Here is a 55,414-nt window from a genome sequence, read left to right on the forward strand (position 1 = left end):
CGGCTACTACGGTCCCGGCTACTACGGGCGCGGCGGACGCGAGTGGCGCGAGCGGGAGTGGCATGAGCGGGAATGGCGTGAGCGCGATCGCGATCGGCGAGACCATGAGCGGCACGATCACGAACATGACCACGACCGCGACCGCGACCGCGATTGGCGCCGTTGATGGGTCGATCCTGGCTGCTGCTGCTGGCGCTGCTGCTCTTGCGGCCAGCGCCTACGACACCGAGGCCAAAGGCAGATTCAGCAGCAGATTCTGCGGCTTCATCCTGAAAATCCCGGCCTCGTTCATGGCCGCGGCCAGATAGACGGGGCGGCCGGCAACGTCCGGCCTGACCACGGACGGATCGGTAAAATCCAGACGGAACAGCGACAGGATGCGCCGTTGCCGGTCCGGCTCCAGCTCCACCCCTCGATACAAATCGTTGAGTATCTGCGTGGCCTGCGCATCCAGGCCAATATGCCAGCTCCATTGCCGGTCCTCGATCGCGCTCAACGGCATCACCGTCACCCCCACCCCGTAGAAGTGCCGCACCCAGCGTGCGATCACGCGGCAGAACGCTGCCAGGGCCGCGCTGCCGCCGGCAAAGCGGATCACGGTGTCGTGGCGCTCATTGCGGGTCCAGTAGGCCCGGGCGTTGTCGCGATCCAGCACATCCAGCTCCACCTTGCGCGCCGGGATTTGCGCTTCGGCCAGCATGCGTCCCAGTTCACCGTAGACACTGCCCGACGCGTGCAGCTCGACCGTCTCGGCATCGGCCAGCATGACCGCGCCCTCCTGCAGCGAAATCCTCTGGGCGCGGGAGAACAGTTCCGCCGCACGCCACTCCATCGGATCGGGGTTGTCATGCAGGATGCCGTGCACGATCAGGTGCGCGAGCTGGTCGATAAAGACCGGCGGCACGCTGACATTGCCATGGCGAAAGAGATCCAGGTAAGCCGCCTCGATGGTGGGCGCGGCGAGCAGGCGCTCGCGCATGGCCAGCACCACGCCGTAGTTCTCGCGGGCATCGGCGTCCTGCAAGGCGGCAAGTTCGCTGGCGGGCACCGGCCGCCGCGGGTCCGCCAGCAACGCCGCGTGCAGCGCGCGCTCGGCATCGCAGGACTCCCCCACCGGCGCGACTTCGGGACGGCGCCACCACATCCGCAGCAAGTGGTCGCTGGCCAGCAGCTTGCCGTCGCCGTCGCGGGCGGCAGGGTCGAAACCGGAATGGGGCCAGGCGTCCTGAGGCCAGGAAGCGGTCATGGCGAGCGCAGCGATGGGTGGCGGGAAGATGGCCCCAGTATCACATAGGCGGAACCGGCTCAGTGCGACGGAACCTCCCGCGCCGGGCCACAGGACCGCGGCCGGCCCGTCATCCAGCCCAGCTGTTCCCGGTGTTCCGCCTGGCGGCCCGCAAATGTCCATCAAGAAATTTGAATGCAGAATACGATACACGCACCCCTATCTGAGCCGTGCCAGGCCTATCCTTTGTCACATGGAGACACAACATGTTCTCCCGATTTCAACAAGGTAGACAGATCATGAAACTCACCACCGCCCGCCTGTTCCTCGCTGCCGCCATCGCCGGCACCGCCCTGCTCTCGCTGAACTCCGCCTTTGCCGCCGACACGCGCGGCACGCATGCCGGCGACGACTACGGCTATGTGCACCGCGCCACCGACGCCTACACCGACGCCTACACCGACGGCGCCCGCACGGTCCCCCAGACCTTTCCCTACGGCTTTTCGGTATGAACGGCAAGGGCGGCAGCACACACCGCCCCGCCCATGGCGCCTGACAGCACCGACAGACCGCAGGAACGCATCATGACCATCAAAGACACCGCCCTGATCCTCGCCGGATGGATTGCCGCCTGCCTGGGCAGCGGCTACCTCGTGACCATTGCGGCGCAGGCGCTGCAACGCTGACCAGCCCGGCCGGCAACCGCCGCCGACGGGTCTGCATGGAGATTGCAGGATTGACAAGACAGGCGGGGCGGGATCGTTGTCTTCAGGGCCCTTGGGCGTCTGGCTCCCGCGCAACGCTCTCCTCGCGGCGCGCAATGGCGCTGGCCAGCCCGAATTCCTTGGCAAAGAGCAGAATCAGCGCGAGCATGGCCAGCGCGCCGATCGCCAGCCGATAGTAGATCCACATGACAGCATCGGAAGATCCGACAGAGTTTTCCTGTCTGCAGGGTAGGTTTTGCCGCGTAAAAAAGGCGCCTGGATGCCCGGGGCGCAGTGCAAAGAATCCATCAAAACGAGGATGCCAGGGTGCCGCGGAAGCGACATCGGCAAAGCGCGGGAAAGTGCGCGCAATTTGATCTGAATCCTGGCAAGGGCTGCCGCAGGGTGCCATGATGATCGCAGTGGCCGCCGCCGATCCGCGCATGCGGGCGCCGCCCATCCAGCAACGATCGCTCTTACCAGGAGATAGCCGCCATGACCAATATCGTGCTCGCCACCGACGGTTCGCAGTTTGCCGACGCAGCCGCCCGCTTTATCGTCGAAGGCAAGCTGCTGCAAAGCGGTTTCACCGTCCATGTGGTCCACGTGACGCCCGACGTCACCGGACAGGTACGCGCGTTTGTCAGCAAGGACACCATCGACGCCTGGCACCAGGAAGAAAGCGAGAAGGCCATGAAATCCGTAGCGGACATCCTTGCCGCCGCCGGCATCGCCTTCGAGCGCCACGCGCTGCACGGCTTCGCGCCGGAGCGCATCGTCGCCTATGCCGCCAGCGTGGACGCGCGCAGCATCGTCATGGGCACGCACGGGCACGGCGCGTTCTTCAATGCGGTGATTGGCTCGGTGGCGGGACGGGTGCTGGCGCATACGCCGTGCCCGGTGGTGCTGGTGAAGGCGTCGGGGAAGAAGTAGGGGTCGGGTGTGTAACTGCCTTTGACTTCAAGCTTTTGAAGTCAAACCCTTGGAGTCAAGCCGTTGAAGCCAGGCCGTTGAAGCCGGAACCCCGACACCTCAAACCGGCCAGAGCGGCGGCTCATCCATCAGCGCAACCTGTTCGCGCAGTTCGAGGATGCGGTCCTGCCAGTAGCGGGCAGTGCCGAACCAGGGGAATGCCGCCGGGAACGCGGGATCGCGCCAGCGGCTGGCCAGCCAGGCGCTGTAGTGCAACAGGCGCAGCGTGCGCAACGCCTCGACCAGGTAAAGCTCACGCGGCTGGAAATCCGCGAAATCCTCGTAACCGGCCAGGATGTCCGCCATCTGCCCCTGCATGGCAGCGCGATCGCCCTCCAGCAGCATCCACAGATCCTGCACGGCAGGCCCCATGCGGCTGTCGTCGAAGTCGACAAAGTGCGGCCCTGGCGGGCGCGACCCGGCCTGGGACTCTTCAATCCACAACACATTGCCGCGATGGCAATCGCCATGCAGGCGCAGCAGCGACACGTCACCGGCGCGATCATAGCAACGGCGCGCACCGTCGACGGCGAGATCGGCAACGGCCTGCCACGCCGGCCGCAGTTCCGCCGGGATGCAGTCCTGCGCCAGCAGCCAGTCGCGCGGGGCCGCGCCAAAGCTCTCCACGTCGATGGTGGGACGCGCCTGGTAAGGCTGGGTAGCGCCGAGCGCATGGATGCGGCCGATAAAACGCCCGAGCCAGGTCAGCGTGTCGGCCCGGTCCAGCTCCGGCTCGCGCCCGCCACAGCGCGGAAACACCGCAAAGCGAAAACCGCCGTGCGCCAGCAGCGTGGTGCCGTCGCGCGCGATGGCCGGCACCGCCGGAATCTCGGCGTCGGCCAGTTGCTGCACAAAGGCATGTTCCTCCAGGATGGCGGCGTCGCTCCAGCGGCCGGGCCGGTAGAACTTGACCACCACCGGCGCGCTGCCTTCGATACCGACCCGGCAGACCCGGTTCTCGTAACTGTTGAGCGCCAGCAGCCGGCCGTCGGGTTCGAAACCGGCGGCCTCCATGGCGTCGAGCATCAGGTCCGGCGTGAGGTTGGCATACGGGACGCCACCGTCATCGGCCAGCGCATCGCCGTCGCCGGGAACCGGAAGGTCAAAGCCTGAACTGGACATTGCGCGCGGCAGCCTCGATGTCGATCAGCGCGTGGGCTTGCCGCGCTGGCCGCCCAGCAACGCGGCTTGCGGCGCCGGACGGCGGCCGCGCGCGGCGGGATCCCGTCCGGTGCGCGGCTGTACCGCGTGGCTGTTGCCATTGGCATTGCCGCCAGCACGATTGCCGTCGACATCGCCACTGCGGTTGCCGTTGCTATTGCCGTTGCCGCCTGCGCGGTTGCCATTGGCATCGCCGCTGCGATTGCCGTTGGCCGCAGCGCGGTTGCCGTTCGCCTGGCCATTGCGCGGGCTGCCTTGCCCGGCGCGCTGGCCCTGCGGCGCACGGCGCTCGCCATCGGCCGGAGCCGGGCTGCGGGCTTGCGGGGCACGGGCCGGGCGTTGCTGGCGCTCGCCCGCATCCGCCGCCGGAGCACGGCCGCGCGGCTGGCCACCGCCGGCAGGCGCGCCGCGGCCACGGCCGCCGCCATTGCCATTGCCCTGCCCCTGGCCGCGTGCCTGCCGGCCCTTCTGGATCGGCTCGGCCGGAATGCTCGGATCTACCTCGAAGCCCGGCAGGACGGTCTTGTCGATCTCGCGCTTGATCAGCCGCTCGATGTCGCGCAGCAGGCCAGCTTCATCCACGCAGACCAGCGAGATCGCCTCGCCCTCGGCGCCGGCGCGGCCGGTGCGGCCGATACGGTGCACATAGTCCTCGGGCACGTTGGGCAGGTCGTAGTTGACGACGTGCGGCAGCTGGTCGATATCGATGCCGCGTGCGGCGATATCGGTGGCCACCAGCAGGCGCAGCGTGCCGGCCTTGAACTCGGCCAGTGCGCGCGTACGTGCCGACTGGCTCTTGTTGCCGTGGATCGCAAGCGCCGACAGGCCTTCCTTGTCGAGCTGCTCGGCCAGCCGGTTGGCGCCGTGCTTGGTGCGGGTGAACACCAGCACCTGGTGCCAGTCGTTCTCGCGCACCAGGTGGGCCAGCAGCTCGCGCTTGCGCTCGCGGTCCACCGGGTAGACGCGCTGCGCCACGGTTTCGGCCGTGGTATTGCGGCGAGCCACTTCGATGGAGGCGGGATTGTCGAGCAGGCGGTCGGCCAGGCCACGGATCTCGTCGGAGAAGGTGGCCGAGAACAGCAGGTTCTGGCGCTTGGACGGCAGGACGTTGAGGATCTTGCGGATGTCGTGGATAAAGCCCATGTCGAGCATGCGGTCGGCTTCGTCCAGCACCAGCATTTCAACGTGCGAGAGGTCGATGGTGCGCTGGGACAGGTGATCGAGCAGGCGCCCTGGCGTGGCCACCACGATATCGACGCCGCGCTTGAGCTGTTCGATCTGCGGGTTGATGCCCACGCCGCCGAACATCACCATCGAGCGCAGCTTGAGGTACTTGCCGTAGTTACGGACGCTTTCCTCGACCTGCGCCGCCAGTTCGCGCGTCGGCGTCAGCACCAGCGCGCGCACGGGCAGGCGCTGTCCGCGCGCGGGTTCGCGGCCGGCCGGGGATTCGGACAGCAGTTGCAGCAGCGGCAGCGTGAAGCCGGCCGTCTTGCCGGTGCCGGTCTGCGCGCCGGCAAGCAGGTCGCCCCCCTTGAGGATGGCGGGAATCGCCTGCGCTTGAATCGGGGTCGGCGTGGTATAGCCCTGTTCGGCCACGGCACGCATGAGCTTGTCGGACAAGCCAAGTTCGGAAAAAGACATGAATTGACGCTTCGGCCGCCCTTTGCGCATGTGGTGCGCCAATCGCGGGGGCGACGTGAGTGAGAAAACCGAAAACCGGAAAAAAGCGACCGGCGAAACGAGGCGACTGCCCCCGCCTCTTTAGGAGGAAAGACCGCTAGTGTACCAGCCTGGCGCTTTCACGCGCGCCGAAGGGCCCAGGTGCCGCTGCGCTATCATGGCAGCCAGCCACGCCCGGGCCCCGCCTGGCCGTGCCCCCGCGGGCACGGGCAAGTGCGGCCCGGCCCCGTCCTTGCCCCCGGATGACGTCACAATGCGGTTCAGGTTCATCGAAGACCAGGAAGTCACACTCTTTACGGCCATCCCGGTAGGGATCGTCGCCGCCATCGTCACCACCCTGTTCAAGGAAGCGCTGGACGCCAGCGGGTATGTGATGTTTGGTACGGACGCGGATATCGTCACCGTGTTCGCCGGGCTGGCGCTGGTCTGGCGGGTGGCGATCCCGACGCTCGGGGGCGTGGTCGCGGGCTTGCTGCTGATGGCGGCGGCCAGGCTCAACGCAGCCCAGCCGGGCGTTTCCGACTATATGGAGGCAGTCGCCAGCGGCACCGGGCGGCTGCCGGTTCGCATCACCCTGCTGCGCGCGCTCTCCTCGTTCTGCTCCATCGTCACCGGCAGCTCGGTCGGTAAAGAGGGCGCGATGATCCAGCTCGCCGCGCTGTGCGGCTCGCTGTTCCCCTCGGCGCGCGGCCGCGCCAGCCCCGATGGCGACACCAACCTGCGGCGCATGCTGACGGCCTGCGCCGCGGCCGCCGGGCTGGCCTCCGTCTATCACACGCCGCTGTCAGCGGCGGTCTTCGTGGCCGAGGTGGTGTTCGGCGCGGTGGCGGTGCAGCGCCTGATGCCACTGTTCCTGGCCTCGGTGGCGGGCACCGTGGTCAGCCAGCTGCACGGCGGCCTGCAACCGCTCTATCCAGGCCTGAACGTGCCGTCCGATCTGCTGCACCCACCGATGCTGCTGGCCGCGGCGCTGCTGGGCGTGCTCGCGGGGGTGTCCGGCGCCCTCTTCATGCGTGCCTCCAGCCTGGCCAAGGGCGCCTTCGCCCGCATGCCCGGCGGCCCGGTGCCGCGCCTGGCGCTGGGCGGCGCCCTGGTGGGTGTACTGGCGATGGGGGTGCCGGAGGTGGTGGGCAATGGCTATTCCACGATCCAGTCGATCCTGATGGCACATCCCCTGAGCGTGTCCCTGGCGGCGGTGCTGCTGGCCAAGCTGCTGGCCACCGTGCTCAGCATGGGCTCGGGCGCGGTAGGCGGCGTATTCACACCGTCGCTGTTCGTGGGCGCCGCGCTCGGGCAGTTGCTGGCGCCCGCCGTGCCAGGGGGCATCGGCGCGCCGCTGCTGCCGCTGGTGGGCATGTGCGCCTTCCTGGCCGCCACCAGCCAGGCGCCGCTGATGTCGGTGCTGATGGTGTTCGAGATGACGCTGGCACCGGCGCTGCTGCTGCCCGGCATGATTGGTGCGGCGGCGGCCTATTACACCGCCTCGCGCTGCCAGACGTTGTCCTTGTACAGCGTGGTGGCCGAGCGCACCCAGGCCTCGGCGGCGGCCGCGCGCGCGCGCGCGCTCACGCTGGCCGGGCTGTGCGAGCCCACCGATACCACGATCGGTCCGGACGCCACGCTGGAGCAGGCCAGCGACAAGTTCGCCGAGACCGGCACGCGCTACCTGTATATGGTGGGGTCCAATGGCTGCCTGCTGGGCGCGCTGTCGATCCACGCCGTGCAACGCGCGCTGCGCGAGCGGCCGGATGCCGACCTGCTCGCGCTGTGCGAGCGTGACTTCCCCGCGCTCACCCCGGAGTCGCACCTGCCCGACGCCTTGGGCCTGTTCACCCATCATGCACTCAACCGCATCCCGGTGATTCGCGATAGCGGCGGGCGCGAACTGATGGGTACGGTCTCAAAGCGGCGTGTGCTGCAGGAAGCATCCGGGCTGTTCTAGTATCCTGAATCTGAAATTCGTTGAAAAAATAAGTGTGCCGACAAGGCGTGCGAGCCTAGGAACGAAGCGCAGCAAGGCTGGAGCCTTGCGAGCATTTGTGACGACGGATCGCGCGTCTTGTCGGCACACTTATTCAACGAATTTGTGATTCAGGATACTGGCCAGCGCGGGCTGCGGGCGAGCGGGTAGAATGCCGGGTTGCCTGGCCTGTGCCGCCCCTCTCCGTCCAACGCGGCGGTACGGTGCGCGTAGACTTGGCTGATGCGCTGCCTGCCGCGGATGTCCGTTGGCTGGCATTGCCGCCGGACAACCCCGGGCAACCCCCGGGCAACCCGATTCGCCTTCGTTTCCCGAACCGTTTTTCGCCGGAGCCTCCATGCCAGCCCACCGTGCCGCGCGCCCTGCCCGATTCCTGCGGACCACCCTGCTTGCCGCATCGCTCGCCATGGGCGCCGCGCTGCTGCCGGCCACGGCGCAGGCGCAGCAGCCGTTGCGGGTGATTCCGGCCGACGCGGCAAAAGCCCGGCTGGTGCTGGCCGCGCCGTCGCCCGGCGCGCCGCAATCGGCAACGCTGGACGGCAAGACCGTTGGCGTGGCGCCCGGCCTGCGGCTGTTCGGCACCGACAACCAGTTGCTGCCCATTGCGGTGCTGGCCGGCCGGAAGCTGCCGGTGCGGTTCAAGCTCGACCTCTACGGCCAGTTGCTGACGGCCTGGATCCTGACCGAACAGGAGCAGAAAGCAGCGCAATGATCGTCGTCCGGGCCGCGGCAAGGGCCGTGGCTCCCGGATTTGTTTCGTCTCCATCAAACCCTGATGCCCCCAGGTCAACCACTGAGATCGGCACCATGAAAAAAGTCTTCGTCAAAACCTACGGCTGTCAGATGAACGAGTACGACTCGGACAAGATGGTCGACGTGCTCCACGCCGCCGAAGGCCTGGAAAAGACCGACAACCCCGAAGATGCGGACGTGATCCTCTTCAACACCTGCTCGGTGCGCGAGAAGGCGCAGGAGAAGGTGTTCTCGGAGCTGGGCCGCATGAAGGCGCTCAAGGCGCTCAAGCCGGATCTCGTGATCGGCGTGGGCGGTTGCGTGGCGAGCCAGGAAGGGGCCGCCATCGTCAAGCGCGCGCCCTATGTCGACGTGGTGTTCGGCCCGCAGACGCTGCACCGCCTGCCCGCCATGATCGACCGCAGCCGCCAGACCGGCCACTCGCAGGTGGACATCTCCTTCCCCGAGATCGAGAAGTTCGACCACCTGCCGCCGGCGCGCGTGGAAGGCCCGAGCGCCTTTGTCTCGATCATGGAAGGCTGCTCCAAGTACTGCAGCTACTGCGTGGTGCCGTATACCCGCGGCGAGGAAGTCTCGCGCCCGTTCGAGGACGTGCTGGCCGAGGTCGCCGGCCTGGCCGGGCAGGGCGTGCGCGAAGTCACGCTGCTGGGACAGAACGTCAACGCCTATCGCGGCGCCATGGGCGGCACCAGCGAGATCGCCGACTTCGCGCTGCTGATCGAATACGTGGCCGAGATCCCCGGCATCGAGCGCATCCGCTACACCACCAGCCATCCCAAGGAATTCACGCCGCGCCTGATCGAGCTGTACGAGCGCTGCCCGAAGCTGGTCAACCACCTGCACCTGCCGGTGCAGCATGCGTCGGACCGCATCCTGATGGCGATGAAGCGCGGCTACAGCGTGCTGGAGTACAAGAGCATCATCCGCAAGCTGCGCGCGCTGCGCCCGGACATGTCGCTGTCGTCGGACTTCATCATCGGCTTCCCCGGCGAGACCGAGGCGGACTTCGACAAGCTGATGGCGATGATCGGGGAGATCGGCTACGACACCTCCTTCTCCTTCATCTTCAGCCCGCGCCCCGGCACGCCGGCGGCGAACCTGGCGGATGACACGCCTTACGAGGTCAAGCTCCGGCGCCTGCAGCACCTGCAGGCCACCATCGAGGAAAACGTGCAGCGCATCAGCAAAGCCATGGTCGGCTCGGTGCAGCGCATCCTGGTGGAAGGCCCGGCTCGCAAGGATCCGACCGAGCTGCATGGCCGCACCGAGAACAACCGGGTGGTGAACTTCGCGCTGCCGGGCGTGCCGCAGGAGCGGCGCGACCGCATGGTCGGCGAGATGGTGGAGGTGGCCATCACCGAAGCCTTCCCGCACTCGCTGCGCGGGGAAATCGTAGTACGCCAATAATCCAGGCCGGATTGCGCCCACGGGCGCAGCGCAAGAAGCCGCCACGCGTTCCCAGATGAAAATCCCTTCAGCCGAATTCGTCGCCCCCAAGGACGACAACACCCGCCTGCAGAACCTGTGCGGGCCGCTCGACGAAAACCTGCGCCAGATCGAGCAGGCGCTCGACGTCACCATCCAGCGCCGCGGCCACCGCATGACGGTGCGCGGCGCCTATGCCCGCGACGCCGCTGCCGCGCTGGAGCGCTTCTACAACGGGGCCCGCACCGCGCTGTCGATCGACGACGTGCAGCTCGGCCTGGTCGAGGCGCGCCAGGTCGCCGCGCACGGCGCCTATGTGCCGGAGGGCGCGAGCGACGCCGAGGCGGACGCCTTCGACGACGAATCGCCCGTGCTGCAAACGCGCCGCACGGGCCTGCACGGGCGCACGCCGATGCAGCGCGACTACCTGCGCAATGTGCTCTCGCACGACCTCACGCTCGGCATTGGCCCGGCCGGCACCGGCAAGACCTACCTGGCCGTGGCGTGCGCGGTGGATGCCCTGGAGCGCGACTCGGTCAAGCGCATCGTGCTGACGCGCCCGGCGGTGGAAGCCGGCGAGCGGCTGGGCTTCCTGCCTGGCGACCTGGCGCAGAAGATCGATCCCTACCTGCGCCCGCTGTACGACGCGCTGTATGACCTGCTGGGTTTCGACCGCACGCAGAAGATGTTCGAGCGCCAGATGATCGAGGTCGCGCCGCTGGCCTATATGCGCGGGCGCACGCTGAACCACGCCTTTATCATCCTGGACGAGGCGCAGAACACCACGCCCGAGCAGATGAAGATGTTCCTGACCCGGATCGGCTTCGGCTCCAAGGCCGTGATCACCGGCGACACCACCCAGATCGACCTGCCGCGCGGCCAGAAGAGCGGCCTGGTGGAAGCGCAGCACGTGCTGCGCGAGGTGCGCGGCGTGGCCATGACCCGCTTTACCAGCCTCGACGTGGTGCGCCATCCGCTGGTGGCCCGCATCGTCGATGCCTATGACGAATATCACGCCCAACACCGAGACGCTTGACTGAACGCAACATCGTGAACGCAAAATCCTCCCCCGCCAGCCTGATCCTGTTCGACGCCAACGGCCGCGCGCGCAAGACCCAGGCGCACGCCGTGCGCGTGCAACTGCCCGACGGCCGCAGCATCACCGTGGACCTGTCGCAGGCCGCCGACGGCGTGCTCGCGCTGCTGGCCGAGCACACCGACGACCGCCAGCAGGCCGGCCTGCTGGTGCGCCCTGACAACCACGACGCGCTGTCGGTGGCCGTCACCGCCACGCCCGCGGTCACCACCACCGGCACGCCCGCCACCCCGCCGTCCCTGGAACTCGCGCTGCAGTACGGCGAGGGCGTCAAGGGACGGCTCGGCCTGCCGACGCTGCGCAAGGTGCAGACTTGGGCCAAGTCGGCGCTGTACGCCGACGCCACGCTGACCATCCGCTTCGTCGGCGAGGAAGAAGGCCGCAGCCTGAACCGCGGCTATCGCGGCAAGGACTACGCCACCAACGTGCTGACGTTTGCTTATGCCGAGCATGAGTCCGACCCGGTCAGCGGGGATATCGTGCTGTGCTGCCCGGTAGTGGAGCAGGAAGCGCGCGCACAGAACAAGCCGCTGGAGGCGCACTATGCGCACCTGATCGTGCACGGCGTGCTGCACGCCCAGGGCTACGAGCACGAAGACGACGCGCAAGCCGAGGAAATGGAGGCGATCGAGACCGAAACGCTGCAGGCGCTCGGTTTCGCCGACCCCTACCAGGAGCGCGGCAAGGCCGCCTGAACCTGGCCCGCAGAGCGGCGGACAGCGCACCTTGGTGCGCTGCGCCCCCTCCTGTCACGGATTCCAAACTCTTTTGGTGTATCCTTCCTGCGATATCCACCACGCGCTCGCCGCGCCATGAACGACCCTTATCCCAGTTCGAAGTCAGCCGACCGTCCCCGATCCCTGCTCGAACGGCTCTCGGATTTCATCTCTCCGGAGCCCGACTCACGCGCTGAATTGCTCGAGGTGCTCCAGGATGCGCATGCGCGCAACCTGATCGACGCCGACTCGCTCTCGATGATCGAGGGCGTGTTCCAGGTTTCCGAACTCACCGCGCGCGACATCATGGTGCCGCGCGGCCAGATGGACACCGTCAATATCGCCGACGCACCGGAAAGCTTCATTCCCTTCATGCGGCAGACAGCGCACTCGCGTTTTCCTGTCTATGAAGGCAGCCGCGACAAYGTCATCGGCATCCTGCTGGCCAAGGACCTCTTGCGGTACTACACCGACGAGGAGTTCGACCTGCGCGAAACCCTGCGCCCGGCGGTGTTCATCCCCGAGTCCAAGCGCCTGAATATCCTGTTGCGCGATTTCCGCATCAACCGCAACCATATTGCCATGGTGGTGGACGAGTACGGCGGCATCGCCGGCCTGGTCACCATCGAGGACGTGCTGGAGCAGATCGTGGGCGACATCGAGGACGAATTCGACCTCGACGAAGACCACGACAACATCGTGCAACTGCCCGATGGCAGCTGGCGTGTGCATGGCCTGACCGAGATCGAGCAGTTCAACGAAACCTTCGGCACGCAGTTCTCGGATCACGACGTCGACACCGTGGGTGGCCTGCTGAGCAACCACCTGGGCCACGTGCCGCATCGCGGCGAAGTGGTGGTGCTGCCGCCGATTCGCTTCGAAGTCCTGCGGGCCGACGCCCGCCAGGCACACCTGCTGCTGGTGCGCCGCGAAGCCCCCCTCAGCCCGCCCGACGTGGACGGCGCATGAAGCGCCTGCTCCAGGCATGGCCCGGCGCCGCCAGCGCCGGCCGCGACGACGCGCGCGGCGCGAGCCTGCCCCGCCTGTTGCTGGCGGCGATCCTGGGCGTTGCCCACACGCAGGCCTACGCGCCGCACACCTGGTGGTGGCTGCAACTGCTGTCGCTGGCGGGGCTGGTGGCGCTGGTCGCCGACGCGCCCCGCACCCGCAGCGCGGCCGCTACCGGCTACGCCTTTGGCCTGGGCTGGTTCCTCTCCGGCGTGTGGTGGCTCTATATCAGCATGCACGTCTATGGCGAGATGCCGGCCTGGATGGCGCTGCTTGCCGTGCTGCTGCTCAGCGGCGCCATCTCGCTCTATCCGGCGCTGGCCGCTGCCACCTGGCACTGGCTAACGGCGCGCCGGGCAACGGCAGCTCCGCGCACGGCCGCCCTGGCGCTGCTGGCGCCGCTCGCCTTCGGCGCGGCCTGGGGCATGTCGGAATGGCTGCGCGGCGTGGTCTTCACCGGTTTTCCCTGGCTGTCGAGCGGCTACGCCCATACCGATGGCCCGCTGGCCGGCTTCGCGCCACTGGTGGGGGTCTACGGCATCGGCGCGCTGGCGGCGACGGTGGCCGCATTGCTGGTGGCAGCGGTACGCGGCTTCGGCAGTGCCAACCCCGGCGGCAAGCGTGCCGGCGCGCTCGCCCTGGCGGCAGCCGTGGCGCTGCCGCTGGGTGGCGCCGCGCTGGTGCCGATCGCCTGGACCACGCCGGCGGGCAAACCCATTTCGGTGCGGCTGCTGCAAGGCAATGTGGCGCAGGACATCAAGTTCGAGCCGGCCGGGGTGCAGCGCTCCCTGGAGTTGTACCGCGACCTGATCACCGCGACCCCGGCCGATCTGGTGGTCACGCCCGAGACCGCCTTCCCGGTGATCCTGCAGGACCTGCCGGTGGACATTGCCATGGCAGTGCGCGACTACAGCGTGGCCAGCGGCAGCACGGTGCTGTTCGGCGCCGCCGGTGCGGATTCGCCGGTCGATTTCACCAACAGCGCGTTCGGCCTGGGCCCGCTGACCGAACGGCTGTATCGCTACGACAAGCACCATCTGGTGCCGTTCGGCGAGTTCATCCCGCTGGGTTTCCACTGGTTCGTGGACATGATGAAGATGCCGCTCGGGGACTTCCGCCGCGGCGGGCTGGACCAGGCGCCGCTGCCGGTGCGCGGCATCATGGTGGCGCCCAATATCTGCTACGAGGATCTGTTCGGCGAGGAAATCGCCGAGACCCTGCGCAGCCAGCCGGTGCCCGCCAATATCCTGGCCAACGTGACCAACCTGGCCTGGTTCGGCGACACCATCGCGCTGGACCAGCATCTGCAGATCTCGCGCATGCGCGCGCTGGAAACGCGCCGGCCGATGCTGCGCTCGACCAACACTGGCATGACCGCGGTGGTAACGCCCGACGGCGTGGTAGCCGCGCGGCTGCCGACCTTCACCGTCGGCACGCTCACCGCCAATGTGCAGGGCACACAGGGCTTCACTCCCTATGTGCGCTGGGGAAACATGCCGGCACTGGCGGCCTGCCTGCTGGTGCTGGCGCTGGCGGCCTGGCGCCGCCAGCGGGGCTGACGGCGGCCGGCTTCAGGCGGCGGCTGCGCCCGCCGCTACCGCCACCAGGGCAGCGGCAATCATCACCGCAATGGCGACGAGATAAGGCTTGCGAGAAAGAAGCGTCATGACCGTTGTCCCCTGGAAAATTGATTCTGACGTTTGCGGCTGTGATGCACGGCTCTGCTTGATACTCGATACTGTATGCAAGAACTATGCAAGAACACTAACGAACAGTATCCGGCAGACCTTTAGCGGGCCTGGTGTTTACCCAATTCGTTGCAAAACGCCGACACCACATCCCAGCCGCGCTGGCGGGATTGGATAGCGTGACGCGCGCAAGGGCCGTGCCGATGGCGGGCACGGCAAAAAAAACCGATAGAATTCAGGGTTTGGCACGATCTTCGTGAGGCGCCGCGGCAACCTGGCCGCCCGGCGCCCGCCTTTGCCTGCTTGCTGGCCTGTGTGCAGGCCCTTACTAGTCTTAGTCTTCGCCTATGCTGACCTTCCAACAAATGATCCTCACCCTGCAGGCCTACTGGGACCGGCAGGGCTGCGCACTCTTGCAACCCATCGATCTGGAGGTCGGCGCCGGCACCTCGCACGTGCATACCTTCCTGCGCGCGATCGGCCCGGAGCCGTGGCGCGCAGCCTATGTGCAACCGTCGCGCCGCCCCAAGGACGGGCGCTATGGCGAGAACCCCAACCGCCTGCAGCACTATTACCAGTACCAGGTCGTGCTCAAGCCGGCACCCGAGAACATCCTCGAGCTGTACCTCGGTTCGCTGGAAGCGCTGGGCCTGGACCTGAAGCAGAACGACATCCGCTTTGTCGAGGACGACTGGGAGAATCCCACGCTCGGCGCCTGGGGCCTGGGCTGGGAAGTGTGGCTCAACGGCATGGAAGTGACGCAGTTCACCTACTTCCAGCAAGTGGGCGGCATCGACTGCAAGCCCATCACCGGCGAGATCACCTACGGCATCGAGCGCCTGGCGATGTACTTGCAGAAGGTCGAGAACATCTATGACCTGGTGTGGACCGAGTGGGAAGAGAACGGCAAGACGCGCCGCCTGACCTATGGCGACGTCTACCACCAGAACGAAGTGGAGCAATCCACCTACAACTTCGAGCAGAGCAACGCCGAGGTCCTGTTCCGCCACTTCGCCGAACATGAAGCGGAAGCCAAGCGCCTGATGGGCGCGGCCGAAGCCGGGCCGGACGCGGAGCAAACCGCACCGGCCGACGCCGCCAGGCGCCTGCCGCTGCCCGCCTACGAGCAGTTGCTCAAGGCCGCGCACACCTTCAACCTGCTGGACGCGCGCGGCGCGATCTCGGTCACCGAGCGCGCGGCCTATATCGGCCGCATCCGCAACCTGTCGCGGCTGGTGGCCCAGGCCTATTACGACTCGCGCGAAACGCTCGGCTTCCCGATGTGCGATCGCGAGGCTGCCGCATGACGCGCGCGGCGCGCAGCGTGCTGTGCCGAGGCACTGCCCTGGCGATGCTGGCCCTGGGAGCGCACGGCGCCGCCCAGGCCACCGCCCTCATGCCGAGCCCGCAGGCGCTGTACCTGCCGGCCGACCTGTCCAATGTGTGCGAGGCCAATCCGCAGGCCTTGCAGCAGGCCATCGACCGGCACTGGCATGGCGCCTTCGGGCCAAACAACTCGCTGGACCAGTGGACCCAACTGGTACGCACGTTCTCGTGCGACCTGTCGGGCTCCAAGGACCTGGGATGGCATCGCGTGCCGCTGCGCGCCTATGAGAGCGCGATCCGCTACCCGCTCACGTGGACCGAGACCGAGACGGTGAACGGCCGGGTACGCCGCCAGATCAAGACGTACTACTCGGCCGCGCAGTTGCCGCCCAAGATCGATTTCTGGGTGAGCGGCCGCATTGACGAAATCCGCTACGACAAGCGCCTGCGCCGCCTCGATGCCCGCTTCTTCGCACCGCGTTCCGCCCCCGACGGCCGCGGCGGCAGCACGGACACCGAGTGCGCAGTCACCACGCTGCAATTCCGCCAGCAAAACGGCCTGTGGCTGTTGTCCGGCGTAGAACCTACTATTGCACCGCGCTGCTAAAGGGCCGCGCGTGCCACAACTTGTTGGAAACGATTCATGCCGCAAACCCTGACCGATTCGAACGATACGCTGCTGATCGAGCTGTTCACCGAAGAGCTGCCGCCCAAGGCGCTGGCGCGCCTGGGCGAGGCCTTCGCGCAGGGCCTGCTTGCCGGCCTGTCCGAGCGCGGCCTGCTGGGTGACGGCGCCGCCGTGACCGCGTTCGCCACGCCGCGCCGGCTGGCCGCGCAGGTCACCAGGGTTCGCCGCAGCGCGCCCGACCGCGAGCAGCGCGAAAAGGTGCTGCCGCTGACGGTGGCGCTGGACGCCGACGGCCAGCCGACGGCCCCGCTGGCCAAGAAACTGGCCGCCCTCGCCAAATCGGTGGGCGTCGAGGCGATCGACTGGCAAACCCTGGAGCGCGCCTCCGACGGCAAGGCCGATGCCTTCTTCTACCGCTACACCGCGCGCGGCGCCGAACTGGTCGCCGGCCTGCAGGCGGCACTGGACGACACCATTGCCAGGCTGCCCATCCCGAAGGTGATGAGCTACCAGCGCCCGGACGGCAGCACGGTGAATTTCGTGCGCCCCGCGCACCGCCTGGTGGCACTGCTTGGCACCGAAGTGGTGCCGGTCGGCGTGCTGGGGCTGCAGGCGGGCAGGACCACCCAGGGCCACCGCTTCCTGTCGGACGGCGAGATCGAGCTTGCCCATGCCGGCGACTATGCCGCCGTGCTGGAATCGCAGGGCCGCGTGCTGGCCAGCTACAGCCAGCGCCGCGAACGCATTCGCACCGCGCTGCTGGAGCAGGCCGGCGCCGACCAGGTCGTGATGCCCGACGCCCTGCTCGACGAAGTCAACTCGCTGGTGGAATGGCCGGTGGTCTATCCTTGCCATTTCGAGGAGGTCTTCCTCGGAGTGCCGCAGGAATGCCTGATCCTGACCATGCAGACCAACCAGAAGTACTTCGCGCTGACCGATGCCGCAGGCCACCTGCGCAATCGCTTCCTGGTGGTCTCGAACCTGGCCACCGACACGCCGGATTCCATCATCAGCGGCAACGAGCGCGTGGTACGTCCGCGCCTGGCCGACGCCAAGTTCTTCTTCGACCAGGACCGCAAGAAGTCGCTGGCCTCGCGTGTGCCGCAGCTGGCCAATGTGGTCTATCACAACAAGATCGGCACGCAGCTGGACCGCGTGCAGCGCCTGCAGCAGATCGCCGGCCATATCGCCGACGCGCTGAACGCGGCCGGCATTGCCGTGGAGAAGGCGGCCGCCATGCGCGGCGCCGAACTGGCCAAGGCCGACCTGCTGACCGACATGGTGGGCGAGTTCCCGGAACTGCAAGGCACCATGGGCACGTACTACGCGCGCCACGACGACGAAGCCGAAACCGTGGCGCTGGCCTGCTCCGAGCACTATCGCCCGCGCTTTGCCGGCGACGCCCTGCCCGCCGGAGCGGTGAGCCTGACGGTGGCGCTGGCCGACAAGCTGGAAACGCTGGTCGGCATCTGGGGCATCGGCCTGTCGCCCACCGGCGAGAAGGACCCGTTCGCGCTGCGCCGCCACGCGCTGGGCATCCTGCGCATGCTGGTCGAGACGCCGTTGCCGCTGTCGATCGATGCGCTGCTGGAGATCACCCAGCAGGCGTTCGGTAGCATTGCCGCGGTCAAGCCCGCGCAAGCCGCGATCGCCGACTTCCTGTACGACCGCCTGCGCGGCTACCTGAAGGACAAGGGCTACACCACCAATGAAGTGGAAGCCGTGGTGAGCCTGCGCCCGCAGCGCCTGGACGATATCCTGGCCCGCCTGGAAGCGGTGCGCACCTTTGCCGCCCTGCCGGAAGCCGAAGCACTGGCCGCGGCCAACAAGCGCATCACCAACATCCTGCGCAAGAACACCGAGGCCGTGGGCACGGTGCAGCCGGCGCTGCTGCAGGAAGCCGCCGAAAGCGCGCTGCACAGCGCGGTGGAAAGCGTGCGCCCGCAGGTGGATGCGGCCTTCGCCAACGGCGACTTCGCCACCGCGCTGCGCGACCTCGCGCAACTGCGCGCGGCGGTCGACCAGTTCTTCACCGACGTCATGGTGATGGCCGAAGATCCGCAACTACGTGCCAACCGGCTGGCGCTGCTGGCCTCGCTGCATGTGCTGGCCAATCGCGTGGCCGACATCTCCAAACTGGCCGCCTGAGCGGCTGAGCACCCTACCGGGAGGCCATCATGCCGCAGACACCGCCCAAGCTTGTCGTGCTCGATCGCGACGGGGTCGTCAACCTCGACAGCGACCAGTTCATCAAGACGCCGGACGAATGGATCCCCATCGATGGCAGCCTGGAAGCGATCGCCTCGCTCAACCAGGCTGGCTATCGCGTGGTGATCGCCAGCAACCAGTCCGGCATCGGCCGCGGCCTGTTCGAGATGAGCGCGCTCAACGCCATGCACGAGAAGATGCACAAGGCGCTGGCGAATCTCGGCGGAAGAGTCGACGCGGTCTTCTTCTGCCCGCATACGGCAGCGGACGGCTGCGATTGCCGCAAGCCCAAGGCCGGCATGCTGGAACAACTCGCCGAGCGCTTTGGCGTCGAGCTCAAGGGCGTGCCGCTGGTAGGCGACTCGCTGCGCGATCTCGAAGCCGGGCTGGCGGTCGGCTGCGCCCCGCACCTGGTGCTGACCGGCAAAGGCCGCAGGACCGAGCAAAAGGGCGGCCTGCCGCCCGGCACGCTGATCCACGACGACCTGCGCGCCTTCGCCCGCTGGCAGCTCACCGGCGATGGCGCCCCGCGCCGGGCCGGCTCCTGAACCCAACTCCCTCACCGATGATTTTTCTCCGCTCCTTGCTGTTCGCGTTGTTCCTTCTGGTGCTGACGCCGCCCTACGCCTGTGCGTGCTTCATCGTCTTTCCCTTCATGAACGCCGAGCGCCGCTACCGCTTCGTGCGCGGCTGGACGCGGCTGGTGACCGGCGCGGCCGCGCTGATCTGCGGCATTCGCTACCGCTACGAAGGCCGCGAGCATTTCGACGGCATGCTCGACAAGCCGGTGGTGGTGCTGTCCAAGCACCAGTCGGCGTGGGAAACGGTGGCATACCTGGCCACGCTGCCCAAGCCGATGTGCTTCGTGTTCAAGCGCGAACTGTTGCTGGTGCCGTTCTTCGGCTGGGCGCTGGGCATGCTCAAGATGGTGCATATCAACCGCAAGGAGGGCGTCCGCGCCTTCGCCTCGGCCGTGCGCCAGGGCCGCGAGCGGCTGGCCGAAGGCGCCTGGATCATCATGTTTCCGGAAGGCACGCGCACTCCGTCCGGCCTGGAAAAGACCCGCTACAAAGGCGGCGGTGCCCGCCTCGCGGTGGAGACGGGTGCCTGGGTGATCCCGATCGCGGTCAACTCCGGCCGCCTGTGGCCGCGCAACTCGTTCCTGAAATATCCGGGGATGATCACGGTCTCCGTCGGCCCGCCGATTTCCTCTGCCAACAAGACCGCCGACCAAGTCAACCAGGAAGTCGAGGCATGGATCGAACGCGATATGCGTAGAATCGACGCCGAGAGCTATCGGAGCAAAACGCCCGCATGAAATTGCTGCGCCCGTCCCCCGACGCCCCCGGTTCCCAGATGGAGCTGCCGCTGTCAGACGCATTGGCCGGCGCCGGCATGGCACCCGGCATGGCGCCGGGCGGATTGGCGCCGGCGGAGCCTGTCTCCCCGACATCGCAGCCGTGGCCGCAGCCGCAGCCCAATGCGCGGCTGCTGCTGGTGGGCGAGCGCAGCGTGCATTACACCGTCAAGCGCTCGGCGCGCCGAACCATCGGGTTCACCGTGGACGACCGCGGCCTGTCCATCACCGCGCCGCGCTGGGTCACGCTGGCCGACATCGAGTCGGCCATTCTGGAAAAACAGCGCTGGATCTTCAACAAGCTGGGCGAATGGCAACACCGTGAAGCCCGGCGCGTGCTGCCAACCGTGCAATGGCGCAATGGCGCGACCCTGCCCTTTCTGGGCAAGCCGATCACGCTGCAGCTCGAGTCTCGCGCCGGCGTGCTGCTGTTCGACGCCGACACCCGCATTCTTCATCTTGCGCTGCCCGTGCATGCCGATGAACAGCAGATCAAGGATCGCGTGCAGGGATGGCTCCAGCATCAGGCCAGGCGGCTGCTGGCGCAGCGGCTCGATCTCTACGCCGAGAAGCTCGGCGTGCGGCATAGCGCGTTTGCGCTGACCTCGGCGGCGACCCGCTGGGGCAGTTGCACGGCCGACGGCAAGATCCGCCTGAACTGGCGCCTGATGCATTTCCCGCTGTCGATGATCGACTACGTGGCCGCGCACGAGCTGGCGCATCTCAAGGAGATGAACCACAGCCCCAGGTTCTGGGATACGGTGGCGTCGATCTTTCCGGAATTCCGGGATGCGCGGGCGCAATTGCGGGCGCAGCCGCCGGAGTTGTTGCCCACGTTCTGAGGCCAGGCCTGCTGGCCCGGCATTGCCGCCAGGCGAGCGGCGCCCTCGTGCAAGTCACGCAACGCCAGGTCCAGCCCCTTGATTCAAAACGGAAAAATGGCGGTCCGCGCCAGCGGCATGCCCGCCTTGCGCATCCCGTTTAAACTATCCACCCCGCTCAAGCAAAACCATATCTCCCAAAATGCGACTCCTCCACACCATGCTCCGCGTCGGCGACCTGCAACGCTCGATCGACTTCTACACCCGCATCCTCGGCATGCAGCTGCTGCGCGAGAGCGATAACACCGAGTACAAATACCGTCTCGCCTTCGTCGGCTACGGCCCGGAATCCGAAACCGCCGTGCTCGAACTGACCTATAACTACGGCGTCGACAAGTACGAAATGGGCACCGCCTACGGCCATATCGCGCTGGAAACCGACAACGCGGTCGCTACCTGCGAGCGCATCCGCGCAGCCGGCGGCAACGTCGTGCGCGAAGCTGGCCCGGTCAAGGGCGGCACCACGGTGATCGCCTTCGTCGAAGACCCGGACGGCTACAAGATCGAACTGATCGAGCGCAATTCCACGCGCGACGCCAGCCGCCCCTGAGGTGAGCGCCCAACCGCTCGCCCGCCGCCCGCTCGACGGCACGGCCATCACCTTGATGGTGGTGCTGTGCCTGGCATGGGGGCTGCAGCAAGTGGTGATCAAGGTCACCGCGCCGCTGATGGGCGCGGTGCTTCAGGCCGGCGTGCGCTCAGCCGTGGCGGCCGTACTGGTATTCGGCTTCGCCGCATGGCGCCGCACGCCGCTGTGGCAGCACGACGGCACGTTGGGCGCGGGCTTGCTGGCCGGCCTGTTGTTCGGTGCCGAGTTCTTCTGCATCTTTGTCGGCCTTGGCCACACCACGGCTTCGCGCATGGCGGTGTTCCTCTACACCGCGCCGATCTTCACCGCGCTCGGGCTGCACATGGCGGTGGCCGGGGAACGGCTGCGGCGCGGGCAGTGGCTTGGCGTGGGGCTGGCCTTCTGCGGCATGGCGCTGGCCTTTGCCGACGGTATCGCCGCACCTGCCGCGCATGGCGGCAGCACGCTGGTGGGCGATGCGCTGGGTATCCTCGCGGGGTTGCTGTGGGCCGCTACCACGGTGGTGGTACGCGCCAGCCGGCTGTCGTCGGCACCGGCCAGCAAGACGCTGCTCTATCAACTGGCGGTCTCGGCGGTGATGCTGCTGGCAATGGCGCTTGCCTCGGGCCAGCACCTGCATGCGCGCATGGACGGCCTGGTGCTGGCAAGCCTGTTCTACCAGTCGGTGCTGATTGCCTTTGCCAGCTACCTGGCGTGGTTCTGGCTGCTGCGGCAGTACCTGGCTTCGCGGCTGTCGGTGTTTTCTTTCCTGACGCCGCTGTTTGGCGTGGCGTTCGGGGTGGTGTTGATGCACGATGCCGTGGGCGCGCGGTTTGCCGCGGCGGCGGTGCTGGTGCTGGCGGGGATAGTGCTGGTGAACCGGCGCGCCTGAGCCAGCGCTGCCTTGCTCCTCCCTCTCCCGCCGAGGGGTTGCTGAGGGGAGAGGGAGAGGCAGCCGACGTCATCGCGCGCGGCTTTGGCCTGTTTGGCGGCTACGGCCGATGCCCTGGCTTGTCAGAAGCGGAACATGCCGAGCGCGTCGCGCACCTCGTCCAGCGTGGCCTGGGTAACGACGCGGGCCTGCTCCGTGCCGTGCTTCAGGATATCGAACACGTGCTGCGGATCCTTGGCCAGTTCCTCGCGGCGCTCGCGGATCGGCGCCAGCAGCGCCTGCAGCACGCCCTCCAGGCGGCGCTTGAGCACCATGTCGCCCAGCCCGCCGCGCCGGTAGTGTTCCTTCAGTTCGGCCACTTCATCGACCGCCTCGTCGAACGCATCGAGGTAGGTGAACACCACATTGCCCTCGACCTGCCCCGGGTCCGACACCTTGAGGTGATTAGGATCGGTGTACATGCGCATGACCGCCTCCTTGATCTGCTCCGGCGTGGCCGCCAGCGGGATCGCGTTGCCTTGCGACTTGCTCATCTTGGCCTTGCCGTCGACGCCCGGCAGGCGGCCAAAACGCGGGATCAGCGCGGCGGCTTCGGGCAGTACCTCGCGGCCAACCTGGTGGTTGATGCGTCGCGCGATCTCGTTGGTCTGCTCGATCAGCGGTGCCTGGTCCTCGCCCACCGGCACCACATGGGCCTTGAAGCCGGTGATGTCGGCAGCCTGCGAGGCCGGATAGCACAGGAAGCCCGCCGGGATATCGCGTCCGAAGCCGCGTGCCTGGATCTCGTCCTTGATGGTGGGATTGCGCTCCAGCCGGGCCACCGTGACGAAGTTCAGGTACATCAGGGTGAGTTCGGCCAGCGCCGGCAGGTGCGACTGCACCGTGATGGTGGTCTTGGCCGGGTCGATGCCCACCGCCAGGTAATCGAGCGCCACCTCCAGCACGTTGCGCCGTACCTTGTCCGGATCGTGCGCGTTGTCGGTCATGGCCTGGGTGTCGGCCAGCAGCAGATACTGCTTGTGGGTGTCCTGCAGTGCCACGCGGCTCTTGAGCGAGCCAACGTAATGGCCAAGGTGGAGCTGGCCGGTGGGGCGGTCGCCGGTGAGGATGACCTTGCGCTGGGGCGCCTGCGTTTCGCTAGTCATGGCATTTCCTTCGGTAAGAAAAGCGCCGCGGGGCTGGTCAGCGGGAACAATGGCCTGCCGACCGGGCTGCGGCGGCTGGAGTCGGGATCGGGGGATGACGACGCGCCGCTGCCTTCAGCAGCGCCACCAATGGGGTAGAGGCATGGGCGCGCGCATCATCGGGGGGTGGCTTCGAGTTGCCGCGCCAGTTCGACGTATTCGGCGACGGGGACTTCCTCGGCGCGCCGGCCCAGGTCGAAGCCGAGCGCGTCGAAATCGACCTGGTCGCGCAGCATCGACAGCGTATTGCGCAGGACCTTGCGCCGCTGGGAGAACGCCGCGGCCACCACATCGCCCAGCACCGTCAGGTTGCAGGCGGGATAAGGCGAGCGCAGCGCGCCGTTGGCTTGCCGCGGCCAGGGAATCATGCGCACCACGGCGGAGTCGACCTTGGGCGGCGGATTGAACGAGGCCGGCGGCACGTCGAGCACATGCTCCATGTGATAGCGGACCTGCAGCATGATCGACAGCCGCCCGAAGGCCTTGCTGCCGGGCTCGGCCACCATGCGCTCGACCACTTCCTTTTGCAGCATGAAGTGCTGGTCGCGCACGTGGTCGGCAAACTCGGCCAGATGGAACAGCAGCGGGCTGGAAATGTTGTACGGCAGGTTGCCGACGATGCGCAGCGGCTTGCCGGCTTCGCACAGCTTGCCGAAATCGAAGGCCAGCGCGTCGCCGGCATGAATCACCAGGCGCTCGCCGTAGCGGCGCCGCAGGCGCTCGACCAGGTCGCGGTCCAGCTCGACCACCTGCATCTGCGGCATGCGCTCCAGCAGCGGCTGGGTCAGCGCGCCGAGACCGGGGCCGATCTCGACCAGCGTGTCGCCCGGCTGCGGGTCGATGGCACTGACGATGCCGTGGATGATGCCGTCATCGACCAGGAAGTTCTGCCCGAATCGTTTGCGGGCCACATGGCCCTGGTGTACGTTGGAACGCATGGATAGGTCTCGCTCGGGCGTCAGCGTGTTGCCGCGGGCAGCGCGGCGCGCGGCCGGCCGTTGGCGTGGCCGGCCATGGCGATGGCATTGCGGATCGCCTCGATCATGCTGCCGTGCTCGGCCTGGCCGCTCGCGGCCAGGCCGAGCGCGGTGCCATGGTCGACCGAGGTGCGGATAAAGGGCAGGCCCAGCGTGATATTGACGCCGTGCCCGAAGGTGCCGTACTTGAGCGGCGCCAGGCCTTGGTCGTGGTACATCGCCAGCACGCAGTCGGCACCTTCGAGGTGGCGGGGCTGGAATAGCGTGTCGGCCGGATAGGGGCCGCGTGCGTCGATGCCCGCGTCGACGGCGTGGACCAGCGCGGGGATGATCACGTCGATCTCCTCACGGCCCATGTGGCCGCTTTCGCCGGCGTGGGGGTTCAGGCCGGTCACCAGGATGCGCGGGCGGACAATGCCGAAATGGCGGCGCAGGTCGGCATCGACAATGGCAAGCGTCTCCACCAGCATGGACACCGTCAGCGCATCGGGCACCGCGCGCAACGGCAGGTGGGTGGTGGCCAGCGCCACCCGCAGCATGGCGTTGGCATGCGCGGGCTGCGGGCCGGCCAGCATCATCACCACGCGCGGCACGCCGGCCCGTTCGGCCAGGTATTCCGTGTGGCCGGTAAAGGGTACGCCGCCATCGTTGATGGTGCTCTTCTGCACCGGCGCGGTCACCATGCCGGCGTAGCGCGGCGCACCGGGCGCGCCGGCACTGCAGCCGTGGATGGCGGCATCGAGCAAGGCCAGCACGTAGGCGCCGTTGCGCGCATCGAGCCGGCCGGCTTCGCAAGGCACGTCCAGCGCGATGTCTTCGCTCACCACGCTGCCGTCCGCCAGCCGGTGCGCCCAGGCCTGCGCCACGCCCAGCGCCGCGGCGCGCGCGGCCAGCAGGCGCGCGTCGCCCAGCACATGAAAGCGCACTTGCGGGTGCTCGCCCGCAAGTTGCAGCAAGGCCCCCACGGTAATGTCGGGACCGATGCCCGCGGGTTCCCCGGTGGTGATGGCTAGCGCGAGCGGCTCGGACATGATGGCGGTGTGTTCTCTTTAGCGCTGGCGATTGACGCGGTATTCCACGTAGGCGGCCTGGCGCAACTGACGCTGCCAGTCTTCATAGGCCGCGCGCACCTTCTGCTCGCGAACCTCGGCGCGGGCGAAATCGCGCTGCTTCTCCGGCGACATCTCGGTCTCGCGGCGATTGATCACCTGGATCAGGTGCACGCCGAACTGGCTGACCACGGGATCCGACACCTCGCCCGGGCGCAGCCGGTTCATGGCTTGCTCGAACTCCGGCACCAGTTCGCCCGGCGATACCCAGCCAAGATCGCCGCCGTTCGCCGCCGATCCGTCCTGGGAGAAACGCTTGGCCGCTTCGGCAAAATCGCCGCCGTGGGTGATGCGGTCGCGCATCGTGGCCAGCTGGCGGCGGGCTTCGGCCTCCGGCATATTGGGGCCGGTGCGGATCAGGATATGGCGTACCTGGGTCTGGGTGATCTTGTCGCTGGCGGCCGGGTTCGACGCCGCCGCCGGCGCGGTGCGCTTGGCCACCAGCTTGAGCACATGGAAACCGTTGGCGCTCTCGACCACTTGCGGCGCCACGGCACCGGCCTGCAGGTCAAGCACGGCATTGGCGAACAGCGCCGGCAGCCGGCCCATCTCGCGGAACCCGAGCGAGCCGCCATTGGCGGCTTCGGGCGCGTCGGAGGCCTGCGCCAGCTGGGCGAAATCCGCGCCCCCCTGCACCTGCTTGAGCAGATCTTCGGCCTTGGCGCGCAAGGCGGCCTTCTGCGCCTCGGAGGCGTCTTCCGGCACGCGCACCAGGATCTGGGCCACGTTGTACTCGATGGGGCCGCTGGCGGCCGCGCCTTGCCCGCCACGCGCCGCGATATAGTTGTCGATCTCGCCGTCGTAGACCTGGATCTTGGAATCCACCTCGCGCTCGCGCAGGCGGATCACCTGCACCTGTTTGCGCAACTCGTCCCGGTACTTGCTCCAGGCCATGCCGGAACGCTCGACCTGGCTGCGCAGCTCGGTCACGTTCAAGTGATTCTGCTGCGCCACGGATTCGATGGCGCGGTCGACTTCCTGGTCGGTCACCTTGATGCCGGCTTCCTGCGCGGCCTGCGTCTGCACGCGCTCCATCACCAGCCGCTCCAGCACCTCGCCCAGCAGGTCGGCACGCGCCGGCACCGGCCGGTTGGCCTGGCGCAACTGTCCTTCGATCTCGTCGGCGCGGTCCAGCAGTTCACGCCGGGTGATCACGCTGCTGTTGACGATTGCCACCACCTCGTCCACCAGTTGCGAGCGCTGGGCGCTCGTGCCCGGCTGCGTCACGCCCAGGCGCGGCTGGCTGGGCGACACGCCAGCGCTGTCGCCCGCCTGGGGCATGAAAATGCCGGTAGTCTTCTGCCCAGGCGCCTTCAACTGCGCCGAAGCCGGCAGCGCAAACGCCGCCAGCAAGGCGGTCAGCAGCAGGCTTTGCCAGCCGTTCAGGCGGGACGACACGGAGGAGATCGCGGTGAATTCTTGACGTTTCATCATGGTCCGTCATTCATAGTGGTCGAGCTGGGATGGGATCACCGGCCTGGCGACGACGGGCTCATAACCCGGCACGTTCAGCCGCAGCACATCCAGCGGATTGGAGCCAATCTTGGACAACCCACGGAACTCCACCTGGAAGAAGATGCGCCCGGTGTAGCCCTGCGAGGTATTGCGGAAACGCTGGTAGACGACACGTCCCACCCAGCAATCCGCTGCGTATTCGAAACCGGCCAGCGCGTCGACCAGCTGGTTCGCGTTCAGGTCGAACGCGACCCGTCCAATGCCATAGGTGCGCTGGGTCACGGGCCACTGGCTCGAAACCTCGAACTGGTCGATGGCGGTATTGTCCGTCACCGAGGTCGGGCGGCGGTAGCGATAGCCGACATTCAGCGTCTTGCGCGGCTCAGGCCGCCACGAGAAGGCGATGTTCGAATAGATCACCCGCTCGGTCTCGGGGTTGTACTGCAGCCCGGCATCGAAGTAGTAACCCCTGAACATCTGGATCGTGGTGGCGGCCAGCAGATCGGAATAGCCGGCCTGGCCGACCGGGTCGGTGCTGTTGATCTGCACACGCTGGCCGGTTATGTCGTAACGCTGGGCAATGGTGCCACGGAATCGCTCGATGCCGCTGTCGGCTTCGATCAGGCGCGTGGTCACCCCCGCCGTCACCTTGTTGTTATCGGCGATGCGATCATAGCCGGTGAACGAGTTCTCGCTGAAAATCTGGCCGTAGCCGAAGTCGGACTGTACCGTATCGAACAGCGGGAACTGGCTCTGGTCGTGGAACGGCGTGTACACGTAGAACAGGCGTGGCTCAAGCGTCTGCACGTACTTCACGCCAAACATCCGGCTTAGGGCCGGCGCGTCACGCTCGAAGGTCATGCCCGAATCCAGGCTGACCGTGGGCAGCGTGCGGCTTAGCGTGGTGGGCGTGCCGGCGGCAACCGTGCCCGGCTCCATCTGGTACTGGGTGGAATTGAACGTCACCTTGGGCGTGACGAACCAGCCTGGACGCACGATCGGATAGCTGATCGAAGGCTGGATGAAGACCCGTTCCCCCTCCGGCTGCTGCGCACTGCCAGAGGCCAGCGGAATACGGAAACGCGAGTAGTCGGCCTCCACCTGGACGTCGAAACCTCCCAGGTCGTAGCGCGTGTACTTCCCGTTGACCTGCGGCACGCGCTCATACGACGGACTGTTGGGAGCCAGCGTCTGGAACTTCTGCACCCGCGCCAGCAACGTGAAAGCGTCCCAGCCATAAGTGACGCCGCCTTCCTGCGCGAACTGGAGCTGCGTCGATTGCGTTACCGAGCGGCCAAGGTCGTTGGGATAGAGTGCGTCCGAAACCTTGTTGACGTTGAGGTAAGCATTCAGGCCGGTGGCGATGTTCTGGACGTGCTGGACCGAATAGGACCAGCGGTTGGAGCTGGTCTGCTGATCGTTGGGCAGGAAGTCGCCGCGAATGCGTCCCGAATACCTTGGCTCGATATAACGGAAGTCCGAGCCGAGCTGGAAGCCGCGCGATGACATGTAACGCGGGAACAGCGTCAAGTCCCGGTTCGGCGCGATATTGAAATAGTACGGAACCGTCAGGTCCGCACCCGATTTGGAGCCGTAGCCGAACACCGGCGGCAGCACGCCGCTGCGGCGCTCGCTGTTCAAGGGAAAGCTGAACACGGGCGCTGCCATGATCGGCACGTCGAAGAAGCGCAGCACGCCGCCATAGGCGGTGCCGACCTGGCGGTCGCTGTCGATATCGAGTTCGCGCGCGCTGAAATACCAGTCCGCATTGTCGGGCGAGCAGGTCGTATAGGTGGCGCGCTTGATCGTGCTGAGGTTCTTGTCGATGAAATCGATGCGCTCGGCCTTGCCCGAGCCGCCGGTTTCCTGGAAATAGTAGTCCGGCGACAGCATGTAGCCTTCGTTGGCCTCGACCCTCAGCCGGGCTTCCGGCCCGACCGCGAGCGAGCCTTCGCGCGAAATACGGGCGTTGCCGTGGACGAAGGCTTCGTCGCTGTCCTGGTCGTAAGTGAGCTTGTCGCCCTTGACCACGCCGCCGGCGCGGCGCAGCTCGGCATTGCCCTCAAGCTCGACGCCGCGCTGGTTGTAGCCGGTCATGCGCTCGCCCGAGACAAAGGTGGGCGGATTCTCATCCGGCGTGGCGGGCTGGGTCTTGGCCGTGGCCGGTTCGGCCAGGCGGGGCACCAGTTCGCCGGATACCGGCGGCGCCTCGGGCACCCGTTCGACGCTGGGCTCGGCCACCGGCAGGTCGGGAATGGTGGAGCTCACGGCCTGCGCGTGCACGCCCACCGACCAGCCGGCCATGGCCAACACGAGCGGGCGCAATGCGCCGCCGGGGCGTCGCGCCAATGTCTTGCTTGCCTTCTGGTTCGGTGATCGTCGTTGTTCGGTCATGCGAGCGGGTCATGAGTCAGAGCGGCGGCGGCGGCGGTCCAGCAACCGTCAGCCACCGCCGGAGCAGGCTGTCGGGCCATGGGTGGCCCGCCTGGGAGCCGCCCCGGGGCCCGGGTCTGGTCGGGTATTATACGGGGCAACCTATTCTCCCTTTCCGGTATGGCAACTCATCCACTCGACCCGCGTCTCGACCAGCTCAAAGTCTGGGTGTCCGGACTCGGTCCATCCTGGTCCGTCAACCCCGATTCCTGCGCCCCGGCATCGGCCGATGCCAGCTTCCGGCGTTACTTCCGGGCCAGCACCAGCCACCCGGAATACCCCACCGTCATCGTGATGGATGCGCCGCCCGCGCAAGAGGACTGCCGCCCCTACATCCATGTGGCGGAATTGTTCGGCGCGGCCGGCGTGACCGTGCCCAAGGTCCTGGCGCAAGACCTCGGGCAGGGATTCCTGATGCTGAGCGACCTCGGCAACACCACTTACCTGTCCCGGCTCGACGCCGCCAGCGCGCGCCATCTCTATGGCGATGCCGCCGCGGCGCTGGTGAAGATCCAGCTCGCGACCCGGCCGGGCACCCTGCCCGCGTACGACCGCGCGCTGCTGCAGCGCGAGCTCGACCTGTTCCCGCAGTGGTACGTGGCCAGGCACCTCGGCGTCACGCTGACGCCCGAACAGGAAGCCGGCCTGGCCGAAGTGATGCAGACGCTGCTGGCCAACAACCTGGCGCAGCCGCAGGTCTACGTCCACCGCGACTATCACTCGCGCAACCTGATGGTGCGCGACGGCGAGGCCAACCCCGGCATCCTGGACTTCCAGGACGCGGTGATCGGCCCCATCACCTACGACGCGGTCTCGCTGTGGCGCGATGCCTATATCGAATGGGACGAGCAGGAGCAACTTGACTGGCTGATCCGCTACTGGGAGAGCGCGCGCAAGGCCGGACTGCCGGTGGCCGCCGATTTTGGCGACTTCTACCGCGATTTCGAGTGGATGGGCCTGCAGCGCCACCTCAAGGTGCTCGGCATTTTCGCCCGGCTGTACCACCGTGATGGAAAGGACGGCTACCTGGCCAACCTGCCGCTGGTGCTCAAGTACGCCCGCCAGGTAGCCGGCCGTTACATCGAGCTGCGCAAGCTGGTGCGCCTGTTCGACGCGCTCGACGGCGTCGAGCGCCCGGTCGCCTACACGTTCTGATCACGCGCCCGTGACAACCGTTACCTCCGGCAGCGAACCTTTGGCCGCCATCACCCGCCGCGGCGAATGGTGGGCGGGTGTGCGCGCGCTGGCGCCCATGCTGCTGGGCGTGGCGCCGTTCGGCCTGATCTACGGGGTGCTGGCAGTCAACGCCGGCATGCCCGCCTGGCTGGCCTGCGCCATGAGCGCGATCGTGTTCGGCGGCGCGTCGCAGATGATCCTGACGCAGTTATGGGCGGCGGGCACGCCAGCGGTGCTGATCGCCGTGACGGTGGCCATGGTCAACCTGCGCCATGCACTGTACTCGGCCACCATGGCCCCGGCGCTGGCGCACCTGCCGGGCCGCTGGAAGGCGCTGATCGCCTACCTGCTGACCGACGAGGCCTTCGCGGCCATGACACGGCGCCTGTCCGACGACGACGCGCACAAGCGCTACCGCCACTGGTTCTTCCTTGGCGCCGGCTTCGCGCTATGGGCCAGCTGGCAGGTCTCGACGCTGGCGGGCGTGCTGGTCGGCGCCCAGGTCCCGCGCGACTGGCCGCTCGACTTCTTCCTGCCGCTCACCTTTATCGCCATCATCGTGCCGGGCATCAAGCACCGCTCGCAGGGCGCGGCGGCGCTGGTGGCCGCCGCGCTGGCGTTGGCCTGCTTCGGCATGCCGCACAAGCTCGGCCTGATGGTGGCGGCGCTGGGCGGCATTGCCGCGGGCATGCTGCTGCTGGGCAAGGAGCGCGGGCGGCGCAAGCCAGCCTCCAGGGAGCCCGCCGCATGAGCCGGATGACCTTGCTGCTGGTGTTCCTCGGTGCCGGCCTTGCCACCTTTCTGATCCGCCTGTCGTTTATCGCCGTGGAAGGCCGGGTGCGGCTGCCATCGTGGTTCCGCACCGCGCTGCAGTTCGTGCCGGCCGCCATGCTGACCGCGCTGATCGCGCCCGACCTGCTCATGCGCGACGGCCAGGTCGATATCGGCCCCGGCAACGCGCGCCTGGTGGCCGGCCTGGTAGCCATCGCCATCGCGGCCAAGACGCGCAGCATCGGCTGGACCATCGCCGGCGGCATGACCACGCTGATCGCGATGACGTACCTGCTGAACCACGCGCTGCACTAAGCGCCGGAGACCCTGCATTGAAAACCATGATTTTTGCAGCCGGGCGCGGCGATCGCATGCGCCCGCTCACCGATACCTGCCCCAAGCCGCTGCTGGCGGTGGGGGGCAAGCCGCTGATCGTCTGGAAGATCGAAGCGCTGGCGCGTGCCGGCTTCAAGGACATCGTGATCAATCACGCCTGGCTCGGCGGGTTGATCGAACAAGCGCTCGGCGACGGCAGCCGGTTCGGCGTGCGCCTGGCGTACTCGGCGGAATCCAGCGCACTGGAAACCGCCGGCGGCATCGCGCAGGCGCTGCCGCTGTTGTCGGTCGCGCCCGAGCGCGGCGAGATCTTCCTGGCGGTATCCGGCGACATTTTCACCGACTACGACTTCCGCGCACTGCTGCCCCGCGCGCGCGCCATGGCCGGCGCGCCCGAGCCGCGCATGCACCTGGTGATGGTGCCCAATCCGCCGTTCCATGCGGGCGGCGATTTCGCGCTGGGCGCGGATGGCATGCTCTTGCCCGCTGCCACGGCGAGCGCGCCAAACCTGACCTTCGGCAATATCGGCCTGTATGACACGAGGCTGTTCACCGCCATCGAGCCGGGCCGGAAAGTGGCCATGACGCCCTACTACCGCGCGGCGGTGGCTGCCGGCCTGGCCAGCGGCGAGCGCTTCGACGGTGTCTGGGAAAACGTCGGCACGCCGGCCCAGCTGGCCGCCCTGGACGCCGAGGTGCAGGCCCGGGCCGGCGCCGCTGCCGCGCCCCTGCCCTGACGCTGCCGGCCCAAGTGCCGCCGCCGGCAGGCCGGCGGCGTTAGAATCAGTCCTGTTCCCCATCCACGTGGCCCCACACATGTCCGCACCCGACTCCGCCCTCCTTCTCGCCTGTCGCGACCGGCGCGCCCGCGTGCTGCAGCAATTGCGCGCCGGCGGCGGCGGCGTGGCGATCCTGCCCACCGCGCCGGAAGCCATGCGCAACCGCGACAGCGACTACCCGTATCGCCACGACAGCCATTTCTATTACCTGACCGGTTTCACCGAGCCCGAGGCGGTGCTGGTGCTGGTGGCGCTTCCGTCCGGCGCCGGGCGCAGCATCCTGTTCTGCCGCCCCAAGCACGAGGAACGCGAGATCTGGGACGGCTTCCGCTATGGCCCGGAAGGCGCGCAGGCTGCCTTCGGCTTCGACGAAGCCCATTCGGTCGAGGAGATCGATGCGCTGCTGCCGCCGCTGCTGGCCAACCAGGCGGTGGTGGCCTACCCGCTGGCCGCCGCCACCCGCACCGACATGCAGGTACGGCGCTGGCTCGATACGGTGCGCATGCAAGGCCGCGCCGGCGTGACCGCGCCGTCGACGGCGATCGACATCCGCACCATCCTCGACGAGATGCGCCTGTTCAAGGACGCCGGCGAGATCGCCACCATGCGCCGCGCCGCCGAGATCTCGGCGCAGGCCCATGTGCGCGCCATGCGCGCGTCGCGCCAAGGGCTGCGCGAATATCACCTGGAAGCCGAGCTGCTCTACGAATTCCGCCGCCACGGCGCGCAGAGCGTGGCCTACAACTCGATCGTCGCCGCCGGGCCCAATGCCTGCGTGCTGCACTACCGCGCCGGCCCCGCCGAGTTGCGCGACGGCGACCTGTGCCTGATCGACGCCGGCTGCGAGTTCGATGGCTACGCCTCCGACATCACCCGCACCTTTCCCGTGTCCGGCCGCTTCTCGCCGGCACAGCGGGAGCTGTACGACCTGGTGGTCGCCGCACAGGAAGCCGCGATCGCCGAGACCCGCCCCGGCGTGCCCTACAACGTGCCGCACGACGCCGCCACGCGCGTGCTGGCGCAGGGCATGCTCGATACCGGCCTGCTCGACCGCAACCGCTGCGGCAGCCTGGACGACGTGCTTGCCAGCGGCAGCTACCGGCAGTTCTATATGCACCGCACCGGCCACTGGCTCGGCATGGACGTGCATGACGTGGGCGAATACCGCGTGCCCGGTCCTGCGCCGGCCGAGGGCGAGCGGCCGTGGCGCCCGCTGGAGCCAGGCATGGTGCTGACGGTGGAACCCGGTATTTACGTGCGCCCGGCACCGGAGGTGCCGGAGCGCTTCTGGCATATCGGCATCCGCATCGAGGACGATGCGGTGGTGACCGATGGCGCCTGCGAACTGATGACGCGCGGCGTCCCGGTCAAGGCCGACGAAATCGAGGCGCTGATGCGCGACGCGGGAGGTGCGCGATGATGGGCTGGCTACGCAAGGTACTTCCGGTGGGCAAGCGCGAGGGCGAGAGCAGCAGCCGCGCGCGCTCCTACGATCCCTCGGAACCGTTTGTGGTCAATCTCTACGATGATCGCGTGGTGGTGCATCGCCCCGATGGCCAGCGCGAAGAACTCGAGTGGGATGCGATCGAGCGCGTGGTGGTGCGGGTCTCGAACCGCGGCCCGTGGGCCGGTCCGGCCTGGCTGATCCTGGTGGGCGACCCGGCGGCCGACGGCACGGCCCGGGGCTGCGTGGTGCCGCTCAACGCGGTCAATCACGCCGCGCTGGTGGAACGGCTGCAGGCGTTCCCCGGCTTCAACCAGCAGAAGCTGGACAACGCCCTGCGCGATGCGGCGGCGGGCAAGCACCGTACCGATGCCAATTGCTGGAAGCGTGGCGAGCAGCCTGCGCGAGCGCAAGCGGGCAACGACACCAACCCGGCCGCCCAACCCGGCAGCGCGCATGAGCCCGGCAAGCACTGAACGCTCCCCCGGCGCGGATCTGACGGATGTCGCCATCGTCGGCGCCGGGCCGGTAGGTCTCGCGCTGGCCTGCCTGCTGCTGCGCAGGAGCCCATGGCGCCTGACGCTGATCGATGCCGCCACCCCGGCGCGCGCGGCGCGCGACCCGCGCGCCATCGCGCTGTCGCATGGCAGCCGCGAGTTGCTGGAACAGATCGGCGCCTGGCCCCGGGCGGTGACGCCGATCGAACATATCCACGTCTCGCAACGCGGGCGCTTCGGCCACGTCAAGCTGCACAGCGACGACTACGATGTCCCCGCGCTCGGCTATGTGGTGCGCTACGGCGACCTGTGCGAAGCGCTGGAACGCGCGCTGGGCCAGGCTGTCCAGTCCGCCGACGGCGTGCGCCTGGCGAGGGCCTACGATACCCGCATCGATCACCTGGACCAGCAGTCCCCGGAAACCGGCGCGAACCCCGCGCAAGCCGGGAGCGGCGGGCTGGTGCGCCTGAGCGGCCATACACATGACAGGCAGCCCGCCGTGTTCAACGCGCGCCTGGCGGTGCAGGCCGAAGGCGGGCTGTTCCACCAGCAGTCCACCCGCGGCCTGCAGACGGAAAAATACCGGCGTGACTACCGCCAGACCGCGATCGTGGCCCACGTGGTGTGCTCGCGCCCGCAACCGGGCTGGGCCTGGGAGCGCTTCACCGAGGAAGGACCGCTGGCGCTGCTGCCCCACGAGGAGCACGGCACGCCTGGCTACGCCCTGGTCTGGTGCTGCCCGCCGGAGCAGGCGGCACGCCGCCTGGCCCTGCCCGAGGCCGGGTTCCTCGCCGAACTGGAGCAGGCCTTCGGCCCGCGCATGGGCCGCTTCACCGGCATGGGCAAGCGGCACGCCTTCCCGCTGGGGCTGAATGCCGCGCCGGTCACCGTGCAGGGCAGCGTCGTCGCGGTCGGCAATGCGGCGCAGACCCTGCATCCCGTGGCCGGCCAAGGCCTCAACCTGGGCCTGCGCGACGCCTTTGCCCTGGCGGGCGCCCTGCGCGCCGACTGCACTCCGCAGGCCTTGCTGGCGTTTGCAGCGCAACAAAAACGGGATCGTGCCATCACCATCGGCGTCACCGACCTGTTGCCCCGCGTGTTTGGCGTCTCCTACCCGCTCGCCGCCCACGCGCGCGGCGCGTCGCTGGCGGCGCTTGCCTGCCTGGGCCCGCTCAAGGACGCGCTGGCGCGCCAGATGATGTACGGCATGCGCCGCTAAAGGCCACGCCGGCCATATTGCCTGGCATCCGGCCCGGCGCAATATTTGCTCAAATCTTGAGCAGCCCGGGCCGATTGGCGGTAAAATCCTGCCCTCGCACATGCCCACTGAATGACGCCGAGCGCCGTTTCGGCAGGGCATGCCATTCTCATTTTGTCTCGTTGCGGGCCGCCCGGCGGCCCTTGCCAGTCTCGCTATCGTGCAAATCGGACCGCACCAACTCCGCAACAACCTGTTCGTCGCGCCCATGGCCGGTGTGACGGACCGGCCCTTCCGCCAACTGTGCAAGCAGCTCGGCGCGGGCTACGCTGTGTCAGAGATGGTCGCCTCCAATGCGCAGTTGTGGAAGAGCGAAAAGACCATGCGGCGGGCCAACCATACCGGCGAAGTCGAGCCGATCTCGGTCCAGATCGCCGGCGCCGAGCCCGCCATGATGGCCGAGGCGGCACGCTATAACGTCGATCGCGGCGCGCAGATCATCGACATCAACATGGGCTGCCCGGCCAAGAAGGTGTGCAATGTCGCCGCCGGCTCGGCGCTGCTGCAGAACGAGCCGCTGGTGGTACGCATCGTCGAGGCGGTGGTCGCCGCGGTTGGCGAGCGCGTGCCCGTCACGCTCAAGATCCGCACCGGCTGGGATCGCCAGAACCGCAATGCGCTGCGCGTTGCCCGCATGGCCGAGGATGCCGGCATCAGCATGCTCACCGTGCACGGGCGCACGCGCGCCGACCTGTACAAGGGCGATGCCGAGTACGAGACCATTGCCGCGGTCAAGGCAGCGGTCTCGATTCCCGTCGTCGCCAACGGCGACATCACCACGCCGCAAAAAGCCCGGCATGTGCTGGCCGTGACCGGCGCCGACGCCATCATGATCGGCCGCGCGGCGCAGGGCCGGCCCTGGCTGTTCCGCGAGATCGAGCACTTCCTCGCTACCGGCGATCTGCTGCCGCCGCCGGAAGTGGCCGAGATCCGTGCCATCATGAACGCGCACCTGGAAGATCACTACGACTTCTACGGCGAGTTCACCGGCGTGCGTACCGCGCGCAAGCATATTGCCTGGTACACGCGCGGCCTGGCGGGCGCCAACCTGTTCCGCCACCGCATGAACACGCTGGACAGCACCACGGCACAGCTCGCCGCCGTCAACGCCTTCTTCGACGAGCAGGCGCAGCTGTCCGAGCGCCTGGTCTATGTGGAAGAAGGCGCGGACGGTGCCGGCGATGAAGACCGCAACGAGTCGAACAACAACAATAACGGGGAGTTGCTTGCCGCATGAGCCGCAACGCTATCGACCAGTGCATCCGGGACAGCCTGGGTGCCTACTTTCGTGACCTGGACGGCGAAGAGCCGTCGAATATGTACAACATGGTGCTCGAGGCCGTGGAGCGCCCGCTGCTCGAAGCAGTGATGGCGCGCGCCGAGCGCAACCAGTCGCTCGCGGCCGCCTACCTGGGCATCAATCGCAATACGCTGCGCAAGAAGTTGCAGCAGCACGGTTTACTTTGAAGTGTTCCCCACGCCCATGATCAAGCAAGCCCTCCTCTCCGTATCCGACAAGACCGGCATCGTCGAATTTGCCCGCGAGCTCAACACGCTCGGCGTTGCGCTGCTCTCCACCGGCGGCACCGCCAAGCTGCTCGCCGAAGCCGGCCTGCCGGTCACGGAAGTGGCCGACTACACCGGTTTCCCCGAAATGCTCGACGGCCGCGTCAAGACGCTGCACCCCAAGGTGCACGGCGGCATCCTGGCCCGCCGCGACCTGCCCGAGCACATGGCTGCGCTGGCCGAGCACAACATCCCCACCATCGACCTGCTGGTGGTCAATCTCTACCCGTTCCAGCAGACCGTGGCCAAGGACGACTGCACGCTGCCGGACGCCATCGAGAACATCGACATCGGCGGCCCCACCATGCTGCGCTCCGCCGCCAAGAACCATCGCGACGTCACCGTCGTGGTGGACCCGGCCGACTACGCGCCGGTGCTGGCAGAAATGCGCGCCAATGCCAACAGCGTCGGCTACGACACCAACTTCCGCCTGGCCACCAAGGTATTCGCCCATACCGCACAGTATGACGGCGCGATCACCAACTACCTGACCAGCCTCGGCGCCGACAAGCAGCATCAGACCCGCAGCGCCTTCCCGCAGACGCTTAACCTGGCCTTCGAGAAGGTGCAGGAGATGCGCTACGGCGAGAACCCGCACCAGTCGGCCGCCTTCTACCGCGACCTGAAGGCACCCGAAGGCGCGCTGGCCAACTACAGGCAGTTGCAGGGCAAGGAACTGTCCTACAACAACATCGCCGACGCCGATGCCGCGTGGGAATGCGTCAAGTCCTTCAACCCCGCCGACGGCGCCGCCTGCGTGATCATCAAGCACGCCAATCCGTGCGGCGTGGCGGCAGGCGCCAACGCGCTGGAAGCGTACGAGAAGGCCTTCAAGACCGACTCGACCTCGGCCTTCGGCGGCATCATTGCCTTCAACGTCGAACTGGACGAAGCCGCAGCGCAAGTCGTGGCCAGGCAGTTCGTCGAAGTGCTGATCGCCCCGTCGTTCACCGCTGGCGCGCGTGCCGTGTTCGCCGCCAAGCAGAACGTTCGCCTGCTGGAGATCCCGCTGGGCGCGGGCCTCAACCCGTTTGACTTCAAGCGTGTTGGTGGCGGCCTGCTGGTGCAAAGCCCCGATGCCAGGAACGTGCAACAGGGCGAGCTGCGCGTGGTGACCAAGCGCCAGCCGACGCCGAAGGAAATGGCCGACCTGATGTTCGCGTGGCGCGTGGCCAAGTTCGTCAAGTCGAACGCCATTGTGTTCTGTGGCGGCGGGATGACGCTGGGCGTTGGCGCAGGCCAGATGAGCCGTGTGGATTCGGCGCGGATTGCCAGCATCAAGGCGCAGAACGCAGGGCTGACGCTGGCCGGTTCGGCGGTGGCTTCGGATGCATTCTTCCCGTTCCGCGATGGTTTGGATGTGGTGGTCGATGCCGGTGCTACCTGCGTGATCCAGCCAGGCGGTTCGATGCGCGATGACGAGGTGATTGCTGCCGCGGATGAGCGCGGCGTGGCGATGGTGCTGACTGGGGTTCGCCACTTCAGGCATTGAGGTCCAGGACCTGGTCCTTGCGGTAGTCGATATCGCCCGATCAAAATTCGGTGTAGCCGTGTGGAGCGCCCGAGGGGCGGGCCACACCCACCCGCGATGCGAAGCGAGCCGTGCAGGTTCACCAGGCCGTATGGGGCGCCTCGTCGGCAGGCAAAAAGAGCGGAAAAGAGGGACCCATGTTTGAGTATCGCCTTAAGGCGATGCGAGTTTGGGTCCCGGCCGCTCTTTTTGTCTGCCGACGAGGGGGTGTCGCCCCATCCGGCGCGCCTTTTTTGCTTACTTTTTTGGCAAGACAAAAAAGTAAGTCGCCGCCCCGCAGGGGTGGTGAAACTGCCTTTGACTTTGACTTTAGGCTTTTGAAGTTAGGCAGTTGACTTTGCCATTAAGCAATCGCAAACCTCGGCGGTTGTAGCCGTGAAGGTGTACCCAGAACCCCCATTGGCAATCCCAACGCTACAATCCCCCATCATTCTCACCTCATAAAGCCGAGCACCCCCCCATGCGTATCCTCGGCATCGACCCCGGCCTCCGCACCACCGGCTTCGGCGTACTCGAAAAGCACGGCAACAAGCTAACCTACATCGCCTCCGGCACCATCAAAAGCAACGGCGACAGCGGCTTGCCTGCAAGGCTGAAGACCCTCTTCGACGGCATCAGCGAAGTCACGCGCACCTACGCTCCCGATTGCGCCGCCATCGAGAAGGTGTTCGTCAACGTCAACCCGCAATCCACGCTACTGCTCGGCCAGGCCCGCGGAGCGGCGATCTGTGGGCTGGTGAGTCATGGCCTGCCGGTGTTCGAGTACACGGCGCTCCAGTTGAAAGTGGCCGTCGTCGGCTATGGCCGCGCCAACAAGGTGCAGGTGCAGGAGATGGTGATGCGTCTGCTGAGCCTGACCGGGCGGCCCAGCTCCGACGCGGCGGATGCGCTTGGCATGGCCATCTGCCACGCCAACGGCAGCAATACGCTGGACGCGCTCACAGGGCTGGCCCCGGACCTGGTACGCAAGGGCATGCGCGTACGGCGCGGCCGCCTGATCGGCTAAAGGCCGGCTAAGGCCGAGCCAAGCCCGGCCAGCACCGCCAAGTCTCTTACAATCGAGCGGTTCCCTGCCAAAGGATGCCGCATGCCTCGCTCGATTCGTGCCCTGTGTTCGCCCCAATCGCTTCGCCTGCCCGCGCTGTTGTCCGCGCTTGCCGCCGCCGTCCTCGCCGGCTGCGCCGCGCCGCCTGTTGTCACCGCGCCCGCAACGCAGGCGCCGGGCCCGGCGCCTGCCGCACCCAAGGCCCTTGTGATCGGACACCGCGGCGCCAGCGCACTGCGCCCGGAACACACGCTGGCATCCTACGAGCGCGCCATCGAGGACGGCGCCGACGTGGTCGAGCCTGACCTGGTGATGACCCGCGACGGCGTGCTGGTGGCCCGCCACGAGAACGAGATCGGCGCCACGACCGACGTCGCCGAGTTGAAGCAGTTCGCCAGCCGCAAGCGCGTCAAGGTGATCGACGGCGAGCGACTGGACGGCTGGTTCACCGAAGACTTCACGCTGGCCGAACTGAAGACGCTGCGCGCCCGCGAGCGCATTCCACAGTTGCGCAAGGCCAATACCCAGTACAACGACAAGTACGAGATCCCCACCTTCGACGAAATCATTGAATTGGTGGCCAAGGCATCGCAGCGCAGCGCACGCGTGATCGGGCTCTATCCGGAAACCAAGCACCCCAGCTATTTCCGCGGCATCGGCCTGCCGCTGGAAGACAAGCTGGTGGCCACGCTGCGGGCGCACACCTACACGCGCAGCGCCCCGGTGTTCGTGCAATCGTTCGAAACCGGCAACCTGCGCGCGCTGCGCCAGCGCCTGGGCAGCAGCATGCCCAACGTGAAGCTGGTGCAATTGATCGGTAGCTCCAAGAGCCGTCCGGCCGACTGGCGCCTGGCCGGCGACACGCGCACGTCCGCCGACATGATGACGCCGATCGGGCTGCGCGAAGTGGCCAGCTACGCCAGCGGCATCGGCCCCGAGAAGTCCAGCGTGGTGCCGCGCGACGCCAACGGCAACCTCGGCACGCCGACCGCGCTGGTGCGCAACGCGCATGCCGCCGGGCTGCTGGTCCATCCCTATACCTTCCGCCCGGAAAACAGCTTCCTGCCGCGCAACCTGCGCACCGGCGGCGACGATGCCACGCGAAGCCCGGCCGGCATGGTGCGCGAGGTGCAAGCCTTCCTCGCCGCCGGCATCGACGGCTTCTTCACCGATGATCCGGCGCTGGGCCGGGAGGCAGTGGACACGCTGGCGCGCTAGCCCGGACCCACCGGGAACTCGGCGCGCGGATCGCCGGCGCGCCGCACGCTGGGCTACACTGGCGGCCGTCGCGATGGCGAAGCGCCCCTGGGGCGCCGCTGCCGTCGCACTCCCCCAATTCCAGGCGCGCGCGCCGCAATTCGCAGCAGATACCAACACCATGATCGGACGCATCGCCGGCACCCTCATCGAGAAGAATCCCCCGCACCTGCTGGTCGATTGCCACGGCGTCGGCTACGAGATCGACGTGCCGATGAGTACCTTCTACAACCTGCCCTCCGTCGGCCAGCCCGTGACCCTGCTGACCCAGCAGATCGTGCGCGAGGACGCGCACCTGCTGTACGGCTTCGGCAGCGCCACCGAGCGCAACACCTTCCGCGAGCTGATCAAGATCACCGGCATCGGCGCGCGCATGGCGCTGGCGGTGCTCTCGGGCATGTCGGTCGCCGAGCTGGCGCAAGCCATCACGCTGCAGGAAGCCGGACGCCTGACGCGCGTGCCGGGCATCGGCAAGAAGACCGCCGAGCGCCTGCTGCTCGAACTCAAGGGCAAGCTCGGCGCCGAGCTAGGCCACGCGCCGGGCAGCACGCCGGTGCACGACAACGCCGTCGATATCCTCAATGCACTGCTGGCACTCGGTTATTCGGAGAAAGAAGCGGCCCTGGCCATCAAGCAGGTCCCGGCCGGCACCGGCGTGTCGGACGGCATCAAGCTGGCGCTGAAGTCCCTGTCCAAGGGCTGACCGGGCAGGATTGAGCCTGCGCTGGCGGCACCAGGCCCCTGCGGCCGGCGCCGCGCCCGGAAGGACTACAATCCAACCACTTTGCCCGCATCAGAAACATGATCGAAACCGACAAGCTAGCCACCGACCGGAGCGCCGATCGCGTGATCGCCACCACCGCCGTCTCCCCCAACGAGGAGGCCTTCGAGCGGGCGTTGCGCCCCAAGCTGCTCGACGAATACGTCGGCCAGGAGAAAGTGCGCGGCCAGCTCGACATCTTCATGCATGCGGCGCGCAACCGCCGTGAAGCGCTCGATCACGTGCTGCTGTTCGGTCCGCCGGGCCTGGGCAAGACGACGCTGGCGCACATCATCGCCCGCGAGATGGGCGTCAACCTGCGCCAGACCTCGGGCCCGGTGCTGGAGCGCCCGGGCGACCTGGCCGCGCTGCTGACCAACCTGGAAGCCAACGACGTCCTGTTTATCGACGAAATCCACCGCCTGTCGCCGGTGGTCGAGGAAATCCTGTACCCGGCGCTGGAGGACTACCAGATCGACATCATGATCGGCGAAGGCCCGGCCGCGCGCTCGGTCAAGCTCGACCTGCAGCCCTTCACGCTGGTCGGCGCCACCACCCGCGCCGGCATGCTGACCAACCCGCTGCGCGACCGTTTCGGCATCGTCGCGCGGCTGGAGTTCTACACTGCCGAGGAACTGGGGCGCATCGTCACGCGCTCCGCGCAATTGCTGGGCGCGCCCATCGATCCCCTGGGCGCACTGGAAATCGCCCGCCGCGCGCGCGGCACGCCGCGGATCGCCAACCGGCTGCTGCGCCGCGTGCGCGACTTCGCCGAAGTCAAAGGCGACGGCAACATCACCCGCGCCATCGCCGACGCCGCCCTGGTCATGCTCGACGTGGATGCGGTCGGTTTCGACCTGATGGACCGCAAGCTGCTGGAGGCGATCCTGATCAAGTTCAGCGGCGGACCCGTAGGCGTCGATAACCTGGCCGCCGCCATCGGCGAGGAGCGCGACACCATCGAGGATGTGCTCGAACCGTTCCTGATCCAGCAGGGCTACCTGCAGCGCACGCCCCGGGGCCGCATGGCCACCCCCGCTGCCTACCGGCATTTCGGGCTGGCAGCACCCGGCGAGAGTGGCGACCAGCCGCCGGAATAAGGCGCAGACGATAATCGCCTGCAACAACCCGGGACCGCCGTTTCCCTTCCCCCGCATCAAGTTCTTTCGAGAACCGCAGACAATTTTTTTGCTGGCAGCAGCCTCCTCGTCCACAATGGTTTAGCCCCGACCGCCGAAACAAGGCAACGTCCGATGCCAGACGGCCGGCCAACTTTTCCCAGACAGGAGAGAGCACATGAATCGACGCCAGTTTGTTACCCGGATGGCGGGCTCGGGCCTTGTGGTGGCCACGGCATTTACCACGGGCTGCACCACCACCGGCTCCGATGCGCCAACCGATCCCGCCGCAAAGCGGCAAGAAATCGATGCAGGCGCCAACGGCGCGATCAACCGCCTGTTCTCGACTGTCGATGGCACGCGCGAGCTGGCCAACCGCGCGCAAGGGATCCTGATCTTCCCGCGCGTGCTATCGGGGGGCGTGGGGATCGGCGGCGAATACGGCGAAGGGGTGCTGCGCTCCAGGGGATCGTCGGTGGGCTATTACCGCACCACCTCGGCCTCGATCGGCGCGACGCTCGGCGGCCAGTCCAAGTCCGTCGTGCTGATGTTCATGACGCCCGAGGCCTACAACAAGTTCGTCAACAGCAACGGCTGGACGGTCGGCGCGGATGCCGGCGTGGCGCTCGCCAAGTTCGGCGCCAACGGCAAGCTCGATACCATGACCGGCCAGCAGCCGGTAATCGGCTTCGTGCAGACCAATGCGGGCCTGATGTTCGATATTTCGCTGGATGGCTCGAAGATCAGCAAGCTGAGCATCTGACCCCGGGGTCATGCGGCCAGCCCTGGCCTGCCCGCCGGGCCAGGACTGCGATCGCTCGCACTGTGGCGGGCACGGGGGTTGCTTGGCTGGCATAATCGCCCGAAAACCGCCCCTGGAATCCCCCATGACCACGACCACCGCCACGCCCGGCCACACCGGGCGCGTCTACCGTTACTACGACCTCCTGATGGTGGCGTTCGTCACGGTCCTGCTCTGCTCCAACCTGATCGGCGCGGCCAAGGCGGCCCAGGTCACGCTGCCGTGGATCGGCGCGGTGACGTTCGGCGCGGGCGTGCTGTTCTTCCCGATCTCGTATATTTTTGGCGACGTGCTGACCGAGGTCTACGGCTACGGGCGCGACCGCCGGGTGGTCTGGGCCGGCTTTGCCGCGCTGGCGTTCGCCACCTTCATGAGCATGGTGGTGCTGAAGATGCCGGTGGCGCCCTTCATGAGCGACTACCAGAAGAGCCTGGAAGATGTGTTCGGCAATACCTGGCGCATCGTGCTCGGCTCGCTGATCGCGTTTTGCTGCGGCAGCTTTGCCAACAGTTTCGTGCTGGCCAAGATGAAGCTGTGGAGCGAAGGCCGCTGGCTGTGGACGCGCATCATCGGCTCCACGCTGGCCGGCGAACTGGTCGATTCCTCGCTGTTCTACGTGATCGCCTTCTATGGCATCTGGCCGCTGGAAAAGGTCATCCAGGTCGCCATTGCCCAGTACATCCTCAAGACCAGCTGGGAAGTGGTGATGACGCCGCTCACCTACAAGGTGGTGCGGTTCCTCAAGCACGCCGAGCGCGAGGACCACTACGACCGCGACACCAATTTCACGCCCTTCCGGCTGCGGGTCTAGCGCATCGCTGCCGCTTGCCCGCGCCCCCCGGCGGCTAAGGGACCCGGCGGTCGACTTCGTCCAGGGTCAGCGCTTCGAGGTGTCCCACGTCGGCCCATTGCATGACCGTCAACCGCACGCTATCGCAGCGCAGGCGGTTGATGCTGGCGTTCAGCAGTGCGTGCCGGCGCGGCGCCTCCAGCGTCATGTCGTTGGCCTCGCGGTACAGGCAGTCCAGCACGCCGCCGTGCGCCACCAGGGCGATGCGCTCGCCCGGATGGCGGCGCCCCAGCGCCAGGGCGGCTTCGACCGCGCGCTCGTGGAAGGCCAGCAAGGACTCTCCGCCATCGGGCGCATAGTCCGGGATGCGTGCCTGCCACCTGGCGAAATCCTCGGGCAATTGCGCGGCCACGTCCGCGTAGGTCATGCCCTCCAGTGTGCCGTAGCAGCGTTCGCGCAGGCGGGAATCGGACTGTACCGCGAGGCCGAGCGCCCCGGCCAGAGGCGCCGCCGTCTGCATCGCCCGTGACAGGTCGCTGGCGTAGACCGCATCGATCGGCTCGCCCGCGAGCGCCTGGGCCAGGGCATCCGCTTGCGCCACGCCGGTGGCGTTGAGCGGGATGTCGAGCTGCCCTTGCAGGCGCTGCTCGCGGTTCCAGGCGGTTTCACCGTGACGGATCAGGATCAGGTGGGTGAAGGCCAGCGAATGCGGCCCGGGCAATTGCGACATGCCGTTTCCTTTACACGATTCAAGCAATTCAAGCAATTCAAGCGATCCACGCGACGCTACGCGGTCGTGGCGGCCCTGGCGGCAGCGCTTTCGCGCCGCCAGCCGGCAGCTTGCCGTGCCGGTGGGTCAGCCGGCGAGTTTCGGATTGAGGGTATAGGTGCCGGTGAACGCGGCCTGGGCCAGCACATGGCCCTGGATCGCTTCGCGTACCTGCGCCCCCGTGAAGGTGCCCTCGAGCGGCAGGCGGTCGAGGTCAAGCGCATAGACCGTGAACACGTAGTGGTGCATCAGGGTGTCGTTCCACGGGGGGCAGGGGCCATCGTAGCCGTAGTAATCGCCCTTCATGTCGGGGTCGCCGGCAAACCAGCCGGTATAGTCGTTCACGCCGTGGCGCAGGCCGCCCGCCGCGGCGGTGCCGCCGGTGGCCTCGGGGCCCGGCTTGCCGCGCGCGATCACGCCGTCGCTATGGCTGCCGGCCGAGATCGTACGCAGCCCGGGCGGAATGTCCACCAGCACCCAGTGGAAAAAGTCCACGCGCGGCAGCGATGCGGGCACTTCGCGGCCTTCCTGGTTGACATCGTCGCCGCGGCTGGGCACGTCGCGGTCATGGCAGATCACCACAAAGGAACGCGTCTCTGCCGGGGCATCATCCCAGTGCAGGTCGGGATTGCGGTTGCTCGACAACGTCACGTGCGTGGCGGGATCGATCGCGCAAAAGGCGTATTCGACGGGGATGGGCCCGTTGTCGGCAAATGCCTTGCTCCAGAATTTCATGTGGCTCTCCTTGCTGTATGTGCCGCGCACGGCGCGGCATGCGGGATCGGGCCGTGGCGTGCCCCGGCGGTGTGGTCAGGCGGTAGCTGAGTTGTAGCAGCCCGTCGTCGAAAACGCGATGCGCGGCCAGGCGCCAGTCCGGGCAACCGCTGCCGGTAGACAGCCGGTCCGCGCTGCCGTCCGGCGAGGCGATCATGCCGTCGAGGCTGGTGGCAATGCACAGGGTCACGGGCTGGGCCATGGTCGATGCGGTCGGCGCGGCGGCCAGGATGGTCAGCGCGCGGCGGCGGGCGGCACCCGCAGCCAGAACGTAACGGGCCCGTCATTGACCAGGCTGACCTGCATCATGGCGCCGAACTCGCCGGTCTGCACTTCGCTGTGCGCGGAGCGTGCCCGGGCCACGAAATGGTTGTACAGGCGCTCTCCATCCGCCGGCGCCGCGGCCGGGGTGAAGCTTGGCCGCGTGCCGCTGTTGGTATCGGCGGCCAGCGTGAACTGCGACACCACCAGCAGGCCGCCGCGCGTGCCGCGGCCATCGATGTCCTGCACCGGCAGGTTCATCTTGCCGTCGGCGTCGGAGAATACGCGGTAGGCCAGCAGCTTGGCGAGCAGGCGCTCGGCCTGCGCCTCGGTGTCGCCGCGCTCGGCGCACACCAGGGCCAGCAGCCCGGCACCGATCTCGCCGGTAATTCTTCCGTCAACGGTGACGCGGGCCTGGGCGACCCGCTGGATCAGCGCGATCATGCGCAGTGCCTGGCCGGGCTCAAGCCAGCGTCACGCGCGCGAAGCGGCGCTTGCCGACCTGCACGACGTAGGTGCCTGCAGCCAGCTTCAAACCCTTGTCGCTGACGATGGCGCCGTCGATCTTGACACCGCCCTGCTCGATATTGCGGTTGGCTTCCGAGGTGGACGGCACCAGGTTGGCCTGCTTGAGCAACTGGGCGATGCCCAGCGGCGCGCCCGTCAGGCTGACAGCGGGGATCTCGTCGGGCACGCCGCCGCGCGCGCGGTGGTTGAAGTCCTCGAGCGCGCGCCCGGCATCGGCAGCGCTGTGGAAGCGCGTGACGATTTCCTGGCCGAGCAGCACCTTGCAGTCGCGCGGGTTGCGGCCCAGTGCGATCTCCTGCTTCATCAGGTCGATCTCGCTCATCGGCCGGAACGACAGCAGTTCGAAGTACTTCCACATCAGGTCGTCGGAAATGCTCATCAGCTTGCCGAACATCTCGCTCGGGGCCTCGGTCACGCCGATGTAGTTGCCCTTGGACTTGGACATCTTCTCCACGCCGTCCAGGCCCACCAGCAGCGGCATGGTCAGGATGCACTGCTGCTCCTGGCCGTACTCCTTCTGCAGCTCGCGGCCCACCAGCAGGTTGAACTTCTGGTCGGTGCCGCCGAGTTCCAGGTCCGACTTGAGCGCGACCGAATCGTAGCCCTGCATGAGAGGGTAAAGGAATTCATGCACCGAAATGGGAATCCCGGTGCGGAACCGCTTGGTGAAGTCGTCGCGCTCCATCATCCGCGCCACGGTGTATTTGGCAGCCAGCTGGATCATGCCGCGCGCGCCGAGCGGGTCGCTCCACTCGCTGTTGTAGCGGATCTCGGTCCTGGCCGGATCGAGCACCAGGCTGGCCTGGCGGTAGTAGGTCTGGGCGTTGGCCTCGATCTGCTCGCGCGTGAGCGGAGGACGCGTAGCGTTGCGCCCGGACGGGTCGCCGATGGTGGAGGTGAAATCGCCGATCAGGAAAATCACCTGATGGCCCAGATCTTGCAGCTGGCGCAGCTTGTTGAGCACCACCGTGTGGCCGATGTGGATGTCGGGCGCGGTCGGGTCCAGGCCCAGCTTGATGCGCAGCGGCACACCGGTGGCCTCGCTGCGCGCGAGCTTGGCCAGCCATTCGGATTCGACCAGCAATTCGTCGCAACCGCGTTTGGACACCTCCAGGGCGTGCATCACGGTGGGCGTGAGGGGGTAGGAGGTGGCAGCGCCGGAGGAAACTTCAGTCATGACGTAAGTCTTTGAAAAACATGAAAATTCGAACGGGGACACAAAAACGGCCGGCGGCCGCTTTTGGTATAATCCGCGCTTCTTGTGCCGAGGGGGCAAATCCCGTCAGCCAACCGCCATTCTAGGCGGCAAACCAATATGGCAGGCGCCGCACCTCGGGGGAGGAAGGCAGACGAGGCAAATCGTCGCGGCAGCGYAGCCCGAACCAAAGAGTGAATTTTACGTGATGTGGTCCAGACTCCGCGAAGTTTTCGCGCGTGAACTGGTGGTTCTAGTCGATCCGACCAATGCCCTGCACGCCCGCCGGCGCAAGCAGTTGACAGCAGCGGTTGGCACGGTGTTCACGCTGGGCATGGCCGCCGCCATGGGCGTGGCTCCCCGTAGCGCCTTCGATGACCCCCAGGCTCCGCGTGTCCGTGAGGCGATACGCCTGCCCGATTTGCGCGCGCAACTCGAACAGCTTACCGAAACCGACGCCACCTTCGTGCGCGAGGAGCGCATGCAGCGCGGCGACACCATTGCCAGCCTGCTCAAGCGGCTCGGCGTGGACGACCCCGATGCGCAGGAATTTATCCGCCGCAACAGCACCGCTCGCGGCCTGTTCGACCTCAATCCGGGCCAGACCGTGCAGGCCGAGGTTGACGAGAACAACCTGCTGGTGTCGCTCCAGGCCAACCTCGGGGGTGATGCAAAAGCCTCGCGCGAGCTGGTGATCGAACGCGTCGGCAATGACGAGCCGGTCTACAAGGCGCGCGTGCAATTGGTGAAAAACGAACTGCAATACGAGATGCTGTCCGGCGCCATCGCCACGGGCGGCTTCTTCAAGGCCATGGACGCGGCCAAGGTACCGGACGACATCGTGCAGCAGATGCTCTCGATCTTCTCCGGCGTGATCGACTTCCACCACGACATCACCAGCGGCGACCGTTTCCGCATCGTCTACGAAGCCGGCTTCCGCGACGGCGCCTTCGTGCGCAACGGCCGCGTGGTCGCGGTCGAGCTGATCAACAACAACCAGCTGCACCAGGCGCTCTGGTACGCGCCGGAAGGCGGCGGCCAGGGTGCTTACTACACATTCGACGGACGCAGCATGAAGCGGCCGTTCCTGCGCTCGCCGGTGGAGTTCTCGCGTGTATCGTCGGGCTTCGGCGGGCGCGACCATCCGCTGCACCATCAATGGGCGCAACACAAAGGTGTGGACTTTGCCGCGCCTACCGGCACCAAGGTGATGGCTACCGGCGAGGGCGAGGTCGAATTTGCCGGCCAGCAGAACGGCTACGGCAATATCGTCATCCTCAAGCACCATAGCGGCTACTCGACCTACTACGCCCACCTGTCCGGCTTTGCCGGCATGAAGCGCGGAGAACATGTGTCGCAAGGGCAAGTCATTGGCTACGTGGGCCAGACCGGCTGGGCCACCGGCCCGCACCTGCACTACGAGTTCCGTGTCAACGACGTGCCGCTGAACCCGCTGGCCATCGCCGCGCTGGACACGCCCGCGCTGGCGGGCCCGGTGCGCCAGCAGTTCCTGAGCTATACCAGCGAGCTGCTGAGCCGCATCAACGCGCTGCGCACCTACAACGTGGCTTCCGCCAACAACTGAACGAGCCGCCCCCAGCATGCAGACCGCGTCCCCAGACTGCTTTATCGGCATCATGTCCGGCACCAGCATGGACGGCGCGGACGGCGTGCTGGTCGACTTCGCGGGGCCGCGTCCCACGGTGCTCGCGGCGGCCTACCAGCCCTTCCCGGCCGAACTGCGCGAAGCCTTCGTGGCGCTGCAGCAGCCTGGCGACAATGAAATCCACCGGGAGGCGCTGGCGGCCAACGGGCTGGCGCGCGTCTACGCCGCTTGCGTGGCGACGCTGCTGCGCGAGGCCGGCCTGGCACCGGCTGCCATCGCCGCGATTGGCGCGCACGGCCAGACGGTGCGCCACCGGCCCGGCCTCTACGACGGCATCGGCTATACCCGCCAGAGCCAGCATCCGGCTTTGCTGGCCGAACTGGCCGGCATGGATGTGGTAGCCGATTTCCGCGGCCGCGACGTGGCCGCCGGCGGACAGGGCGCGCCGTTGGTGCCGGCCTTGCACCAGGCCCTGTTCGGCGACGCCGCCGAGACGCGGGTAGCCTGCAATATCGGCGGCATTTCCAATATCAGCGTGCTGCCCGCCGCGGGCGAGAGTGGCGCGGCACGCCCGGTCACCGGCTTCGACTGCGGTCCGGGCAATGTGCTGCTCGACTACTGGATCGACCGGCACCAAGGCCTGGCCTACGATGCCGGCGGCGCCTGGGGAGCCAGCGGCAAGGTCGACCAGGCCCTGCTGGCGCAGCTGCTTGCCGAGCCTTACTTCAGCGTGGCCCCGCCCAAGAGCACGGGCCGCGACCTTTTTCACCCCGCCTGGCTGGAGCGTCATCTTGCCCGGCTCGGCCAGCCCCTCGATCCTGCCGACGTGCAGGCCACCCTGGCCGCGCTGACGGCCGAGGCCATCGTCCGCGATGTCCGCGCGCATGCGCCCGATGCCGCGCGCCTGATTGTTTGCGGCGGCGGCGCCCGCAACGGCCTGGTGATGGCGCTGCTGGCGCAGGCGCTGCCCGGCGTGACGGTGCAAAGCTCGGATGACCTGGGTGTGCCCGTATCGCAGGTGGAAGGCATTGCCTTTGCCTGGCTGGCGCGCCAGATGCTGCGGCGCGCCCCGGGCAATGTGCCTACCGTGACCGGCGCGGCCGGTCCGCGCGTGCTGGGCGCGCTTTACCCTCGATAGCACGCGGGCTTCCCCGCGCCGCTGCTGCTATGCCGGCTCGGCGTGCCCTGCCTCGCAAACCCACTGGATAAACGTCTCGGCGACCGGCGAAGGCCGCATTGCCGGAGACCGCGCCAGCACCACGCGCTGGGGCGTCACGGCTTCGCGCAGCGGCAGGCAGACGATGGGCTCGCCGTCGTAGCTGTGATCGCCCGCCGGCCGCGTGCACGACAGGGCCACGCCGTAGCCATGCGCCACCAGGCCGCGCTGCATCTCGAAGGTCTGCGTGTACTGGTGCAGTTGCGGCCGCAGGCCATGCGCCCAGAACAGCGAGAGGAAGTACTCGCGTGTCTGCGCGATGTCCTCCAGGATCAGCCGCTCGCCAGCCAGGTCCTTCAGGCTCACGCTCGGCTGCCCGGCCAGCGCGTGGCCGGCCGGCAGCAGCGCATAAGGCTCCAGCCGCGCCAGCGTCCAGCGGGGAATGCGCTGGTCGAAGCCGAGGTCGTAGGTCAGCGCCAGTTCCGCCTTGCCGGCGCTCAGCGTGCGATGCACGGTGGCAAGGTCGGCCTCGAACAGGGTCACGGCAACGAGCGGATGCATCCGTCGAAAGCCAGCCAGCAACCGGGGGGCGTAGTAAGCGCCGAGATCCTGGAAACACGTCAGCGAAAGTTGCCCGCTCAAGCCACGCGCCTGCGCCTGGCCGCCGCCATCGGTGCCCAGCCCGGCTGCCAGCGCCAGGATGTCGCGCGCGCGCCCTAGCAGGCGCTGTCCCGCCGGCGTCAACTCCAGCCCGCGGCTTACCTGGCGGCGGAACAAGGTTTCGCCCAGCACCTCTTCGAGCTGGGCCACCGCCTGCGACACCGAGGGCTGCGACACGTGACGGGCGCGCGCCGCGGCGCTGATGCTGCCGTGCTCGGCGGCAGCGACGAAGTACTCAAGCTGGCGGAAGGAGAAGGCGATCATGATTTCCTATACTACAGCATAGGAAATATATTCTTTTCCTATTGCCTGCCAGCCCCGATACTCGTCCCGACACCAGCCATCCACATGGGATCCACATGCACATCACCGCAGCCGACATCGAAACCTACCAACGCGACGGTGCCCTGGTGCTGCGCGGCGCCTTTGCCGATTGGGTGACCTCGCTACGTGAAGGATTCGAGCAGAATCTGGCCAAGCCCGGCCCCTTCACCATCGAAAACGTCGGCACCGGCGAGCGCGGGCGCTTCTTCGAGGATTACTGCAACTGGCAACGTATCGCGCCTTTCACCGATTTCATCGAGCGCTCCCCAGCCGCCGCCATCGCTGGGCAGATCATGCAGGCCGAGGCCGTCCAGGTTTTCCATGAACACATCCTGGTCAAGGAGCCCGGCACGGCAAAGCCCACGCCGTGGCACCAGGACCTGCCCTATTACTGCGTGGATGGATTGCAGACCGCGAGCTACTGGATCCCGCTGGACCCGGTCACCACCGCCAATACCTTGCGCGTGGTACTGGGCTCGCACCGCTGGCCCAAGCTGGTGCGCCCGAAACGCTGGGCCAGCAATGAGAATTTCTATGCCGGCGATGACCAGTTCATGGAAATGCCGGACGTGGACGATGGCAGCCACGCCATCCTGATCCCCGAACTGGAGCCCGGCGATGCCGTGGTGTTCGACTTCCGCACCGTGCATGGCGCCGCCGGCAATACCGGCACGGGACGGCGCCGCGCTTTCTCGGCCCGTTTCCTGGGCGACGATGTGCGCTACCTGGCGCGGCCGGGGCGCACCTCGCCGCCCTTCCCGGGGATCGGGCAGCGCAGCGGCGAACGGATGCGGGAGGACTGGTTTCCGGTTGTCTGGCGCCGGGACCAGTAAGCGGGCCGCGGCCTTGGGCAATAAAAAAGCGCACCGAAGTGCGCTTTTTTATTGCCACAGAATCCGCGGCGCTCTGGCGAGCCTTACACCGAGAACGAAGAGCCGCAACCGCAGGTGGTGCTTGCGTTGGGATTCTTGATCACGAACTGGGCGCCGTTGATGTCTTCCTTGTAATCGATCTCCGCGCCCACCAGGTACTGGTAGCTCATCGAATCGATCAACAACGTGACACCGTTCTTGTCCAGCGTGGTGTCGTCCTCGTTCACTTCCTCATCGAAGGTGAAGCCGTACTGGAAGCCGGAACAACCGCCGCCCTGCACGAACACGCGCAGTTTCAGATCGGCATTGCCCTCTTCCTCGATCAACTGCTTGACCTTGTCGGCAGCGCTGTCGGTAAAGACGAACGGGGCCGGCATGTCCTCGGTAACGGGTGCCTCTGCGACTGCGTTCATGGGGTTCTCCTGTTTAGATACGCCTGTATTTTAAGCGCTCTGGCAAGATCGTGCCGAAACCCCGCGAATTCAAGGGGTTCTGCTTCCGCAACGGGGACCAAGTGCGGTATCAGTCGTAATCCTGCGCGCCAGATGCCAGGACCAGGTTGGGCGGAGCCTTGGGTTCGCCGTTGCCCAGCGGCACCAGGCGGCCCTCGACCAGCGCGCCCTGGTGCATTTCCAGCGCGGCGTAGTGTACCTCGCCGTGGACACGCGCATGCGGCTGCAGCTCCAGCAGCTCGGCGGCGTGCACCGGCCCGGTGACCGTGCCGTTGAGGATCAGGTGGCCTACCCGGACTTCGCCGTCCACCACGCCTTTTTCGCTGATGACCAGCATGCTGGCCTGATCGGCGGCGGCCGTCACATTGCCACGCACCCGCCCGTCCAGGCGCAGGCCGCCAGAGAACGTCAGGTCGCCCTCGATCACGCTGTGCTGGCCGATCAGGGTATCGATCGCCAGGCCCTTCTTCTTGGAAAACAACATAGGTCCCTTTTCTCGTTGCTGGCCCAGCGCAAGCCTCAAGGCATCGCCGTTTCGGTTGCGCGCAACTGACCGCCCTGCAATATTCGTGCTGTCACTGCCCGCACCGCGGCGCCGGGCGGCAGGGCGAAAGCGCCTTCGATCCGCTGGTAATGCGTCAGGCGCAAGCCGGGCAACGAGCTGGCCCCGGCTTCGGGCAGGCTCAAAGTGACCGGTTTGCCATTCCGCATCAGGGAGACGACCAACTGTAACTCACCCCGGAATTCCGGCAAGGAAGAAAAAGCCTTGGATCCGCCCTGCATTATCAGCAAGCGATATTGCATTTTCTGTGCGTCGGCTTCATCAAGACTGACACGAAAACTCCGAACGCGGACGCCGGAAGTATTGCCGCTGGCCGGCAGCAGGCTTTCGAAAAAGGCCAGATCCTCCCTGGCCTGGGCGACCTCGCCCTCTGCGGCCTTCAACTGCCGGGCCAGGCCTTCCTGGGCAGCGCGCGCCATCTGCAATTGCGCCTCGGCGGTATTGGCTACCGCCTGCAAGCGCTCCTGCTGCACCGCCATCGTCGCCACCTGCTGCCGCAGCGCCGCGTTCTCCGCCGACATGCCCGGCGCCGCGCCAGTCAGGCGCCGGCCGGCGTCATACGCCCACCCCGCGGCGAGCACCGCGACGACCACCACCAGCGCCACGGCCAGTACGCGCAACGGCCACGGCAGATGCGAACGCACCGCCAGGCGCGCGGATAGCGGGCCACGGCGCGGACGCAGCAAGCGGTACTTCATGCGTCACTGGCACGCAGCGAAGACTGGCTGGCGCGGTGCGGGTTAGCTGGCCATTGGCTCATGGTCGAGTTCTCCGGGCGGCGGGAGCAGGGATTGTATCCGTCTAGATGCAAAGTAATTGTAAAACATGGTTAAAACCCGACATTGAGGGTGGCGCCCACCTCTTGCGACCATCCACGGCCCCCGAAAAAAAACCGCACGGAGAACCGTGCGGTTTTTTCTTGTACGGCCAGATCCGGTTGCACCGGACCCGCCGAACAGGCATTAACGCTTCGAGAATTGCTTCCGACGACGCGCCTTGTGGAAACCAACCTTCTTACGTTCCACTTCACGTGCATCGCGCGTGACGAAACCGGCCTTGGACAGCGTCGGCTTCAGGGTGGCATCGTAGTCGATCAGTGCACGGGTGATGCCATGGCGCACTGCGCCGGCTTGACCCGTTTCACCGCCGCCGGTCACGTTGACCTTGATATCAAAGGTCTCTACGTTGGCGGTCAGTTCGAGCGGCTGGCGCACGATCATCAGCGAGGTTTCGCGAGCGAAATATTCACTGATGGGCTTGCCGTTGACGATGATATCGCCCTTGCCCGACTTGATGAAGACGCGAGCCACGGCGCTCTTGCGGCGGCCAGTACCGTAATTCCAATTTCCGATCATGGATGGCCCCCTTAGATTTCCAGCGCCTTAGGCTGCTGCGCTTCATGCGGATGATCAGCTTCGGCGTAAACCTTCAGCTTCTTGATCATTGCATAGCCCAGCGGGCCCTTCGGCAACATGCCCTTGACAGCTTTTTCCAGGGCGCGGCCCGGGAAACGCTGCTGCATCTTGCCAAACGTCGTTTCGTAAATGCCGCCCGGGTAACCCGAGTGACGATAATACTTCTTGTCGGTTTCTTTGGTACCCGTGACACGCAGCTTGGCTGCGTTGACGATGATGATGTAATCACCCGTGTCGACGTGCGGAGTAAATTCCGGCTTGTGCTTGCCGCGCAGTCGGC

At 67.1% G+C, this 55,414-nt stretch carries 56 protein-coding genes (2 of these 56 only partly in view); 37 read left to right on the forward strand and 19 right to left on the reverse strand.

Annotation, left to right across the window (positions count from 1 at the left end; all coding sequences use genetic code 11):
- A protein-coding gene (locus AC1DQ3_RS10530) for a hypothetical protein (RefSeq protein ID WP_477120134.1) crosses the window boundary here: on the forward strand, positions 1-166 show its 3' end. The gene continues 236 nt to the left of window position 1, outside the view; 166 of the gene's 402 nt are visible here — the last part of the coding sequence; its start codon lies beyond the left edge, outside the window; the stop codon is at positions 164-166.
- Positions 167-217: 51 nt separating this feature from the next.
- Here the strand turns inward: AC1DQ3_RS10530 and AC1DQ3_RS10535 are convergent, their stop codons facing one another.
- Positions 218-1,246 (reverse strand): DUF6352 family protein, encoded by a 1,029-nt coding sequence (locus AC1DQ3_RS10535; protein WP_477120135.1) that lies wholly within the window; start codon positions 1,244-1,246, stop codon positions 218-220.
- A 278-nt stretch (positions 1,247-1,524) separates the two neighbouring features.
- Between AC1DQ3_RS10535 and AC1DQ3_RS10540 the strand changes: the two genes are divergently transcribed.
- A complete protein-coding gene (locus AC1DQ3_RS10540; protein ID WP_477120136.1) occupies positions 1,525-1,737 on the forward strand; it encodes a hypothetical protein in 213 nt (70 codons plus the stop codon).
- A gap of 256 nt (positions 1,738-1,993) precedes the next feature.
- On the opposite strand, the gene AC1DQ3_RS10545 is transcribed toward AC1DQ3_RS10540, so the two are convergent.
- Positions 1,994-2,137: a hypothetical protein gene (locus AC1DQ3_RS10545; protein WP_477120137.1), complete on the reverse strand. Its 144-nt coding sequence runs from the start codon at positions 2,135-2,137 to the stop codon at positions 1,994-1,996.
- A gap of 287 nt (positions 2,138-2,424) precedes the next feature.
- Here AC1DQ3_RS10545 and AC1DQ3_RS10550 point away from each other — a divergent pair, with 287 nt between their 5' ends.
- Positions 2,425-2,862 carry a universal stress protein gene (locus tag AC1DQ3_RS10550; RefSeq protein WP_477120138.1) on the forward strand — a complete coding sequence of 146 codons (438 nt, stop codon included), beginning with the start codon at positions 2,425-2,427 and terminating at the stop codon, positions 2,860-2,862.
- A gap of 99 nt (positions 2,863-2,961) precedes the next feature.
- Here the strand turns inward: AC1DQ3_RS10550 and AC1DQ3_RS10555 are convergent, their stop codons facing one another.
- Together AC1DQ3_RS10555 and AC1DQ3_RS10560 are read right to left on the reverse strand one after the other, a co-directional pair.
- Positions 2,962-4,023 (reverse strand): serine/threonine protein kinase, encoded by a 1,062-nt coding sequence (locus tag AC1DQ3_RS10555; protein ID WP_477120139.1) that lies wholly within the window; start codon positions 4,021-4,023, stop codon positions 2,962-2,964.
- 24 nt (positions 4,024-4,047) lie between these two features.
- Complete coding sequence (locus tag AC1DQ3_RS10560; protein WP_477120140.1) at positions 4,048-5,706, reverse strand: DEAD/DEAH box helicase; 1,659 nt, start codon at positions 5,704-5,706, stop codon at positions 4,048-4,050.
- A 292-nt stretch (positions 5,707-5,998) separates the two neighbouring features.
- On the opposite strand from AC1DQ3_RS10560, the gene AC1DQ3_RS10565 reads away from it, so the two are divergent.
- The 15 genes from AC1DQ3_RS10565 (at position 5,999) to AC1DQ3_RS10635 (ending at position 22,272) form a co-directional block, all read left to right on the forward strand.
- On the forward strand, positions 5,999-7,687 hold the full coding sequence (locus AC1DQ3_RS10565; RefSeq protein ID WP_477120141.1) for a ClcB-like voltage-gated chloride channel protein: 1,689 nt from the start codon (positions 5,999-6,001) through the stop codon (positions 7,685-7,687).
- 376 nt (positions 7,688-8,063) lie between these two features.
- Entirely contained in the window at positions 8,064-8,438 is a 375-nt protein-coding gene (locus tag AC1DQ3_RS10570; protein ID WP_477120142.1) for a hypothetical protein, read from the forward strand.
- Between the two features lie 95 nt (positions 8,439-8,533).
- Entirely contained in the window at positions 8,534-9,886 is a 1,353-nt protein-coding gene (gene miaB / locus AC1DQ3_RS10575; protein WP_477120143.1) for a tRNA (N6-isopentenyl adenosine(37)-C2)-methylthiotransferase MiaB, read from the forward strand.
- 55 nt (positions 9,887-9,941) lie between these two features.
- The gene (locus AC1DQ3_RS10580; RefSeq protein WP_477120144.1) at positions 9,942-10,940 is read left to right on the forward strand and encodes a PhoH family protein; all 999 of its coding nucleotides are present in this window, start codon (positions 9,942-9,944) and stop codon (positions 10,938-10,940) included.
- Positions 10,937-11,695 (forward strand): rRNA maturation RNase YbeY, encoded by a 759-nt coding sequence (ybeY, locus tag AC1DQ3_RS10585; protein ID WP_477120145.1) that lies wholly within the window; start codon positions 10,937-10,939, stop codon positions 11,693-11,695. Before AC1DQ3_RS10580 ends, ybeY begins: the two co-directional genes overlap by 4 nt.
- 117 nt (positions 11,696-11,812) lie before the next feature.
- The gene (locus AC1DQ3_RS10590) at positions 11,813-12,685 is read left to right on the forward strand and encodes an HlyC/CorC family transporter (protein WP_477120146.1); all 873 of its coding nucleotides are present in this window, start codon (positions 11,813-11,815) and stop codon (positions 12,683-12,685) included.
- Positions 12,682-14,283 carry an apolipoprotein N-acyltransferase gene (lnt, locus tag AC1DQ3_RS10595; RefSeq protein WP_477120147.1) on the forward strand — a complete coding sequence of 534 codons (1,602 nt, stop codon included), beginning with the start codon at positions 12,682-12,684 and terminating at the stop codon, positions 14,281-14,283. Before AC1DQ3_RS10590 ends, lnt begins: the two co-directional genes overlap by 4 nt.
- A 476-nt stretch (positions 14,284-14,759) precedes the next feature.
- Positions 14,760-15,719, forward strand: a complete 960-nt coding sequence (gene glyQ, locus AC1DQ3_RS10600) for a glycine--tRNA ligase subunit alpha (protein WP_477120148.1) — start codon at positions 14,760-14,762, stop codon at positions 15,717-15,719.
- A complete protein-coding gene (locus tag AC1DQ3_RS10605; protein ID WP_477120149.1) occupies positions 15,716-16,345 on the forward strand; it encodes a hypothetical protein in 630 nt (209 codons plus the stop codon). The genes glyQ and AC1DQ3_RS10605 overlap by 4 nt, the downstream gene beginning before the upstream one ends.
- A 36-nt stretch (positions 16,346-16,381) precedes the next feature.
- Positions 16,382-18,514 carry a glycine--tRNA ligase subunit beta gene (gene glyS / locus AC1DQ3_RS10610; protein ID WP_477120150.1) on the forward strand — a complete coding sequence of 711 codons (2,133 nt, stop codon included), beginning with the start codon at positions 16,382-16,384 and terminating at the stop codon, positions 18,512-18,514.
- A gap of 29 nt (positions 18,515-18,543) precedes the next feature.
- The gene (gmhB, locus tag AC1DQ3_RS10615) at positions 18,544-19,122 is read left to right on the forward strand and encodes a D-glycero-beta-D-manno-heptose 1,7-bisphosphate 7-phosphatase (RefSeq protein WP_477120151.1); all 579 of its coding nucleotides are present in this window, start codon (positions 18,544-18,546) and stop codon (positions 19,120-19,122) included.
- 17 nt (positions 19,123-19,139) lie between these two features.
- Positions 19,140-19,892, forward strand: a complete 753-nt coding sequence (locus tag AC1DQ3_RS10620) for a lysophospholipid acyltransferase family protein (protein WP_477120152.1) — start codon at positions 19,140-19,142, stop codon at positions 19,890-19,892.
- A complete protein-coding gene (locus AC1DQ3_RS10625) occupies positions 19,889-20,773 on the forward strand; it encodes a M48 family metallopeptidase (RefSeq protein ID WP_477120153.1) in 885 nt (294 codons plus the stop codon). The genes AC1DQ3_RS10620 and AC1DQ3_RS10625 overlap by 4 nt, the downstream gene beginning before the upstream one ends.
- Before the next feature lie 181 nt (positions 20,774-20,954).
- Positions 20,955-21,362, forward strand: a complete 408-nt coding sequence (gloA, locus tag AC1DQ3_RS10630) for a lactoylglutathione lyase (protein ID WP_477120154.1) — start codon at positions 20,955-20,957, stop codon at positions 21,360-21,362.
- Positions 21,363-21,417: 55 nt separating this feature from the next.
- Positions 21,418-22,272 (forward strand): DMT family transporter, encoded by an 855-nt coding sequence (locus AC1DQ3_RS10635; protein WP_477120267.1) that lies wholly within the window; start codon positions 21,418-21,420, stop codon positions 22,270-22,272.
- Between the two features lie 122 nt (positions 22,273-22,394).
- Here the strand turns inward: AC1DQ3_RS10635 and trpS are convergent, their stop codons facing one another.
- The 5 genes from trpS to AC1DQ3_RS10660 form a co-directional block, all read right to left on the reverse strand.
- Complete coding sequence (trpS, locus tag AC1DQ3_RS10640) at positions 22,395-23,417, reverse strand: tryptophan--tRNA ligase (RefSeq protein ID WP_477120155.1); 1,023 nt, start codon at positions 23,415-23,417, stop codon at positions 22,395-22,397.
- 155 nt (positions 23,418-23,572) lie between these two features.
- Complete coding sequence (gene rsmA, locus AC1DQ3_RS10645; protein WP_477120156.1) at positions 23,573-24,394, reverse strand: 16S rRNA (adenine(1518)-N(6)/adenine(1519)-N(6))-dimethyltransferase RsmA; 822 nt, start codon at positions 24,392-24,394, stop codon at positions 23,573-23,575.
- A gap of 20 nt (positions 24,395-24,414) precedes the next feature.
- Positions 24,415-25,464: a 4-hydroxythreonine-4-phosphate dehydrogenase PdxA gene (gene pdxA / locus AC1DQ3_RS10650; protein ID WP_477120157.1), complete on the reverse strand. Its 1,050-nt coding sequence runs from the start codon at positions 25,462-25,464 to the stop codon at positions 24,415-24,417.
- A gap of 18 nt (positions 25,465-25,482) precedes the next feature.
- Positions 25,483-26,973 (reverse strand): peptidylprolyl isomerase, encoded by a 1,491-nt coding sequence (locus AC1DQ3_RS10655; protein WP_477120268.1) that lies wholly within the window; start codon positions 26,971-26,973, stop codon positions 25,483-25,485.
- A gap of 9 nt (positions 26,974-26,982) precedes the next feature.
- The gene (locus AC1DQ3_RS10660) at positions 26,983-29,391 is read right to left on the reverse strand and encodes an LPS-assembly protein LptD (protein WP_477120158.1); all 2,409 of its coding nucleotides are present in this window, start codon (positions 29,389-29,391) and stop codon (positions 26,983-26,985) included.
- A 159-nt stretch (positions 29,392-29,550) separates the two neighbouring features.
- Here AC1DQ3_RS10660 and AC1DQ3_RS10665 point away from each other — a divergent pair, with 159 nt between their 5' ends.
- The 16 genes from AC1DQ3_RS10665 (at position 29,551) to AC1DQ3_RS10740 (ending at position 44,581) form a co-directional block, all read left to right on the forward strand.
- Complete coding sequence (locus AC1DQ3_RS10665) at positions 29,551-30,585, forward strand: aminoglycoside phosphotransferase family protein (protein WP_477120159.1); 1,035 nt, start codon at positions 29,551-29,553, stop codon at positions 30,583-30,585.
- 97 nt (positions 30,586-30,682) lie between these two features.
- Positions 30,683-31,357, forward strand: a complete 675-nt coding sequence (locus tag AC1DQ3_RS10670) for an AzlC family ABC transporter permease (protein ID WP_477120269.1) — start codon at positions 30,683-30,685, stop codon at positions 31,355-31,357.
- Positions 31,354-31,692 (forward strand): AzlD domain-containing protein, encoded by a 339-nt coding sequence (locus AC1DQ3_RS10675; protein WP_477120160.1) that lies wholly within the window; start codon positions 31,354-31,356, stop codon positions 31,690-31,692. Before AC1DQ3_RS10670 ends, AC1DQ3_RS10675 begins: the two co-directional genes overlap by 4 nt.
- A gap of 17 nt (positions 31,693-31,709) precedes the next feature.
- Entirely contained in the window at positions 31,710-32,450 is a 741-nt protein-coding gene (gene murU, locus AC1DQ3_RS10680; RefSeq protein ID WP_477120161.1) for an N-acetylmuramate alpha-1-phosphate uridylyltransferase MurU, read from the forward strand.
- 79 nt (positions 32,451-32,529) lie between these two features.
- On the forward strand, positions 32,530-33,912 hold the full coding sequence (locus AC1DQ3_RS10685; protein ID WP_477120162.1) for an aminopeptidase P N-terminal domain-containing protein: 1,383 nt from the start codon (positions 32,530-32,532) through the stop codon (positions 33,910-33,912).
- On the forward strand, positions 33,909-34,412 hold the full coding sequence (locus tag AC1DQ3_RS10690; protein WP_477120163.1) for a hypothetical protein: 504 nt from the start codon (positions 33,909-33,911) through the stop codon (positions 34,410-34,412). The genes AC1DQ3_RS10685 and AC1DQ3_RS10690 overlap by 4 nt, the downstream gene beginning before the upstream one ends.
- Positions 34,393-35,652 carry a UbiH/UbiF/VisC/COQ6 family ubiquinone biosynthesis hydroxylase gene (locus AC1DQ3_RS10695; RefSeq protein ID WP_477120164.1) on the forward strand — a complete coding sequence of 420 codons (1,260 nt, stop codon included), beginning with the start codon at positions 34,393-34,395 and terminating at the stop codon, positions 35,650-35,652. The genes AC1DQ3_RS10690 and AC1DQ3_RS10695 overlap by 20 nt, the downstream gene beginning before the upstream one ends.
- 199 nt (positions 35,653-35,851) lie before the next feature.
- A complete protein-coding gene (dusB, locus tag AC1DQ3_RS10700) occupies positions 35,852-36,928 on the forward strand; it encodes a tRNA dihydrouridine synthase DusB (RefSeq protein WP_477120165.1) in 1,077 nt (358 codons plus the stop codon).
- Positions 36,925-37,158 carry a Fis family transcriptional regulator gene (locus AC1DQ3_RS10705; protein WP_006156396.1) on the forward strand — a complete coding sequence of 78 codons (234 nt, stop codon included), beginning with the start codon at positions 36,925-36,927 and terminating at the stop codon, positions 37,156-37,158. The genes dusB and AC1DQ3_RS10705 overlap by 4 nt, the downstream gene beginning before the upstream one ends.
- Positions 37,159-37,174: 16 nt before the next feature.
- Entirely contained in the window at positions 37,175-38,749 is a 1,575-nt protein-coding gene (gene purH / locus AC1DQ3_RS10710; RefSeq protein ID WP_477120166.1) for a bifunctional phosphoribosylaminoimidazolecarboxamide formyltransferase/IMP cyclohydrolase, read from the forward strand.
- Between the two features lie 499 nt (positions 38,750-39,248).
- Positions 39,249-39,794 carry a crossover junction endodeoxyribonuclease RuvC gene (ruvC, locus tag AC1DQ3_RS10715; protein WP_477120167.1) on the forward strand — a complete coding sequence of 182 codons (546 nt, stop codon included), beginning with the start codon at positions 39,249-39,251 and terminating at the stop codon, positions 39,792-39,794.
- Between the two features lie 81 nt (positions 39,795-39,875).
- Positions 39,876-41,051 carry a glycerophosphodiester phosphodiesterase gene (locus AC1DQ3_RS10720; protein ID WP_477120168.1) on the forward strand — a complete coding sequence of 392 codons (1,176 nt, stop codon included), beginning with the start codon at positions 39,876-39,878 and terminating at the stop codon, positions 41,049-41,051.
- A 160-nt stretch (positions 41,052-41,211) separates the two neighbouring features.
- Positions 41,212-41,793: a Holliday junction branch migration protein RuvA gene (ruvA, locus tag AC1DQ3_RS10725; RefSeq protein ID WP_477120169.1), complete on the forward strand. Its 582-nt coding sequence runs from the start codon at positions 41,212-41,214 to the stop codon at positions 41,791-41,793.
- A 98-nt stretch (positions 41,794-41,891) separates the two neighbouring features.
- Positions 41,892-42,950, forward strand: coding sequence for a Holliday junction branch migration DNA helicase RuvB (ruvB, locus tag AC1DQ3_RS10730; RefSeq protein ID WP_477120170.1), 1,059 nt, complete (start codon positions 41,892-41,894; stop codon positions 42,948-42,950).
- Positions 42,951-43,146: 196 nt separating this feature from the next.
- Entirely contained in the window at positions 43,147-43,731 is a 585-nt protein-coding gene (locus AC1DQ3_RS10735) for a BPSL1445 family SYLF domain-containing lipoprotein (protein ID WP_477120171.1), read from the forward strand.
- A 124-nt stretch (positions 43,732-43,855) separates the two neighbouring features.
- Positions 43,856-44,581 carry a queuosine precursor transporter gene (locus AC1DQ3_RS10740; RefSeq protein WP_477120172.1) on the forward strand — a complete coding sequence of 242 codons (726 nt, stop codon included), beginning with the start codon at positions 43,856-43,858 and terminating at the stop codon, positions 44,579-44,581.
- Between the two features lie 34 nt (positions 44,582-44,615).
- Here the strand turns inward: AC1DQ3_RS10740 and AC1DQ3_RS10745 are convergent, their stop codons facing one another.
- From AC1DQ3_RS10745 to tyrS, 4 genes are all read right to left on the reverse strand, one after another.
- On the reverse strand, positions 44,616-45,290 hold the full coding sequence (locus AC1DQ3_RS10745; protein WP_477120173.1) for a histidine phosphatase family protein: 675 nt from the start codon (positions 45,288-45,290) through the stop codon (positions 44,616-44,618).
- 126 nt (positions 45,291-45,416) lie between these two features.
- Positions 45,417-46,064: a YbhB/YbcL family Raf kinase inhibitor-like protein gene (locus AC1DQ3_RS10750; RefSeq protein ID WP_477120174.1), complete on the reverse strand. Its 648-nt coding sequence runs from the start codon at positions 46,062-46,064 to the stop codon at positions 45,417-45,419.
- A gap of 273 nt (positions 46,065-46,337) precedes the next feature.
- Positions 46,338-46,808 (reverse strand): D-aminoacyl-tRNA deacylase, encoded by a 471-nt coding sequence (gene dtd / locus AC1DQ3_RS10755; protein ID WP_477120175.1) that lies wholly within the window; start codon positions 46,806-46,808, stop codon positions 46,338-46,340.
- Positions 46,809-46,827: 19 nt separating this feature from the next.
- Positions 46,828-48,069 (reverse strand): tyrosine--tRNA ligase, encoded by a 1,242-nt coding sequence (gene tyrS / locus AC1DQ3_RS10760; protein WP_477120176.1) that lies wholly within the window; start codon positions 48,067-48,069, stop codon positions 46,828-46,830.
- A 226-nt stretch (positions 48,070-48,295) separates the two neighbouring features.
- On the opposite strand from tyrS, the gene AC1DQ3_RS10765 reads away from it, so the two are divergent.
- On the forward strand, positions 48,296-49,672 hold the full coding sequence (locus AC1DQ3_RS10765) for a peptidoglycan DD-metalloendopeptidase family protein (protein ID WP_477120177.1): 1,377 nt from the start codon (positions 48,296-48,298) through the stop codon (positions 49,670-49,672).
- Positions 49,673-49,688: 16 nt separating this feature from the next.
- A complete protein-coding gene (locus AC1DQ3_RS10770) occupies positions 49,689-50,831 on the forward strand; it encodes an anhydro-N-acetylmuramic acid kinase (RefSeq protein ID WP_477120178.1) in 1,143 nt (380 codons plus the stop codon).
- Between the two features lie 27 nt (positions 50,832-50,858).
- On the opposite strand, the gene AC1DQ3_RS10775 is transcribed toward AC1DQ3_RS10770, so the two are convergent.
- Complete coding sequence (locus AC1DQ3_RS10775) at positions 50,859-51,773, reverse strand: LysR substrate-binding domain-containing protein (RefSeq protein WP_477120179.1); 915 nt, start codon at positions 51,771-51,773, stop codon at positions 50,859-50,861.
- A 95-nt stretch (positions 51,774-51,868) separates the two neighbouring features.
- Here AC1DQ3_RS10775 and AC1DQ3_RS10780 point away from each other — a divergent pair, with 95 nt between their 5' ends.
- Positions 51,869-52,666: a phytanoyl-CoA dioxygenase family protein gene (locus tag AC1DQ3_RS10780; protein WP_477120180.1), complete on the forward strand. Its 798-nt coding sequence runs from the start codon at positions 51,869-51,871 to the stop codon at positions 52,664-52,666.
- A gap of 83 nt (positions 52,667-52,749) precedes the next feature.
- Here the strand turns inward: AC1DQ3_RS10780 and erpA are convergent, their stop codons facing one another.
- The 5 genes from erpA to rplM all read right to left on the reverse strand — a co-directional run.
- Positions 52,750-53,118: an iron-sulfur cluster insertion protein ErpA gene (gene erpA, locus AC1DQ3_RS10785; RefSeq protein ID WP_017225530.1), complete on the reverse strand. Its 369-nt coding sequence runs from the start codon at positions 53,116-53,118 to the stop codon at positions 52,750-52,752.
- Between the two features lie 109 nt (positions 53,119-53,227).
- A complete protein-coding gene (locus tag AC1DQ3_RS10790) occupies positions 53,228-53,641 on the reverse strand; it encodes a bactofilin family protein (protein WP_477120181.1) in 414 nt (137 codons plus the stop codon).
- 35 nt (positions 53,642-53,676) lie between these two features.
- Positions 53,677-54,363: a DUF6776 family protein gene (locus AC1DQ3_RS10795; protein WP_477120182.1), complete on the reverse strand. Its 687-nt coding sequence runs from the start codon at positions 54,361-54,363 to the stop codon at positions 53,677-53,679.
- A gap of 318 nt (positions 54,364-54,681) precedes the next feature.
- Positions 54,682-55,074, reverse strand: coding sequence for a 30S ribosomal protein S9 (rpsI, locus tag AC1DQ3_RS10800; RefSeq protein ID WP_045237843.1), 393 nt, complete (start codon positions 55,072-55,074; stop codon positions 54,682-54,684).
- 11 nt (positions 55,075-55,085) lie between these two features.
- Positions 55,086-55,414 carry the 3' portion of a 50S ribosomal protein L13 gene (gene rplM / locus AC1DQ3_RS10805; protein ID WP_017226025.1) on the reverse strand. 100 nt of this gene lie beyond the right edge of the window, so 329 of the gene's 429 nt are visible here — the last part of the coding sequence; the start codon falls outside the window, past its right edge; it ends in the stop codon at positions 55,086-55,088.

The organism is Cupriavidus sp. 01T418, from assembly GCF_056398885.1.

Bases quoted from the DNA above. Each gene is read 5' to 3' on its own strand.
- AC1DQ3_RS10580 (WP_477120144.1), top strand. From the start codon at position 9,942: ATGAAAATCCCTTCAGCCGAATTCGTCGCCCCCAAGGACGACAACACC.
- AC1DQ3_RS10540 (WP_477120136.1), top strand. From the start codon at position 1,525: ATGAAACTCACCACCGCCCGCCTGTTCCTCGCTGCCGCCATCGCCGGC.
- AC1DQ3_RS10675 (WP_477120160.1), top strand. From the start codon at position 31,354: ATGAGCCGGATGACCTTGCTGCTGGTGTTCCTCGGTGCCGGCCTTGCC.
- glyS (WP_477120150.1), top strand. From the start codon at position 16,382: ATGCCGCAAACCCTGACCGATTCGAACGATACGCTGCTGATCGAGCTG.
- AC1DQ3_RS10775 (WP_477120179.1), bottom strand. From the start codon at position 51,773: ATGATCGCCTTCTCCTTCCGCCAGCTTGAGTACTTCGTCGCTGCCGCC.
- AC1DQ3_RS10735 (WP_477120171.1), top strand. From the start codon at position 43,147: ATGAATCGACGCCAGTTTGTTACCCGGATGGCGGGCTCGGGCCTTGTG.
- AC1DQ3_RS10555 (WP_477120139.1), bottom strand. From the start codon at position 4,023: ATGTCCAGTTCAGGCTTTGACCTTCCGGTTCCCGGCGACGGCGATGCG.
- trpS (WP_477120155.1), bottom strand. From the start codon at position 23,417: ATGACTAGCGAAACGCAGGCGCCCCAGCGCAAGGTCATCCTCACCGGC.
- AC1DQ3_RS10685 (WP_477120162.1), top strand. From the start codon at position 32,530: ATGTCCGCACCCGACTCCGCCCTCCTTCTCGCCTGTCGCGACCGGCGC.
- AC1DQ3_RS10665 (WP_477120159.1), top strand. From the start codon at position 29,551: ATGGCAACTCATCCACTCGACCCGCGTCTCGACCAGCTCAAAGTCTGG.
- AC1DQ3_RS10570 (WP_477120142.1), top strand. From the start codon at position 8,064: ATGCCAGCCCACCGTGCCGCGCGCCCTGCCCGATTCCTGCGGACCACC.
- lnt (WP_477120147.1), top strand. From the start codon at position 12,682: ATGAAGCGCCTGCTCCAGGCATGGCCCGGCGCCGCCAGCGCCGGCCGC.
- gloA (WP_477120154.1), top strand. From the start codon at position 20,955: ATGCGACTCCTCCACACCATGCTCCGCGTCGGCGACCTGCAACGCTCG.
- AC1DQ3_RS10765 (WP_477120177.1), top strand. From the start codon at position 48,296: ATGTGGTCCAGACTCCGCGAAGTTTTCGCGCGTGAACTGGTGGTTCTA.
- AC1DQ3_RS10670 (WP_477120269.1), top strand. From the start codon at position 30,683: ATGCTGCTGGGCGTGGCGCCGTTCGGCCTGATCTACGGGGTGCTGGCA.
- AC1DQ3_RS10705 (WP_006156396.1), top strand. From the start codon at position 36,925: ATGAGCCGCAACGCTATCGACCAGTGCATCCGGGACAGCCTGGGTGCC.
- AC1DQ3_RS10625 (WP_477120153.1), top strand. From the start codon at position 19,889: ATGAAATTGCTGCGCCCGTCCCCCGACGCCCCCGGTTCCCAGATGGAG.
- AC1DQ3_RS10750 (WP_477120174.1), bottom strand. From the start codon at position 46,064: ATGAAATTCTGGAGCAAGGCATTTGCCGACAACGGGCCCATCCCCGTC.
- AC1DQ3_RS10780 (WP_477120180.1), top strand. From the start codon at position 51,869: ATGCACATCACCGCAGCCGACATCGAAACCTACCAACGCGACGGTGCC.
- pdxA (WP_477120157.1), bottom strand. From the start codon at position 25,464: ATGTCCGAGCCGCTCGCGCTAGCCATCACCACCGGGGAACCCGCGGGC.
- AC1DQ3_RS10560 (WP_477120140.1), bottom strand. From the start codon at position 5,706: ATGTCTTTTTCCGAACTTGGCTTGTCCGACAAGCTCATGCGTGCCGTG.
- AC1DQ3_RS10720 (WP_477120168.1), top strand. From the start codon at position 39,876: ATGCCTCGCTCGATTCGTGCCCTGTGTTCGCCCCAATCGCTTCGCCTG.
- dtd (WP_477120175.1), bottom strand. From the start codon at position 46,808: ATGATCGCGCTGATCCAGCGGGTCGCCCAGGCCCGCGTCACCGTTGAC.
- AC1DQ3_RS10565 (WP_477120141.1), top strand. From the start codon at position 5,999: ATGCGGTTCAGGTTCATCGAAGACCAGGAAGTCACACTCTTTACGGCC.
- AC1DQ3_RS10545 (WP_477120137.1), bottom strand. From the start codon at position 2,137: ATGTGGATCTACTATCGGCTGGCGATCGGCGCGCTGGCCATGCTCGCG.
- ruvC (WP_477120167.1), top strand. From the start codon at position 39,249: ATGCGTATCCTCGGCATCGACCCCGGCCTCCGCACCACCGGCTTCGGC.
- glyQ (WP_477120148.1), top strand. From the start codon at position 14,760: ATGCTGACCTTCCAACAAATGATCCTCACCCTGCAGGCCTACTGGGAC.
- gmhB (WP_477120151.1), top strand. From the start codon at position 18,544: ATGCCGCAGACACCGCCCAAGCTTGTCGTGCTCGATCGCGACGGGGTC.
- AC1DQ3_RS10660 (WP_477120158.1), bottom strand. From the start codon at position 29,391: ATGACCGAACAACGACGATCACCGAACCAGAAGGCAAGCAAGACATTG.
- miaB (WP_477120143.1), top strand. From the start codon at position 8,534: ATGAAAAAAGTCTTCGTCAAAACCTACGGCTGTCAGATGAACGAGTAC.
- AC1DQ3_RS10605 (WP_477120149.1), top strand. From the start codon at position 15,716: ATGACGCGCGCGGCGCGCAGCGTGCTGTGCCGAGGCACTGCCCTGGCG.
- AC1DQ3_RS10550 (WP_477120138.1), top strand. From the start codon at position 2,425: ATGACCAATATCGTGCTCGCCACCGACGGTTCGCAGTTTGCCGACGCA.
- AC1DQ3_RS10770 (WP_477120178.1), top strand. From the start codon at position 49,689: ATGCAGACCGCGTCCCCAGACTGCTTTATCGGCATCATGTCCGGCACC.
- ruvB (WP_477120170.1), top strand. From the start codon at position 41,892: ATGATCGAAACCGACAAGCTAGCCACCGACCGGAGCGCCGATCGCGTG.
- purH (WP_477120166.1), top strand. From the start codon at position 37,175: ATGATCAAGCAAGCCCTCCTCTCCGTATCCGACAAGACCGGCATCGTC.
- tyrS (WP_477120176.1), bottom strand. From the start codon at position 48,069: ATGACTGAAGTTTCCTCCGGCGCTGCCACCTCCTACCCCCTCACGCCC.
- AC1DQ3_RS10740 (WP_477120172.1), top strand. From the start codon at position 43,856: ATGACCACGACCACCGCCACGCCCGGCCACACCGGGCGCGTCTACCGT.
- rsmA (WP_477120156.1), bottom strand. From the start codon at position 24,394: ATGCGTTCCAACGTACACCAGGGCCATGTGGCCCGCAAACGATTCGGG.
- AC1DQ3_RS10535 (WP_477120135.1), bottom strand. From the start codon at position 1,246: ATGACCGCTTCCTGGCCTCAGGACGCCTGGCCCCATTCCGGTTTCGAC.
- AC1DQ3_RS10655 (WP_477120268.1), bottom strand. From the start codon at position 26,973: ATGAAACGTCAAGAATTCACCGCGATCTCCTCCGTGTCGTCCCGCCTG.
- AC1DQ3_RS10745 (WP_477120173.1), bottom strand. From the start codon at position 45,290: ATGTCGCAATTGCCCGGGCCGCATTCGCTGGCCTTCACCCACCTGATC.
- AC1DQ3_RS10690 (WP_477120163.1), top strand. From the start codon at position 33,909: ATGATGGGCTGGCTACGCAAGGTACTTCCGGTGGGCAAGCGCGAGGGC.
- erpA (WP_017225530.1), bottom strand. From the start codon at position 53,118: ATGAACGCAGTCGCAGAGGCACCCGTTACCGAGGACATGCCGGCCCCG.
- AC1DQ3_RS10790 (WP_477120181.1), bottom strand. From the start codon at position 53,641: ATGTTGTTTTCCAAGAAGAAGGGCCTGGCGATCGATACCCTGATCGGC.
- ruvA (WP_477120169.1), top strand. From the start codon at position 41,212: ATGATCGGACGCATCGCCGGCACCCTCATCGAGAAGAATCCCCCGCAC.
- AC1DQ3_RS10635 (WP_477120267.1), top strand. From the start codon at position 21,418: ATGGTGGTGCTGTGCCTGGCATGGGGGCTGCAGCAAGTGGTGATCAAG.
- AC1DQ3_RS10620 (WP_477120152.1), top strand. From the start codon at position 19,140: ATGATTTTTCTCCGCTCCTTGCTGTTCGCGTTGTTCCTTCTGGTGCTG.
- rpsI (WP_045237843.1), bottom strand. From the start codon at position 55,074: ATGATCGGAAATTGGAATTACGGTACTGGCCGCCGCAAGAGCGCCGTG.
- AC1DQ3_RS10695 (WP_477120164.1), top strand. From the start codon at position 34,393: ATGAGCCCGGCAAGCACTGAACGCTCCCCCGGCGCGGATCTGACGGAT.